The 57,671-nt window shown below is 37.8% G+C and carries 47 protein-coding genes (1 of these 47 running past the window's edge); 25 read left to right on the top strand and 22 right to left on the bottom strand.

Annotated elements, in window-relative coordinates; translation table 11 throughout:
* On the bottom strand, positions 1-885 hold the 5' portion of the coding sequence (locus ACFO5T_RS11130; protein ID WP_380034403.1) for a hypothetical protein. 399 nt of this gene lie to the left of the window's left edge; the window shows 885 of its 1,284 coding nt (coding positions 1-885); its start codon is at positions 883-885; its stop codon lies off the left edge, out of view.
* 91 nt (positions 886-976) lie between these two features.
* Between ACFO5T_RS11130 and ACFO5T_RS11125 the strand changes: the two genes are divergently transcribed.
* The 4 genes from ACFO5T_RS11125 to ACFO5T_RS11110 are packed head-to-tail and all read left to right on the top strand — an operon-like array spanning position 977 to position 4,878.
* Positions 977-1,978 carry a GNAT family N-acetyltransferase gene (locus ACFO5T_RS11125; RefSeq protein WP_380034401.1) on the top strand — a complete coding sequence of 334 codons (1,002 nt, stop codon included), beginning with the start codon at positions 977-979 and terminating at the stop codon, positions 1,976-1,978.
* Positions 1,975-3,081, top strand: a complete 1,107-nt coding sequence (locus tag ACFO5T_RS11120; protein ID WP_380034399.1) for a DegT/DnrJ/EryC1/StrS family aminotransferase — start codon at positions 1,975-1,977, stop codon at positions 3,079-3,081. The genes ACFO5T_RS11125 and ACFO5T_RS11120 overlap by 4 nt, the downstream gene beginning before the upstream one ends.
* Positions 3,075-4,355 (top strand): O-antigen translocase, encoded by a 1,281-nt coding sequence (locus ACFO5T_RS11115; protein WP_380034397.1) that lies wholly within the window; start codon positions 3,075-3,077, stop codon positions 4,353-4,355. Before ACFO5T_RS11120 ends, ACFO5T_RS11115 begins: the two co-directional genes overlap by 7 nt.
* A complete protein-coding gene (locus tag ACFO5T_RS11110) occupies positions 4,348-4,878 on the top strand; it encodes a DapH/DapD/GlmU-related protein (protein ID WP_380034395.1) in 531 nt (176 codons plus the stop codon). Before ACFO5T_RS11115 ends, ACFO5T_RS11110 begins: the two co-directional genes overlap by 8 nt.
* Here the strand turns inward: ACFO5T_RS11110 and ACFO5T_RS11105 are convergent, their stop codons facing one another.
* Positions 4,879-6,015, bottom strand: a complete 1,137-nt coding sequence (locus ACFO5T_RS11105; RefSeq protein WP_380034393.1) for a glycosyltransferase family protein — start codon at positions 6,013-6,015, stop codon at positions 4,879-4,881. It lies immediately after the preceding gene.
* A 32-nt stretch (positions 6,016-6,047) separates the two neighbouring features.
* On the opposite strand from ACFO5T_RS11105, the gene ACFO5T_RS11100 reads away from it, so the two are divergent.
* On the top strand, positions 6,048-7,127 hold the full coding sequence (locus ACFO5T_RS11100) for a glycosyltransferase (RefSeq protein WP_380034391.1): 1,080 nt from the start codon (positions 6,048-6,050) through the stop codon (positions 7,125-7,127).
* Positions 7,124-7,513, top strand: coding sequence for a sugar 3,4-ketoisomerase (locus ACFO5T_RS11095; RefSeq protein ID WP_380034389.1), 390 nt, complete (start codon positions 7,124-7,126; stop codon positions 7,511-7,513). The genes ACFO5T_RS11100 and ACFO5T_RS11095 overlap by 4 nt, the downstream gene beginning before the upstream one ends.
* Here ACFO5T_RS11095 and ACFO5T_RS11090 read toward each other — a convergent pair.
* From ACFO5T_RS11090 to ACFO5T_RS11080, 3 genes are all read right to left on the bottom strand, one after another.
* Positions 7,502-8,434 carry a glycosyltransferase family 2 protein gene (locus tag ACFO5T_RS11090; protein WP_380034387.1) on the bottom strand — a complete coding sequence of 311 codons (933 nt, stop codon included), beginning with the start codon at positions 8,432-8,434 and terminating at the stop codon, positions 7,502-7,504. The genes ACFO5T_RS11095 and ACFO5T_RS11090 overlap by 12 nt on opposite strands.
* Entirely contained in the window at positions 8,427-9,305 is an 879-nt protein-coding gene (locus ACFO5T_RS11085) for a glycosyltransferase family 2 protein (RefSeq protein WP_380034385.1), read from the bottom strand. Before ACFO5T_RS11085 ends, ACFO5T_RS11090 begins: the two co-directional genes overlap by 8 nt.
* An 84-nt stretch (positions 9,306-9,389) precedes the next feature.
* Complete coding sequence (locus ACFO5T_RS11080; protein ID WP_380034427.1) at positions 9,390-10,073, bottom strand: cell division ATP-binding protein FtsE; 684 nt, start codon at positions 10,071-10,073, stop codon at positions 9,390-9,392.
* 282 nt (positions 10,074-10,355) lie between these two features.
* Between ACFO5T_RS11080 and ACFO5T_RS11075 the strand changes: the two genes are divergently transcribed.
* The 7 genes from ACFO5T_RS11075 to ACFO5T_RS11045 all read left to right on the top strand — a co-directional run bounded on the left by ACFO5T_RS11075 (position 10,356) and on the right by ACFO5T_RS11045 (position 18,746).
* Positions 10,356-13,376, top strand: coding sequence for a tetratricopeptide repeat protein (locus tag ACFO5T_RS11075; protein WP_380034383.1), 3,021 nt, complete (start codon positions 10,356-10,358; stop codon positions 13,374-13,376).
* 64 nt (positions 13,377-13,440) lie between these two features.
* Positions 13,441-15,219, top strand: coding sequence for a TonB-dependent receptor (locus ACFO5T_RS11070; RefSeq protein WP_380034381.1), 1,779 nt, complete (start codon positions 13,441-13,443; stop codon positions 15,217-15,219).
* 67 nt (positions 15,220-15,286) lie between these two features.
* Positions 15,287-15,757 (top strand): hypothetical protein, encoded by a 471-nt coding sequence (locus tag ACFO5T_RS11065; protein ID WP_380034379.1) that lies wholly within the window; start codon positions 15,287-15,289, stop codon positions 15,755-15,757.
* 11 nt (positions 15,758-15,768) lie between these two features.
* Positions 15,769-16,209: a hypothetical protein gene (locus ACFO5T_RS11060; protein WP_380034377.1), complete on the top strand. Its 441-nt coding sequence runs from the start codon at positions 15,769-15,771 to the stop codon at positions 16,207-16,209.
* 57 nt (positions 16,210-16,266) lie between these two features.
* On the top strand, positions 16,267-16,821 hold the full coding sequence (locus tag ACFO5T_RS11055) for a hypothetical protein (RefSeq protein ID WP_380034375.1): 555 nt from the start codon (positions 16,267-16,269) through the stop codon (positions 16,819-16,821).
* A 48-nt stretch (positions 16,822-16,869) separates the two neighbouring features.
* Entirely contained in the window at positions 16,870-18,504 is a 1,635-nt protein-coding gene (locus ACFO5T_RS11050) for an amidohydrolase (protein WP_380034373.1), read from the top strand.
* Positions 18,504-18,746 (top strand): DUF3820 family protein, encoded by a 243-nt coding sequence (locus ACFO5T_RS11045; protein WP_380034371.1) that lies wholly within the window; start codon positions 18,504-18,506, stop codon positions 18,744-18,746. The genes ACFO5T_RS11050 and ACFO5T_RS11045 overlap by 1 nt, the downstream gene beginning before the upstream one ends.
* Before the next feature lies 1 nt (position 18,747).
* Here the strand turns inward: ACFO5T_RS11045 and ACFO5T_RS11040 are convergent, their stop codons facing one another.
* The 5 genes from ACFO5T_RS11040 to ACFO5T_RS11020 form a co-directional block, all read right to left on the bottom strand.
* Complete coding sequence (locus tag ACFO5T_RS11040) at positions 18,748-19,473, bottom strand: SAM-dependent methyltransferase (protein WP_380034369.1); 726 nt, start codon at positions 19,471-19,473, stop codon at positions 18,748-18,750.
* A 121-nt stretch (positions 19,474-19,594) separates the two neighbouring features.
* On the bottom strand, positions 19,595-20,053 hold the full coding sequence (locus ACFO5T_RS11035) for a low molecular weight protein-tyrosine-phosphatase (RefSeq protein ID WP_380034367.1): 459 nt from the start codon (positions 20,051-20,053) through the stop codon (positions 19,595-19,597).
* 126 nt (positions 20,054-20,179) lie between these two features.
* Positions 20,180-21,415 (bottom strand): ammonium transporter, encoded by a 1,236-nt coding sequence (locus ACFO5T_RS11030; RefSeq protein WP_380034365.1) that lies wholly within the window; start codon positions 21,413-21,415, stop codon positions 20,180-20,182.
* Positions 21,416-21,440: 25 nt separating this feature from the next.
* Positions 21,441-21,779 (bottom strand): P-II family nitrogen regulator, encoded by a 339-nt coding sequence (locus ACFO5T_RS11025; RefSeq protein WP_035328150.1) that lies wholly within the window; start codon positions 21,777-21,779, stop codon positions 21,441-21,443.
* Between the two features lie 14 nt (positions 21,780-21,793).
* Complete coding sequence (locus ACFO5T_RS11020) at positions 21,794-22,837, bottom strand: porin (protein ID WP_380034363.1); 1,044 nt, start codon at positions 22,835-22,837, stop codon at positions 21,794-21,796.
* A 440-nt stretch (positions 22,838-23,277) separates the two neighbouring features.
* Here ACFO5T_RS11020 and gltB point away from each other — a divergent pair, with 440 nt between their 5' ends.
* A complete protein-coding gene (gltB, locus tag ACFO5T_RS11015) occupies positions 23,278-27,816 on the top strand; it encodes a glutamate synthase large subunit (RefSeq protein WP_380034362.1) in 4,539 nt (1,512 codons plus the stop codon).
* A 3-nt stretch (positions 27,817-27,819) separates the two neighbouring features.
* Entirely contained in the window at positions 27,820-29,283 is a 1,464-nt protein-coding gene (locus ACFO5T_RS11010; RefSeq protein ID WP_380034360.1) for a glutamate synthase subunit beta, read from the top strand.
* An 88-nt stretch (positions 29,284-29,371) separates the two neighbouring features.
* Here the strand turns inward: ACFO5T_RS11010 and dnaA are convergent, their stop codons facing one another.
* Positions 29,372-30,799 carry a chromosomal replication initiator protein DnaA gene (gene dnaA, locus ACFO5T_RS11005; protein ID WP_035328159.1) on the bottom strand — a complete coding sequence of 476 codons (1,428 nt, stop codon included), beginning with the start codon at positions 30,797-30,799 and terminating at the stop codon, positions 29,372-29,374.
* 203 nt (positions 30,800-31,002) lie between these two features.
* Here dnaA and ACFO5T_RS11000 point away from each other — a divergent pair, with 203 nt between their 5' ends.
* Positions 31,003-31,395, top strand: coding sequence for an acyl-CoA thioesterase (locus ACFO5T_RS11000; RefSeq protein ID WP_380034357.1), 393 nt, complete (start codon positions 31,003-31,005; stop codon positions 31,393-31,395).
* Here the strand turns inward: ACFO5T_RS11000 and ACFO5T_RS10995 are convergent, their stop codons facing one another.
* Positions 31,396-32,010, bottom strand: a complete 615-nt coding sequence (locus ACFO5T_RS10995) for an IMPACT family protein (RefSeq protein WP_380034425.1) — start codon at positions 32,008-32,010, stop codon at positions 31,396-31,398.
* 21 nt (positions 32,011-32,031) lie between these two features.
* Positions 32,032-33,657: an ABC transporter substrate-binding protein gene (locus tag ACFO5T_RS10990; protein WP_380034355.1), complete on the bottom strand. Its 1,626-nt coding sequence runs from the start codon at positions 33,655-33,657 to the stop codon at positions 32,032-32,034.
* Between the two features lie 74 nt (positions 33,658-33,731).
* Between ACFO5T_RS10990 and mtaB the strand changes: the two genes are divergently transcribed.
* Positions 33,732-35,075: a tRNA (N(6)-L-threonylcarbamoyladenosine(37)-C(2))-methylthiotransferase MtaB gene (gene mtaB, locus ACFO5T_RS10985; protein WP_380034353.1), complete on the top strand. Its 1,344-nt coding sequence runs from the start codon at positions 33,732-33,734 to the stop codon at positions 35,073-35,075.
* Between the two features lie 35 nt (positions 35,076-35,110).
* Here mtaB and ACFO5T_RS10980 read toward each other — a convergent pair whose 3' ends face one another.
* Together ACFO5T_RS10980 and ACFO5T_RS10975 are read right to left on the bottom strand one after the other, a co-directional pair.
* Positions 35,111-35,701: a GNAT family N-acetyltransferase gene (locus ACFO5T_RS10980; protein WP_038600287.1), complete on the bottom strand. Its 591-nt coding sequence runs from the start codon at positions 35,699-35,701 to the stop codon at positions 35,111-35,113.
* Positions 35,702-35,767: 66 nt separating this feature from the next.
* Complete coding sequence (locus ACFO5T_RS10975) at positions 35,768-36,301, bottom strand: hypothetical protein (protein WP_380034351.1); 534 nt, start codon at positions 36,299-36,301, stop codon at positions 35,768-35,770.
* A 79-nt stretch (positions 36,302-36,380) separates the two neighbouring features.
* On the opposite strand from ACFO5T_RS10975, the gene ACFO5T_RS10970 reads away from it, so the two are divergent.
* From ACFO5T_RS10970 to ACFO5T_RS10950, 5 genes are all read left to right on the top strand, one after another.
* Complete coding sequence (locus tag ACFO5T_RS10970) at positions 36,381-36,800, top strand: PaaI family thioesterase (protein ID WP_380034350.1); 420 nt, start codon at positions 36,381-36,383, stop codon at positions 36,798-36,800.
* Entirely contained in the window at positions 36,800-37,927 is a 1,128-nt protein-coding gene (locus ACFO5T_RS10965) for a chorismate-binding protein (RefSeq protein WP_380034349.1), read from the top strand. The genes ACFO5T_RS10970 and ACFO5T_RS10965 overlap by 1 nt, the downstream gene beginning before the upstream one ends.
* A gap of 94 nt (positions 37,928-38,021) precedes the next feature.
* Positions 38,022-39,740, top strand: a complete 1,719-nt coding sequence (menD, locus tag ACFO5T_RS10960; protein ID WP_380034347.1) for a 2-succinyl-5-enolpyruvyl-6-hydroxy-3-cyclohexene-1-carboxylic-acid synthase — start codon at positions 38,022-38,024, stop codon at positions 39,738-39,740.
* 78 nt (positions 39,741-39,818) lie between these two features.
* Positions 39,819-40,160: a DUF2853 family protein gene (locus tag ACFO5T_RS10955; RefSeq protein ID WP_038600301.1), complete on the top strand. Its 342-nt coding sequence runs from the start codon at positions 39,819-39,821 to the stop codon at positions 40,158-40,160.
* Positions 40,161-40,251: 91 nt separating this feature from the next.
* A complete protein-coding gene (locus ACFO5T_RS10950; protein ID WP_035328180.1) occupies positions 40,252-41,085 on the top strand; it encodes a CvfB family protein in 834 nt (277 codons plus the stop codon).
* 39 nt (positions 41,086-41,124) lie between these two features.
* Here ACFO5T_RS10950 and ACFO5T_RS10945 read toward each other — a convergent pair whose 3' ends face one another.
* Positions 41,125-42,264: a C1 family peptidase gene (locus tag ACFO5T_RS10945; RefSeq protein ID WP_380034423.1), complete on the bottom strand. Its 1,140-nt coding sequence runs from the start codon at positions 42,262-42,264 to the stop codon at positions 41,125-41,127.
* Positions 42,265-42,307: 43 nt separating this feature from the next.
* Between ACFO5T_RS10945 and ACFO5T_RS10940 the strand changes: the two genes are divergently transcribed.
* Both ACFO5T_RS10940 and ACFO5T_RS10935 read left to right on the top strand, forming a co-directional pair.
* Entirely contained in the window at positions 42,308-43,147 is an 840-nt protein-coding gene (locus tag ACFO5T_RS10940; RefSeq protein ID WP_035328184.1) for a 1,4-dihydroxy-2-naphthoyl-CoA synthase, read from the top strand.
* Between the two features lie 65 nt (positions 43,148-43,212).
* Positions 43,213-43,578, top strand: coding sequence for a hypothetical protein (locus ACFO5T_RS10935; RefSeq protein ID WP_380034344.1), 366 nt, complete (start codon positions 43,213-43,215; stop codon positions 43,576-43,578).
* Between the two features lie 70 nt (positions 43,579-43,648).
* Here ACFO5T_RS10935 and ACFO5T_RS10930 read toward each other — a convergent pair whose 3' ends face one another.
* The 6 genes from ACFO5T_RS10930 to ACFO5T_RS10905 form a co-directional block, all read right to left on the bottom strand.
* Positions 43,649-45,070, bottom strand: coding sequence for an MFS transporter (locus ACFO5T_RS10930; protein ID WP_035328188.1), 1,422 nt, complete (start codon positions 45,068-45,070; stop codon positions 43,649-43,651).
* A gap of 97 nt (positions 45,071-45,167) precedes the next feature.
* Positions 45,168-48,641: a hypothetical protein gene (locus ACFO5T_RS10925; RefSeq protein WP_380034342.1), complete on the bottom strand. Its 3,474-nt coding sequence runs from the start codon at positions 48,639-48,641 to the stop codon at positions 45,168-45,170.
* Positions 48,642-48,783: 142 nt separating this feature from the next.
* Positions 48,784-49,644, bottom strand: a complete 861-nt coding sequence (locus ACFO5T_RS10920) for a glycoside hydrolase family 16 protein (RefSeq protein WP_380034340.1) — start codon at positions 49,642-49,644, stop codon at positions 48,784-48,786.
* Positions 49,645-49,708: 64 nt separating this feature from the next.
* The gene (locus ACFO5T_RS10915) at positions 49,709-51,568 is read right to left on the bottom strand and encodes an Ig-like domain-containing protein (RefSeq protein WP_380034338.1); all 1,860 of its coding nucleotides are present in this window, start codon (positions 51,566-51,568) and stop codon (positions 49,709-49,711) included.
* Positions 51,569-51,575: 7 nt separating this feature from the next.
* Positions 51,576-52,460, bottom strand: a complete 885-nt coding sequence (locus tag ACFO5T_RS10910; RefSeq protein WP_380034336.1) for a hypothetical protein — start codon at positions 52,458-52,460, stop codon at positions 51,576-51,578.
* A 2,606-nt stretch (positions 52,461-55,066) separates the two neighbouring features.
* Positions 55,067-56,155, bottom strand: a complete 1,089-nt coding sequence (locus tag ACFO5T_RS10905) for a M42 family metallopeptidase (RefSeq protein ID WP_380034334.1) — start codon at positions 56,153-56,155, stop codon at positions 55,067-55,069.
* A gap of 107 nt (positions 56,156-56,262) precedes the next feature.
* Here ACFO5T_RS10905 and ACFO5T_RS10900 point away from each other — a divergent pair, with 107 nt between their 5' ends.
* Complete coding sequence (locus ACFO5T_RS10900) at positions 56,263-56,943, top strand: DUF4294 domain-containing protein (RefSeq protein ID WP_380034332.1); 681 nt, start codon at positions 56,263-56,265, stop codon at positions 56,941-56,943.
* Positions 56,944-57,671 lie beyond the last annotated feature (728 nt).

The raw sequence follows: 57,671 nt of genomic DNA, 5'->3' as shown, positions 1-57,671 counted from the left end.
CTTTTTATGAAAGTTCTGATTACATATAACAGGGAAGTTATTGTGAAAAACCATATAACTTTCTTCGAGTGTACCAGTAGCTTGCTGGTGGGTGAGTCCCAAGCTGTCAATAGTATTATATGATGCAGTAAACAAGTGTTTTGCGTGCTTATCTGGTATAGATATGCTGTCTGATGCTTTTGCAACATATAAAGGTAAAGTCGAAATATTTACATAGCTGTAAGGAGTGGTCACAAAAAAACCGTGCACAGCTTTATGATAGGAGGCATCAATTATTTTTGAAGCAATAGGCGAGAGCGCTAGTAATAAGAAATGAAGTGCGACAACCGTCTTTTTAAATTTTTTGTTTCTAGCATATAGTGCATATACTACTGCAAAGATGGGGCCTACAATAATAAATTGTCCTCTAGTAAAACAAAGTGCGAGAAATATCACTAAGGTGAGCAAGAGATGAGACCTTTTATTACTAACTATAAATTGTATAAAATAATTAATCATCCATAAATAGAGTGGGTACGCCAGTCCTTCTGATGTTAAGTTATGAGCCGTAAGTAATGGGGGGAAGTAGGGTAGTAATAGTGGTATGAGCAATAGGTAATCACTATGCCAAGACCATTTTATTACCCTTTGTAATGTTTTAAAAATTGTACCTATGGCGAGTCCTCCTAGTATTACTTGGGCTATAACAATAATTTCTTTGTAATGATTTGTACTTATAAACTCCCAGCCTCGTAACCATAAGGTATACATAGGGAATCGTTTCATATCAACTCTATAATAACTCGCCGAGTCAAAAGACCATATAGCATTACTCATCATATAAGCTATAATTAAAGCCAAAATGATTAAGAGGTTAGGTAAATACTTTTTGACAGATTGTGTCATAGTTACTCAGACAGGCAATGGTTACTATAATTAAACGTTCATAATAATATACTTGCAATATACATTAGAATTAAAAATAGTTTTACTTTTATTGCAATATCCTAAAACTCGCAACCAAACCATCTATACTGTAAAAAAATATCAACCCGCAGATGCCCAGCGCTGGAACAAATTTGTAACAGAGGCAAAAAATGCAACTTTTCTACACGACCGTTCCTTTATGGAGTATCACAGCGATAGGTTTACAGATTACTCGCTGCTGGTTTATAAAGGTGAAAAACTTGTTGCGCTCCTTCCGGCAAATGCAGACGGGAATGATCTATACAGTCATCAGGGATTAACGTATGGTGGTATTTTGCTTTCGCGAAAGCAAAAACTACAAGATGTCATAGCAATTACTCAAGAATTATTAAAGTATGTGCAGCAGCAAGGCTTCACATCTTTATACCTAAAACAGCTTCCCACATTTTATGCGGTGATGCCTAGTGATGAGTTTGAGTATATAGCACAATTACTCAGTGCAAGCTGTTACCGGGTAGATACTGCTTCTGTAATAGATTATAGGAATATATTATCCATACAATCTAATCGTATGGAAGGAGTAAAAAAGGCAGAAAGAGCAGGTCTGGTTATAAAAGAGGAAGTACGTTTTGACAACTTTTGGAACGAATTACTCGTACCTAACCTAAAGCAAAAACATCAATCACAACCCACACATACACTAGAGGAAATAAAAAAGCTTCAAGCTTTTTTTCCAGAAAACATAAGACAGTTTAATGTCTACCATAATACTACGATAGTAGGAGGAGCAACTATATTTGAGACTAAAACCACGGCACACGTTCAATATATTTCGGCGGGAGAGAATAAGCAGGAGTTGGGAACGCTAGACTTCTTATTTTATGAACTTATAGAGCAAACCTTTGCACATAAAGACTATTTTGATTTTGGTATTTCAAACGAACAGGGCGGCACAAAACTTAATAGTGGCTTATCTTACTGGAAAGAATGTTTTGGAGCACGTACCCACGTTCATAAATTCTATAAGGTTGGCGTGCAGAATCATTCACTACTTAAAAATGTCTTGATATGATTCCATTTTTAGACTTAAAAACAATAAACGCACCTTATGAAAAGGAGTTTAAAAGTAAGTTCGATTCCTTTTTAGAGAAAGGATGGTACATTCTGGGCAACGAGGTGACTGCTTTCCAAAAAGAGTATGCAGCTTACTGTGGTACTCAATTTTGTATAGGTACAGCAAATGGTCTTGACGCCTTAAGACTCATTCTAGAAGGCTATAAAATACTAGGTAAACTACAAGAGGGCGATGAGGTGCTTGTTGCGAGTAACACCTATATCGCAACCATCATAGGTGTCAAACAAGCGGGCTTAATACCTGTACTAGTTGAGGTAAATCTTGATACATTCAACTTTGATTATAATGATTTAGAACAAAAGATCACTTCAAAGACAAGAGTGATTATGCCTACACATTTGTATGGCAGACTTACAGATATGGATAGGGTTAACGCTTTCGCGAAAGCGTACAACCTACTCACCGTTACAGATTGTGCACAATCACACGGGGCAATTACAACTTCTGGTAAGCGCAGTGGCTCTCTGGCAGATGCGAGCGGTCATAGTTTTTACCCTACAAAAAACTTAGGTGCTCTAGGTGATGCGGGAGCAATCACTACAAATGACAAAGCGCTAGCCGAAGTTGTAGAAAAATATAGAAACTACGGTTTTAAAGAGCGTTATGTCGCACAATATACTGGAGTAAATAGCCGCCTCGACGAACTGCAGGCTGCTTTTTTGAGAATAAAACTTAGAGATCTAGACACGCAAAACAGTAAGCGCATTGCTATTGCAAAGCAATATCTTGAAGAGATAAATAATAAACTTATTATTTTGCCACAATGGTCTGAGGGTAAGGCTCACGTCTGGCATCTATTTGTAGTGCGCTGTGCACAGAGGGATGCATTACAAGAACATCTTAAGGCAAATGGTATCGCAACCATTATACATTATCCCGTACCGCCACACAAGCAAGAGGCTTTACAAGAGCTTGCATCTATGTCCTTACCGGTTTGCGAGCAGTTGCATAATGAGGTGCTGAGTTTGCCTATTAGTCCATCACTTACTAAAACAGAGATTACCCAGATTATAAAAGCCATAAACGACTTTAAATGCTAGGTAAACTACGTAGCGGCATTGCAAATAATCTTTTACTTAAGATTACTTCTTTTAATGCAATAAGTGTGGGCTTACAAATACTGGGGGGGCTTATCACGTCAAAGCTTATCGCTATTTATCTAGGAGAACGCGGTATGGCATTGCTGGGTTATTTGCGCAATTTTATGACCACTACGCAAGCAGCTGGTAATCTAGGTTTGTCTAACGGTATAGTAAAGTATGTTGCCACAGGTGATGAGGAGCGTCATCCATTATCAAAGTTACTGTCTACTGCTGTCATCGTGAGTTTGATCGCTACTATAATTGTTTCGGTGATTTTATATGTAGGTGCTGCTTATTTTAATACTCAGATTTTTGGCGATGAGGCACAGTACACATATGTGTTTAAATGGCTAGCAATAGCGCTACCGTTTATAACCCTTAACGGAATTTTGCTAGCTGTTATTAATGGACAGTCGGCTTATAAGAAGGTGGTGAAGATTCAAATCTTTTCTAACCTGATGGGGCTTGCCATAACCATCTTAAGCATCATATACTATGGTGTACAAGGAGCACTATTTGCGCTAGTTGTCAGTCCGGCGGTGATTCTTATGATTACCCTAGTTGCTTTAGGAAAAGAAGGTAGCGTATTGAAAAGCATCTCATTCTCAAAATTTGATACTGGCGCTCTTCGTAAACTAGGGTCTTATACGCTTATGGCTCTATTCTCTATGATTGTTTTACCGCTTGTATATATCGCGATACGCAGAGAGATAGGGGAGGGAGCTGGTTACTGGGATGCTATGACGCGCGTGTCAGACTACTATTTTAAGTTTGTAGCGACATTAATGACCTTATATATTTTGCCTCAATTATCAAAAGCCACCACAAGCAGTGCTTTTAGAAAAGAGATTTTTGGGTTTTATAAAACCATCTTACCCCTGTTTGGGCTCGGGTTGTTGCTTATTTATTTTTTGCGTTCATTTATTGTTCAGTTATTATTTACTGAAGATTTTATGCCTATGACCTCATTGTTTAAATGGCAGTTGCTAGGAGATTTTTTTAAGGTTGCCTCACTAGTGATAGGATACCAAATTATTGCCAAAAACAATCTCAAATTATTCCTCATTACCGAGGTGATCTCCCTAGTTATAATCTATACTTCTGGAATATACTTTGTGCAAAATTTTGGTGCAGAGGGTGCTACAATGGGACATTGTTTAAGTTATTTTATGCATTTATTAGTATTACTGTTTATCTTTCGGGAACCGCTTTTTACAAAAACGAATGAGTAGCCTAGGTAACATATTACAATCATTTAGAATCTGGAAGTACAAGTTGCTCTCACAGACTACCTATGTAGACGGTAAACCTATGCTTTATCAACCCGCACAACTTAATGGGAGGGGTGTGATACGCTTTCGCGAAAGCGTACAAATAGGTGTTATTAATTCTCCGTCATTTTATAATACCTATGCTTATATCGAGGCAAGAAAGGAGGGAAGTGAGATTGTTTTTGGGAACAACGTTGCGATAAATAATAATTTTTGCGCCGTAGCAAACGAGGGAACGATTGTGATAGGAGATGATACAACAATAGGGCTTAATTGCTCCATTTATAATTGTAATTTTCACAGTCTTGACCCCACCAGACGCCGAAGCGATACGGGACCAAGTGCCGCAGTAACGATAGGTGAAAATGTTTTTATAGGCAATAATGTGAGCATTTGGAAAGGTGTTTCCATAGGTGATAATGCCGTGATTGCTGCTGGAAGCGTTGTGACATCCTCGGTAGCTGCGGGAGTTACATTCTCTTAGTTATGTAGCTTGCCAGGTCTTAAGATATTGCTGGGCGACTTTTGTGTAGTGGTGATGGGTTTTTATAAAGTGATGTGCATTCTCACTTATCTCTTCAAGAAGCGCAGGTGACGCTATGAGCTTTTCTAGACTTGTCACAATTTCATTTACGTCTGGTGCCGCATCTATTGCCACCGTTTTATCTAATTGATATTGCGCTTTAAAATGCGTACCAGCACCAGTAAATACCACTTTCCCTTTTGCCATAGACTCCAGCGCATTGTAACCTTGATCGTGGGCATAAACTTGATCTAGCACAATATGTGCTTTATTATAAGCGGTAATATATTCATCATACGGTAGATTTTCTGTGGTGATGATGTTTACCTTCTCGTTGTATTTCTTGCTTATAATAGCAAGCGCTTGCTCAAAAAGGTCATTTCCTTTTTTGTAATAGTTATTTCTATTAATCCCGTGAAAGATGGTAATAGGATACGTAAATGCAATTTCCTGCTTAGGTATCTTGTCTACGTTAATGGGGTTTGGGATGAGCCCCTTGTATAAACGATGATCTTTAAGAGGGAAATGATAATCAAGATCTGTAGCAATCACACCATCTACAAGCTTATATAGTGCCGTGTGTAATTTTTTATAAGCGTGTGCTAGGTACTTAAGCGCTGGGGCAAACGATGTTTTTGTGAGTTTACCTTCCTTGTAGGGTGTGGCAATTGTGTATGGCAACTCGTCTGTAAAAGCGTGGGTAACACTTATGTGATCTGTACCGCACGAGAGGAGAAAGAGTTTTTTATTATGCGTTTTGAGATACTGGGCTATTTCAAGTTCTAATGACGGCGTGGTGTTAAAACTAGACTCGTTAATAAGTTGCACCACGTCATAACCAGAAAGTTGAGGTTTTAATTTTGTAAAGTGGTTACGCAGTGATTTTTCTGAAATATCAATACCGGTTAATTTAAGAATGCTCAGTTTTAGCTTCTTTTTCCAGCCAGAGATATAACCTCTTTCTAGTGTGATGTCTACGGGAAACTTTTTAAAACCATCGCCAGAACCCACAAGGGTAACCTCGTGACCTAATGCGGTGAGACCTTCTTTGAGAGAATTATGAAGTCGGCTGTATTCGCCTACGAGTAAGATGCGCATTGATTATATTTGGTAAACAAAAACTCCTTCTGTTGCCGAAAGATACTCATAAAAAAATTGCACTTGTTACCATCTCCTTATCTGGTGGTGGTGCAGAGCGGTCTACGGCATTTTTATCACAGATGCTCACAGGTCTCGGGCATACCGTACACATCATCTGTATAAGAGATGGGGTTTCTTATCCCTATGAAGGCACATTATTTAATCTAGGAGCAGATAAGCGTGAGGAAGAGGGGCTAATTACAAAGTATAAGCATCTCAAAAGACTAAAGAATTACTTGCATAATGAGCAGTTTGATCTTGTTATAGATAGCAGGTCTAGATCTTCTGCCTTAAAAGAATGGGTGTATACAAAGTACATTTATAAAGCTAAAAAAGTACTTTATATGGTGCGAAGTGCTCGATTAGAAACATATTTTCCAGCACCAGATGTGCTTGCAAAATGGTTTTATGGTAAGCATCATTTTGTAGGAGTTTCAAAAAGTATTGCTGCAAAGATTAAAGCGGGATACGGCTTTAAACATATTCACCAGGTGTATAACCCTATCCCACAAATGACTTTTGGAGAGAGCAATGTAAGTCTTCCAGAGACGTATTTTTTAGGGTATGGACGACTGTTTGATGATGTGAAGAACTTTAGTTTGATGATTTCCGCTTTCGCGAAAGCGAACTTAAAACTACCTCTCGTGATTATGGGAGATGGTCCAGATGCCAAAAAGCTAGCAACACTCTCAAAATCTCTGGGAATAAATGATAAAGTTATTTTTATAGGGCATCAATCTAATCCCGCACCTGTAGTGGAACGAGCCTTGTGCACCTTACTCACTAGTCACTACGAAGGCTTCCCAATGGTACTTGTAGAGTCACTAGCACTAGGCACTCCGGTAATAAGTGTAGATTGTGACTCTGGACCAAAAGAGATTGTGCAAAACGGTATAAACGGTATGCTAGTAGCAAATTATGATGACGTGGCTTTAAGTACCGCCATTCGTACATTTGTGCTAGATGGCGAGCTTGCCAGTAGATGTCAAAAAAATGCACAAGAAAGTGTAAAACATCTGGCAGCAGAACACATTGCACTAGACTGGAAAAAATTACTAGATAGCTTATGAAAAACCTTATAAAAATACCAAGAATTACAGACCCTAGAGGAAATCTAGCCGTGATAGAAAAAGAGGTGTTACCTTATGCTATAAAGCGTGTGTATTATCTACACGATGTGCCTAGTGGAGCATATAGAGGAGGTCACGCTCATAAGGAGTGTAAGGAGTTGCTCATTGCTGTAAGTGGAAGTTTTGAAGTAGTGCTTGATAATGGAAAAGAAAAAGAGCGTGTAATGCTTAATAAGCCTAATCAAGGCTTGCTTATAGATGTAAATATCTGGCGAGAGTTAGAAAATTTTTCTTCTGGAGCAGTATGTCTCGTGCTGGCATCTCACGAGTATGATGAAGATGATTATATACGTAACTATGAGACTTACAAGTCCCTAAAAAGCTGAGAGTTTGAGTCCAGCTCTTTCAAGCAAGCTTTGACTCTTAAAAGCAAGACGTAAGGCGTAGGTGGGTAGACTTAATAAAAACCGTTGTTTACTATTAAGATTATTTATATCAAGATGCTCTAGATAGGTGTTTACTTCTTTCACTTGACCCCAAAGTCGCGCTCTTATGATGAGCGAGTACCTATTGAGATCTATGAATCTTTTGAGGCCTTTGTTTGTTTTTTCTTCTTCTAAATATGCTAGATAGTCTGGTCTATCTTTTACAGAGCGAGTTCCTTTATAAAGGCTTTGTGGCGCATAGCGATAGGTTGCACACGCTTTCGTGCTAAAGGCTATTCTGTACTGTAAACCTATGCGTATCCACAAGTCGGTATCTTGACCGCTTTTTATCTTTTCATTAAAATAGCCTACATCCTCACATACAGAACGGTGAAAAACTGTTGAGCTGCTTGTAAGAAGTGTGTTTTTATAACTGCTTGTAAAGTAATCAAGGTCTAGAAAAGGTTTGTTGTCTGGGTTTTCAAAGCTATAACTGTTAGGTCTTGTTGAGTTTTTATATTCCTTAAGCACGGCTGTTGCAAATACATAGTGCTCGGGATATACATTAATAAGAGCTGTGATTTCTGCTAGGTAGGGGGGAGCCCATAAATCATCACCATCTAGCAGTGCGATAAACGATCCTCTGGCAGATTTTATACCTATGTTGCGTGCAGCGCCTGCTCCTACATTTTCTGTAAGCGGGAGGTATGTAATTTTTTCTGAGGCTATAGATTTTATGGCAGCATCACTACCATCTGTAGAGCCATCGTTTACTACTATAATTTCAAAGTCTTGAATGCTTTGCTTTAGTACACTCTCTATGGTCTCCTTTACAAAAGAGGCTTTGTTATATACCGTAATGACCACAGAGAATTTAGGCATTTTTTCGACTTTTTATATAGTAGTTGAGCCTGAATAAGTCAAACAGAAATAACGACGGTCTATTACTCACGATGTTGTTCTGTATGCCTAATTTTAATAGACTAAAAATTGTAGGGTAAACAAAGTCTAGACGGAGTTTTCTTAATTTTTGATAAGCTTGTTGTAATGATGTGAAGTCTCTGCTTATACTCCCGCTATGCTCATAATGTATAAGTGTGTCAATAGCCTGTAGTGACTTGTCTAGAAATATCAAATTCTCTTCAAGACCCGTATGTACAATAGGATTATCTATGTGTAAAACAGTAATTTTTTGATGATAAATCTGGTAAGAGAATATATTGTCAAGTCCGTAGCGCCTGCTCTCTACAATGTTTAGACTAAAGAACACTTCTTTTTTTACAAGTATATTTTGAGAGATAATATACGATGGGTTTTTCATTCGTATTTCGGGATTTTTTGCCTCTCGTTTTATACCGTACTTCCAGCGTAGCTCTTTATTTTTTGGTGGTATGTCTACGTATGAAGTACCCCCAACTATGATAGAGTTATGACTTTGTAATGCCGCTAGGTAGTTTTTGATAAATTGCTTGTTCTCAATGAGAACATCTGCATCAAGAAAGAGAAGCCAGTCATACTTTGCGTTTTTGGCAAGCTTTGACCGCGTGGCTGTTCTTCCTAGGTTGGTTTTATTTATGAGTGCTCGAACGTAGGGTTGTGCACTGAGTGCACTATTTTGCTCTTGGTATAAGGTTGAGGCATCCTCACAAAAAATAAGTTCATAGACTACTCCTGACTCTCGTGTCTGATCAAGAAGCGATGTGACAAGTGCAGTGATGTCTGTATTATATGTCGGGATAAGAATGGAAAGCATACCTACAAACGAAAATACAATATTAAGATGATGTATACCTACGCTTATAAAAACGGTAGCCAGTAGCTTGTCTTGGTAAAAGGATTATACAGTCTTTTGTACAACCTCAAAAACCTTGTTACCGTCACATTTTAATGTCTTAGAAGGGTATTTAAGTAAAAGTGCATAGTCGTGTGTTGCCATAAGGATGGTATTGCCGTTTTTATTAATCTCCTGTAATACTTCCATAACCTCTACACTCGTTTGTGGATCTAAGTTACCTGTAGGCTCATCTGCCAGAATAAGTTCTGGGTCATTGAGCAAAGCACGAGCAATGGCGATACGTTGCTGCTCACCTCCAGACAGCTGGTAAGGATATTTAAAGCCTTTACTTTTCATCCCTACTTTATCAAGAACGGCGTCTATTTTTGCCTCCATTGCTGTTTTATCTTTCCAGCCAGTTGCCTTAAGCACAAATTTTAAATTATCTATTACCGTACGGTCATTAAGCAATTTAAAATCTTGAAAAACAACGCCCAGTTTACGACGTAAGAAAGGAATATTCTTTTCTTTAAGTCCGTTAAGGTCTACGCCCACTATGTTTCCTTTGCCCTCTGTGAGCGGGAGGTCACCGTAAAGCGTTTTCATAAAACTACTTTTTCCAGATCCTGTTTTACCTATGAGGTACACAAAGTCACCTGGCTCTATGGTAACATTTACTTCAGAGAGAATGAGGTTTTCTCGTTGGTAAATTGCGGCGTGTGATAATTGAAGTACGGGTTGTGGCATAAGTTTTGGTCTGAGTTTCAAAGTAACGGAATTTAGATGAAAGTGTTTTATGACCTTTTAAAAATTTCTTTAAGTATCTCAGGTATATGATGCTCAGTGCTATTTGTATTAATTAAACAAGATTGTTAAAAACCCTTTTTACAACTTCACATAATTAACAAAGATTTAGGTCGTTATCTTACTGTAAGAAAGATAACTTTGAACAGGCTAGAAAAGGGCGTTTTTACTCTTTCGCGAAAGCGTAATTCTTCCCACATAACATCAATAAAACAACTCATAACTATGCATAAAATCAAGTATGTACTTGTTGCATTATTTTTATACACCAGTATTGCGGTAGGGCAACAATCTGCAATTTATACAAATGACCTCGCTCAGTTTAATAAGGCACTGTCGTTATACAATAGCAAGCAGTACCTTGCATCTCAAACACTTTTTGAAGAGGTAAAAGCAAAAACTGATGATACAACAGTACAAGGTGACTGTGCTTATTATATTGCAAATGCCGCTGTGAGACTCAACCAGCAAGGAGCAGATAACTTGATGCTGGCTTTTGTGACAGAGTACCCTACAAGTACAAAACGCAATAGTGCTTTTCTAGACGTAGCACAGTATTATTTTGAAAATGGCAAGTTTGCTTATGCACGTAAATGGTATGATCGTGTAGATGAGGCAACGCTCACAGAGGGAGAGAAGGAGACTTTTTACTTTAATAATGGGTATGCTTATTTTAAGAGTAAGCGTTTTGACGAAGCAAAAAAATACTTAAATCGTGTGCGCGATTCTCAAAAATACGGGGGACAGGCTAAGTATTATATCGGTTTTATGGCATATGAAGGAGATGACTATGAGCAGGCAAATGAACTTTTTGATGAGGTAGAAGCAGAGAGTGGTGGTGCATATAATGAAGACCTTGCCTATTTTAAAGCAGACCTTAATTTTAAACTAGGAAAATTTGATCAAGCCATCTCAGAAGGTAAATCTCAGCTCGCAAATGCAAACCCAAAAGAGAAATCTGAGCTTAACAAAATAATAGGTGAGAGTTACTTTAACCAGAATAAATACAGCGAGGCATTACCATATCTTAAAGAGTATAAAGGTAAACGCGGTAAGTGGAATAATACAGATTACTACCAGCTAGGATATGCTTATTATAAACAAGGAGATTATGCAAGTGCCGTAAATGAGTTTAATAAAATCATAGACGGTAATAACAGCGTTGCACAAAATGCTTACTATCACCTTGCACAATCGTACATAAAGCTTGATAAAAAACAAGAGGCACTTAACGCATTTAAAAATGCAAGTGAGATGGACTATAATGAGACTATAAAAGAAGATAGTGGTCTCAATTATGCAAAGCTTAGCTATGAGATAGGTAATGCATATAAGCCTACACCTACTGTTATAGCAGATTATATGGAGGCGTATCCAAAATCTCCGGCAAAAAGCGAGCTAGAGTCATTACTTATAGATTCTTACATAACCTCAAAAAACTATAAGGAGGCAATGCAATTGCTTGAGAGCAATAACAGCTTTGATAATAAGAAAGCTTACCAGAAGGTAGCCTTCTTATATGGGCTTGATTTATATAACGAAGGAAAATTTCCAGAGGCTAGCGCAGCCTTTACAAAGTCGCTTAAAGAACCACAAGATCCATTATACGTTACAAGAGCAACCTACTGGAAAGCAGAGAGCGATTATATTGCAAATGATTTTAAGGAAGCCATCATAGGGTACAAACAGTTTTTAGGAAGTAGTAATGCTGCCAGTACTCCAGAATATGGTGATATAAACTACAACCTAGCCTACGCATATTTTTCTGATAAAAATTACGAGCAAGCAGCTAGCTATTTTGAAAATTATACAAAAGGAAATGTACAAGATAGAACACGACTTAACGACGCCTTTCTTCGTCTGGGAGATAGTCGCTTTATAAGCAGTAAGTACTGGCCAGCGCTAGAGGCATATAATAGTGCAATTGCTCTTAATGAGACAGATCAAGATTATGCGACTTTTCAAAAGTCTATGAGCTACGGTTTTATAAAAAAGAATAGTGACAAGATAGCGGGTCTTAAAAGTTTTGCGACTAAGTTCCCGAGATCTACCTATCGTGATGACGCTTTATATGAGCTAGGTAATATGTATGTCTCACAAAATAATAATGACCAGGCCATTGAGGCTTATGACAAGCTTGTAAGGGATCTACCGGGTAGCTCATACGTGTCAAAAGCACTGCTCAAAAAAGCACTTATTCTTGATAATAACAACAACTCAGATGAGGCCCTTCGCATACTACGTGGTGTTGCGGCAGATTATCCTGGTACGCCAGAAGCACTACAAGCAGTGACTACTGCAAAGCTTATTTATATAGACCTAGGTCGTGTAGATGAGTACGGCCAGTGGGTGAGCACGCTAGATTTTATAGATGTTGAAGATGCAGAACTAGATGATGCTGCATATGCCTCTGCAGAGAAGCAGTATGTAGAAAATAATATAAACCAGGCATCACGACTCTTTGAGGAGTACCTTACTAATTATCCTAATGGTCAGCACGCGTTACAAGCTCATTTTTATGTGGGTCAGATCGCTTTCGCGAAAGCGGAATACCAACAAACCATACCACACTATAAGTTTGTAATAGATAAAGAGCGTAGTGAGTTTACAGAGCAGGCACTGGCAAGACTGGGACAAGTATACCTTACTGCCGAAAATTATGTAGAAGCCATCCCAGTATTACAAAGACTAGAAACAGAAGCAGACTTCCCGCAAAACATCATTTTTGCACAATCTAACCTTATGAAATCATACTATGAGGGAGATGATTATAATCAAGCGGTAACCTATGCTACAAAAGTGCTAACAAACTCAAAAATAGACAACACAGTAAAAAGTGATGCTCAAATTATTATTGCACGTTCTTCTATAAAAACTGGAGATGAGGTAAGAGCAAAAACAGCCTATGGAGAGGTGCAAAAAATTGCAACAGGTTCTCTAGCGGCAGAGGCTTTGTATTATGATGCTTATTTTAAAAATAAAGCAACAAGCTATGAAGCGTCTAACGTTGCTGTGCAAAAACTAGCAAAAGATTATAGTGGTTACAAAGAGTATGGTGCAAAAGGTCTTGTACTTATGGCAAAAAACTTTTATGCGCTAGGTGATGCTTATCAAGCTACTTATATACTTGAGAGTGTAATCACAAACTTTGCAGATTATACTGAAACGGTAGAAGAAGCACAAACGCAACTTGCTATTATAAAAGAGGCAGAGGCAAAAACAAACGCTTCTGTAGAGAAAGGATAATAGTATTAGTACAATATATATTTAAACACGTTAGTCTAACAACGTAAAAAATAAAACACATTTTATGAATAGTTCATTTCATACATCATATAAACTTATAGTTGCTGTGATAGCACTTCTAGCTGTGCAAGTAAGTTATGCTCAAGAAGAAGAGTCTACTATCGGTACAGAAGTGGTAAATGTGGTAAAGGCATACACGCCTACCATACGCGACGCTTTTAAGGTAAAAGCTACGCCGCAGCTTAACGACTCTATTACTACAGCAAAGAAAAAAGTGACTTACAGTATCTTTTCTGTACCTGTAGCGAGTACGTTTACACCAGCAAAAGGTAAGGCGGCTGTTGTAAAAAAAGCAAAAAAAGAAAAGTTGTATGATAACTATGCAACCTTAGGTTTTGGGAGTTTTACATCTGTACTAGCAGAGTTTTACAGCAATTTTCAAATAAGCCGTACAGAAGATTTTGGAGTATTTTTAAATCATAACTCTTCACAAGGAGGTATAGATGGTACTGTGGTAGACGATTTCTTTTATGATAGTCGTCTCAATCTCAATTATGGAGCAAGAGAGCGTGATCTTACTTGGCGCGCAGATCTAGATGCAAAGCATCAAGTGTATAACTGGTATGGTATACCGGAGGAACTTAAGGAATTGCAAGGCCCAGCAGATAGTCCTTTGTTTACAGAAGATTTTGATGTAACACATTCATATCTCACAGCTGGTCTTAATGGTTCTATAAGTCTTAAAGATTCTTTCTTTAAGGAGGCTACGGGAATGGTGCGTTATTTTGGAGATGACCTAGAGAGTACAGAGCTTAGGGCTGTGGTAGCACCTACGGTTGAGTTTCCTATCGCTGGTGAGTTAATTACAACAAAACTGTCTGTAGATTACCTGAGTGGTTCTTTTGCAAATAGCTTTGGTTCAACAGGGACAGAGATTAACTATAGCTTTTTAAACGCAGGTATTAACCCAAGTCTAGTAATTCTAAGAGATGACTTAGAGGTAAAGCTAGGGGTAGAAGGTATTGTATCTCTTGATACAGAAAATAGTGAGACAGACTTCTTTATTTACCCAAAAATCGCTGCATCTTATAGAGTAGCGGGCGATTACTTTATTGCTTATGGGGGACTTGAAGGAGGTCTTATACAGAATAACTACCACGACTTTGCTCAAGAAAACCCTTTTATATCACCTACACTTATAGTAGCTCCTACAAATAAGCAGTATGATGGATTTTTAGGTATGAAAGGAAAACTCTCTGAAGCCCTCAGCTATAACTTACGTGCTAGCTACGCATCTGAGAGTGGTAAGGCGCTATACCAGCATAACCCTTACTCGCAGAGTGGTAACAACTTTGGACAAAATGGCTATGAGAACGGAAACTCCTTTGGTATCGTCTATGATGATGTTAATACATTAGGTGTTTTTGCAGAGCTTAATTTTGATGTAAATGCAAATTTTAAAATGAAGCTCAACGGGCAGTTTAACTCATATACCACAGATACACAAACAGAGGCTTGGAACCTTCCAGATCTACAAGCGTCATTATTTGCAGATTATCAAATTACAGAGCAATGGTTTGCTGGAGTGAACTTATTTTTTACAGGAGAGCGTCAAGATCTTGTATTTAGTCAAGACCCTGTAGATATATTAACGCCTAGTTCTATAGAAACATTAGAGAGCTATTTTGATGTAAATGCGCACGTGGGTTATCGCTTTAATAATCGTCTATCTGCCTTTGCCAGAGTTAATAACATACTGGATAGTAACTACCAGAAATGGCTTAATTATGAAGTGCAAGGGCTTCAAGGTATGGTAGGTGCTACTTATAAGTTTGATTTTTAGTAAAAATAACACCTATCACAAAGCAACCTTTCTGTAGTACCTGCATCCTTTATGTAAACCCTATATAATGAAAAGAATGTTAGGCGTTGTTGCCTTGTTTATAGCTACTGTTTCTTGCAGTTCTGATTTAGATTCTGCTAGTCTTTCAGATTGTAGTCTTGTAGATTGTGCCTCTGGTAATTTACTATTACAATTTTTAGATGGTGAAACAGAAGAAGATGTGTTTTTTAACGGCACTTATAATCTTGAAGATGTAGTTATAACAGATCTAGAAACCAATGAGGATTTTGTATTCTTTACAGGTACCTCTCAAGAGTTTGAAACTGCACAAATAGCGCTTAATACTTTTTTTGAAAGTCGCAACAATGTGATGCTTCGTATAGCCGTGCCAGATGGCTTTGAGACTACCTTATCATTTGATGTAACATTTATAGAGGGAGAATGTTGTAATGTAAATAACTATACAGACGTATCATTTACAAATGTGACTAGCGTAGATGATAGCGATGGAGATCTCATATATAAAATATTCTTATAAAACACTTAGGTATGAAAAAGCTACTTGTTCTTGTCATATTGAGTTTGTCACTAGTTACTTGCGACTCAGATGATTTAGATTGTACAAACGTACTCTGTGCGCCAGGCCCAGCGATGGTAATAACCTTTTTTGATGCTGAAACTGGGGAGCAATTATACACAGATACAGATGGAGAGGCTCCAGAGGGCTTTGCTGTTACCGTACAAAATAACTTAGCGCTTTCATATAACCAAGGTTACGTTTTTCAAGATGGAGAGCTTGTCATATATGTTTTTCCAGAGGTGGCTACCATCGTTCAAGAAGGTGTTTTTGATGTGACAATAAATGCAACAGTACAAACACAAAATTCTTCAGGGTGTTGCCCAGATTATAGCATAAGTAATTTTAATGCTACAGGTGGAGACCTCACTGTAACACAATCACCAGAGTTGAGGTTACGCATAGATTTTTAGAAAAAATCGAAACTAAAAAAAAGAGGTTTTGTACATTAGTGCAAAACCTTTTTTCTTTTGAATAACACTTGGCACTGCGAGCTCTGTAACCACCAGCGTAAAAACCTAAAAGAAGGTTCTATTTGCAATCTTACAAAGCGAAAACCAGCCTTTAATCGTACCTGCTCAAAAAAGCTGTTTTCTACAAAATTTAAGAATCAACTTAGGGAAGTAAACGTTATTTATGAGCACGCTATAAAAGATAAATGGTGGAACTACAGCTATACCATAATATTTGGCTTGCTAGGTGTGGGAGTCACTTGTTTGGCTGCTTATTCTATAGTTTACATAAATGATCTTAATAATTCATTTCATTCATCAAACGCTTATAGTTTAAGAATATACTTAATACCATTTGTAATTTTTGGAATTGCTCTTAAGATTTTATCACAAGCAATAGGGATGTACAATATGTACGCACTAAAATCTCGAGAGGCAAAACGTAAAAAAGATAAGGTAGATGCCGTGCTTGCCTTATATGGTATCACCTATCATATAGATGTGCAACTACACCCTAATTATAGGTTTCCTCAAGATGCTCAAGTAGATTTACAAATTAATATTCTTAGGTAATCACTTATAACTTCTCTTTCGTATTTTTATGCTTTAAACCATATTTTGATGCGTAAACTTTTATTTTCCTTATCAGTTCTTAGTCTTTTTATTTCTTGTGATAATAAGCAAGAGGCAGACCTTATTGTCACAAATGCAAATGTGTATACGGTTAATGACGCTTTCGCGAAAGCGGAATCCTTTGCCGTAAAAGATGGAAAATTTATCGCCGTAGGAAGCACAGCAGATATAATAGCACAATATCAAGCCACCGAAACTATAGACGCTACAGGTAAAACCGTTTTACCAGGCCTTATAGACGGGCACTGTCACTTTTATGGGCTAGGTCAAAACTTGCAAATTGCAGACCTCGTAGGTACGGAAAGTTATGATGAGGTTATAGAAAAGGTAACCGCTTTTGCTAAAGCAAATCCAGAAGCAACCGTAATAAGAGGAAGAGGTTGGGATCAAAACGACTGGGCGGTAAAAGAATTTCCTACTAAAGATAAGCTAGATGCTCTTTTTCCAGATACACCAGTGGTACTAGAGCGTGTAGATGGTCACGCATATCTTGTAAACCAGAAGGCGCTTGATCTCGCAAAAATAGATAACACCACAAAGGTAAGTGGTGGAGAGATTGTGCTGGTAGATGGTAAAGTGACTGGAGTACTTATAGATAACCCACAAACGCTTGTAGATGCCGTAATGCCACAAGCCAGCGTTGCCGAAAACGCTCAAGTATTACTAGAGGCGCAAGAACTTTGTTTTTCTTACGGGCTTACTACGGTAAATGACGCGGGTCTTAATAAAGATATAGTAGAGCTTATAGACAGCTTGCAACAGCAGGGAGACTTAAAAATGCGCATCTACGCGATGTTGTCTAACAATAAAGAAAACCTAGATCACTACTTAAGCTCTGGTAAGATTAAAACAGATCGTCTTAATGTGCGTTCTGTAAAGGTGTATGGTGATGGTGCTTTAGGATCTAGAGGTGCTGCGATGCGAGAGTCATATAGTGATAAAAAAGGTCACTTTGGGGCTATGGTAACACCAGTAGATGAAATTAATGAACTTGCAGAGCGCATAGCTGCTGCAGACTTCCAGATGAACACGCACGCCATAGGTGATAGTGCAAACGTGGTTGTACTGCGAGCATATGATAAGGTTCTTACTTCAAAAAAAGATCCTCGCTGGAAGGTAGAGCACGCTCAAGTAGTGTCTACAGAAGATTTTGACGTTTTTAGTGATAAAATTTTACCTTCTGTACAGCCTACACACGCCACAAGTGATATGTACTGGGCAGAAGATAGAGTAGGAGCAGAGCGTATAAAAGGTGCTTATGCTTATAAAGACCTACTTAAACAATCTGGGCTTGTTATTTTAGGAACAGATTTTCCGGTAGAGCAGGTGTCACCTTTCTACACATTTTATGCAGCAGTGGCTCGTAAAGATTTAAAACAATATCCAGAAGGAGGTTACCAGATGGAAAATGCATTGTCTAGAGAAGAAACCTTAAAAGGAATGACTATATGGGCAGCATATTCAAACTTTGAGGAAGCAGAAAAAGGAAGTATCGAGTCAGGTAAGTTTGCAGACTTTATCATTATGGATCAAGATATTATGACCATAGATGAAGATGCAATACCTAATCTTGAAGTGGGTGCAACATACGTAAACGGCGAGAACGTTTACAACAAGCTATAATGAAGTCACAACAAGATCACCTCATTGAGCTTGCTCATTACAGAATGCCTTTTGGGAAATATAAGGGTAAATACCTGGTAGACCTGCCTGAGTCGTATTACGTATGGTTTAGGCAACAAGGCTTTCCAGAAGGTAAGATAGGTAGGTTGTTACAAGAAATGATGGAAATAAAAATTAATGGACTAGAGCCTATGGTGCGTAAAATACAGCGCGGTTTCCCTAAGCCTATTAACTTGAGCTAGCTTAAAACCCTTTGTGTATTATAAAAATAGCAGGTCTCTTATGTAGATCTGGCGCATTAGATTTCCAGAAAGAAGCACTTTTTGTGATAATATACTCTGTAGGTAAGGTGATATCACAGGCTATACAAACTTGTGTATCTGGGTGTACTGTAGCACAAATATCTTCTAGCATTTTATTATTACGATACGGTGTCTCTATAAAAAGTTGCGTCTGGTTGTGCTCAAATGAGAGACGTTCTAGTCTTTTAAGCTCTTGTTTGCGCTCTTTTTGATCAATGGGAAGGTAGCCGTTAAAGGCAAAGTTTTGTCCATTCATACCACTACTCATCATTGCCATAAGTATAGAAGACGGCCCTACTAGAGGTATAACTTGTATTCCTTTTTGATGGGCTATTTTCACCACTTCTGCACCGGGATCTGCAACCCCAGGAACGCCAGCCTCAGAGAGTAAACCTACAGACTCACCTTGTAAACAAGGCTCTAGGTATGAAGGTATCTCAGATACGTCTGTGTATTTATTGAGCTGAAATAGCGTGAGTGACGGCTGTGACTTGCTAGGCGAGATAGCCTTTATAGAACGGCGTGCCGTTTTTTCATTTTCTACTATATACGTATCTATAAGTTCTACCACTTTCTTTACTGAGATAGGCATCACCTCTAGAGCGTTTGTATCGCCTAGAGTAGTAGGTATGAGATATAATTTTCCGGTAGTTGTAAATGTGCTCATAGATAAGTCTACGGTCAGTCATATGGTTGGGGAGCTGATCGTAATAGACGCAATATAAATAGCTTTACCTAGATGCACAACCTTAAGCGCATATTCTATTGCTGCTCACAAAGAAGATTTATTACTGCAGCTGTCCTGCAATCTCTTCACAGGCTTGGTCTAGCATCTCATAAACTCTTTCAAAATCTTCTTGCATACCATTATAAGGATCTGGAACATCTACCTTCTCACCGGGAAAAACGGTATCCAAAATCATTATAACCTTTCGGCGTTCCTCATCTGTACTGACAAGCGCTAGTACATCTTCTAGGTTGTTTTGATCCATCACATAGATATGGTCAAATTTTTTAAAATCGCTTTTTGCTATTTGCCTTCCTTTTAACTGTGAGATGTCTATACCATTATCTCTAGCAACTTTTATGCTTCTAGCATCTGGAGCATTACCTACGTGCCAGTCACCAGTGCCGGCAGAGTCTATTATAAATTGCTCGCTATCTAGTTTGTTACGTAAGATACCTTCGGCTAGGGGAGACCTACATATATTACCTAGGCACACCATAAGGATATTTGTTTTTGACATCTGTAAAATTTTGAGCCGAAAGATAATTATTTTAAATACGCTTTCGCGAAAGCGTACCCTGTTTTAAAAAAAGCTCCGACCATATGGCCAGAGCTTTTAGAATACTTGGGAGCAAAATCATTTAGATTAGTGCTCGTTAAGACGAAAATCTGGATAAGCACTCATCCCGTGTTCGTGAGGATCTAATCCCTCAACCTCCTCTTGTTCTGAAACTCTGATTCCAACAGTTTTCTTTAAGGTAAATATAATAATGAAGGAAGTAATAATACAAAATACAGCATAAGCTCCCACGCCTATTAACTGACTTACAAACTGGGCACCGCTTGCAAGACTTCCAAAAATGCCTACTGCAAGTGTACCCCATATACCACAAATAAGGTGAACGGCAATTGCTCCTACAGGGTCATCTAGTCTTAACTTGTCAACCAATGCTACACCAAAAACGATTATCGCTCCAGCAATACCGCCTATAAGAATGGCGTCTGTAGGGCTCATCACATCTGCCCCAGCTGTTATACCTACAAGACCTCCTAGTATGCCATTTAAGAACATTGTAAGATCATAATTTTTATACATTAATGTAGAAACAAGAAAAGCAACCACCCCGCCAGCTGCAGCAGCAAGGGATGTGGTAACTAGGGTAAGCGAAGTAAGTGAGGGGTCTGCAGAGAGTACTGATCCTCCGTTAAACCCAAACCAACCTAACCATAATATAAGTACACCTGCAGTTGCTAGAGGAACATTATGACCCGGAATAGCTTGAGGTTTTCCGTTTTCATCAAACTTACCAATTCTAGAGCCTAATAAATATACGGCAACAAGAGCTGCCCAGCCTCCTACAGAGTGTACTAGTGTGGATCCTGCAAAGTCATAAAAAGGTGTTTCTAGTGTTTGTAAAAAGCCACCTCCCCATTTCCAAGATCCTGCTATAGGGTAGACTATGCCTACGTATAATAATACAAAAACCATAAAAGGTCCTATTTTAATACGCTCTGCTACTGCTCCAGATACTATCGTTGCTGCTGTTGCCGCAAACATACCTTGAAAGAGAAAATCTGTCCAGTATGTGTAACCTTCATTATATGTGAGGTCTAGTGCACCTTCTGTTGTGAGAGGTGCGTCAAGAGCAAATCCAGCAAATCCTAAAAAGCCATTAAACTCTCCTGGGTACATTAGGTTAAAGCCTACTAAGTAATAAAGTAGTAGCCCTACTGTGATAATAAATATATTTTTAAATAAAATATTGATAGTATTTTTTTGTCTTGTTAAGCCTATCTCTAAAAAAGAGAAACCTAGGTGCATAAAAAAAACAAGCCCTGTACAGATCATCATCCATACATTATTTACAGTTAAAATTTCCATAGTTGTGTTATGCTATTGTGTGTTATTATTTTAAAGTTTGACTACCCTTTTCTCCTGTTCTTATTCGGTAGCAGTCTTTGATATCTGAAACAAAAATTTTTCCATCACCTACTTCTCCAGAGCGCGCCGCTTCTATGATAGTTTTTATTGTAATCTCTTCAAAGTCATCATTAACAACAATGCTTAGATAGCGACGTTGTATGTCACTTGTGCTATAACTTACACCGCGGTATACAGATCCTTTTTTCTCGTTACCTAGACCGGTAACATCCCAGTACGAGAAAAAGTTGACTCCTACATCGTGCAGAGCTCTTTTTACTGCCGAGAATTTTGACTTTCGGATGATTGCTTCTATTTTTTTCATATCTAATAGGTTTATTAAAATTTATATATTCCAGCAATTACAAAAGATGATAAAGAATTGCTAGGGTCTTGATCTGTGTCTAAAAATGTGTCTTCACTAGCGCTATCTAGACGGAATTCTGGTTTTATAGTAAGATCTCCTACGCTGTAGCTACCTGTAAGTGTTACTGCCACTACAGAGGCATCACCTTCTAGGTCATAACCTCCTATTGCTCCAGCACCACCTTCACCTTCTGCAAAGTACTCACCACGTAAACCTAAGGTGAATGCGTCAGAAGTTTTGAACTGTGGGTATAGTGCTACGCCATAAAAAGAAGCACCATCTGTATCATTATAAGTTGCGTTAAGTCCTAAGAAAAAGTCGTCAGATAAGTCATAACCAGTAGTAAGGTCTACTTGAAAAGTACTTTCTGAGTTACCACCTTGCTTACCGTATAAAAAGTTTAAGTACGTACTCTTATATCCTAATTGAGCTCCTAGTGTGTAGTTGTTATCAAAGTTAAACTCTGTAGCGTCTGTCTGGTTAAGTACTGCAAGCATCGCACTAAAATCTTCAGAGAGGGTGAAGTCTGCCTTAATACCTGTGTGAGAAAAAGGACCGTAAGAAAACATATACGAGGTAGAGTAGTTAAAGTTTGCTATAGGTGAGATCACCTCATAACCTAGAAAGGTATTAAAGTTACCTAGTGTAAGTTTTACTTTTTCTGATACGTTCCAGTATACATAAAGTTGATTTACAATGTTAGACGAAGGTCCAGAGAGGAAAACAGCCTCCTCACCACGTGGTCCAAAGACAAGATCTGCCACGGCACCTACTTTTCCGTTTTCACTTTCAAAAGCGCCTATCACATTTGCCATACCTATTGCAAATCCATTTCGGTTTGCAAAAGATGTGTTTGGAGCGATAGCATCTTCACCATTGGGTCCAGAAATATTTTGTCTAAAATAGACATCGACACTACCTTCTACGGTAAACTTTTTCTTGTCTTCTGTTTCTTCTTGAGCAAACATAAATGTTGTGCTTATGGTTAGTAGTAAAAGTGTGCAAATAGATTTCATAAAAATATTATTTTCAGTTGATTTGGCGTTAAAAGTATCTTAAAAAAATATTAACATATTATTTTTTGGGGGTTAAGTGTAAATTTTTATGATAATTTCAAATTGACCCCCTAAAAATTAGGGGTATCTTAAATAATATATGATTTTATTGAATTTTCTACTTGATTTAATTTGGTGTTTTTCTAGTAAAAAGCGTTTTTAATTGATGATAATTCATATTTTTTAGAATAATAATGAAATAGCGATAACGTTTTCGGCAATTTTAACAAATATTAAGGATTGAGATTTCGCATTTTTTCAAGACAAAAAATGTGTAATTAAAAATTCTAAAGGGGGCAAATTGTGATACTCGCAATTATCATTGTGACTTTTTGAGACTTCAATAAGTACTTTTATCTTGAGCATAAATACAAAGGGTTTTACCCTATAAATAAGGAGTTATGCTTAGAGATCAAGGATTATATTTAAGAGAGTTTGAACACGACGCGTGCGGTGCGGGATTTATATGTAGCCTCAAAGGAGTAAAGTCTAATGACATTATTCATAAGGCACTTGAGATACTAGAAAAACTTGAACATAGAGGAGCTGTAAGTGCAGACGGTCGCACAGGAGATGGAGCAGGTATATTAATAGACATCCCTCACGATTATTTTCAAGCCACTTGTGACTTTACATTACCAAAAGAAGGGACGTATGCCGTGAGTAATGTTTTCTTACCTCGTAAAGAAAATCAACGCGCACATTGCATTTCGGTTTTTGAAAAAAGTCTTACAGATCAAGGTATAAATATTTTGGGCTGGAGAGATGTGCCGGTAGATCAATCTATACTGGGCGAGATTGCTCAAGCGTCTGAGCCTTTTGTAAAGCAAATTTTTGTGAGTTATGAGAGTAAGGGAGATAACTCCGCTTTCGCGAAAGCGCAACAAAAACCCACACCAGAGTTTGAGTTTAACTTAAAACTATTTACAGCTCGTAAAATCGCCGAACATACCATCTACAACTCAAAGTTATCTGAAAGCTCATTCTTTTACTTACCTAGCTTCTCAACCAAGACCATTATATATAAAGGACTATTAATGCCGCAACATATTAAGGTATATTATAAAGACCTTATGGATCCTCGTGTTGTGACAAGGCTTGCGCTTGTACACCAGCGATTTTCTACTAATACATTTCCTACTTGGGACCTGGCACAACCTTTTAGGTATATGTGTCACAATGGAGAGATCAATACCTTAAGAGGTAATGTGACCAGAATGTATGCACGTGAGGAACTTATGGAAAGTGCACTATTTGGAGAGGAGATAAAGAAAATACTTCCAGTTGTATTACCGGGTAAGTCAGACAGTGCCTCTATGGATATGGTGGTAGAGCTCTTACTTATGACGGGTAGATCATTGCCAGAAGTAATGATGATGCTCGTGCCAGAAGCGTGGGAGAAAAATGATGATATGTCTCCAGCAAAGCGCGCTTTTTATGAATTTAACTCTTGCCTTATGGAGCCTTGGGATGGTCCAGCCTCTATACCATTTACAGATGGTAATTATATAGGTGCCGTTTTAGACCGTAATGGATTGAGACCTTCTCGATACTCTGTCACAAAAGACGGTTATGTGATAATGTCTTCAGAAATTGGAGTGGTAGAGATAGAACCACAAAATGTACAGATGCACGGTCGTCTCGAGCCAGGTAAAATGTTTCTGGTAGATATGGCGCAAGGTCGTATTATAAATGATGAGGAGATAAAAGAAGAGATTGCAACACGTCACCCATATCAAGAGTGGCTGGATGATAACCTTATTCACCTTAGGGATATCCCTTATAATGAGTGCCCTTTATTTTTAAATGAAGCACCGCTTAAGGAGCGCTTGCTCACCTTTGGGTACACCCAAGAAGATATAAATACGATTATATTGCCTATGGCTGCAAAGGCAAAAGAACCTATAGGGTCTATGGGTAATGATGCTCCTATAGCGGCACTTTCTGAGAGGCCACAATTAATCTATAATTATTTTAAGCAACTCTTTGCACAGGTTACAAACCCACCTCTAGATGGTATAAGAGAGGAGTTAATTACAGATATCTCACTCACGCTGGGTGCAGACTCAAATATTTTTGAAATAAACGGAGAGCATTGTAAGAAGCTTAAAATTCAAAACCCAGTTATCTCAAAACAAGATTTAGATAAAATCAAAAGTTTAGATAATGAGAGCTTTAAGGTAGTTTCTGTGCCTATTTTATATAAGGTAGAAAAAGGACACAATGGTCTGGAGGATGCTTTAGAAAACTTACTTCAGGAGGTTTCTCAACAGCTAGATGAAGGTGCAAACATCATTATCTTATCAGATAGAAACACATCACAAGAGCTTGCGCCCATACCACCATTACTTGCTTGCTCTTATGTAAATAATGGGCTAGGCGGTAATAAAAAGAGATCCAGTTTTAGTCTCATTATAGAGTCTGCAGAGCCTAGAGAGGTGCATCACTTTGCTTTATTATTTGGATATGGTGCTAGTGCCATAAACCCGTATATGGTTAATGAGATTATAGAAAACCATCCAGAAGATTTAAAACTTGCAAATGTTGATGTAGAAGAAGCAATACAAAATTTTAATAAAGCCGTAGGCAAAGGAGTCCTCAAGGTGATGAATAAAATAGGTATCTCTACCCTTAACTCATACCGTAGCTCACAACTTTTTGAGTGTATAGGTATCAGTAAGAAGGTAGTAAGCCAGTACTTCCCGCGCACGGTTACAAGAATTGAGGGTGTAGGGCTACACCAGTTAGAAGGTGAGATAAGTAAAAGGCATAAGACAGCATATCATACAAAAGATATCGCAGCAGATCTTCCTCTTGAGATAGGTGGTGAGTATAGATGGAGAAGAGATGGAGAGGCGCATTTATTTAATCCGCTTACCATTGCAAAGCTTCAAGAGTCTGTGCGTAGCAATAAGCCTGTTATTTATAAAGAGTATGCAGATCGTGTAAATAATCAAGCCAAACAGCTTATGACCATACGCGGTCTATTTGAGTTTACAAATTATGATCCTATAGATATTGATGAGGTAGAACCGTGGACAGATATTGTAAAGCGTTTTAAAACAGGTGCGATGTCTTATGGTTCTATTAGTAAGGAAGCTCACGAGACACTTGCCGTAGCAATGAACCGTATAGATGGTAAGTCTAACTCTGGTGAGGGGGGAGAAAATCAAGAGCGTTTTTATAAGGACGTAAATGGCGATTGGAAAAACAGCGCCATAAAGCAAGTGGCGTCAGGGCGTTTTGGGGTAACCTCAAACTACCTAACAAACGCTGCCGAGATACAAATAAAAATGGCGCAAGGAGCAAAACCTGGTGAGGGCGGACAGTTGCCTGGACCTAAGGTAAATCCTGAGATTGCAAAAACACGTAATTCTACACCTTATGTAGGGCTTATATCGCCACCACCGCATCACGACATTTACTCTATAGAAGATTTATCGCAGTTAATTTATGATCTCAAATCTGCAAATAGAGAAGCGCGCATTAATGTGAAGCTAGTGTCTGAAGTGGGTGTAGGTACTGTAGCAGCTGGAGTTGCAAAAGCAAAAGCAGATGTAATACTTATATCTGGACACGATGGAGGTACAGGAGCAACACCTCTTACCTCGCTAAAACATACCGGTTTACCTTGGGAACTAGGGCTAGCAGAAGCCCAACAAACCCTTGTGATGAATGATTTACGTGGGCGTGTACGACTTGAGTGCGATGGCCAGCTCAAAACAGGCCGAGACGTAGCAATAGCTTGTTTACTAGGAGCCGAAGAGTTTGGCTTTGCAACAGCACCGCTAGTAGCCTCGGGATGTATAATGATGCGTGTATGTCATTTAAACACTTGTCCAGTAGGGATTGCTACTCAAAACCCAGAACTACGTAAGCGTTTTAAAGGAAAACCAGAGCACGTCGTAAACTTTATGTATTTCGTAGCGCAGGAGTTGCGTGAGATTATGGCAAAGCTTGGATTTAAAACAGTAGATGAAATGGTAGGTCAAGTGCAAAAGCTGGATCGCAATAACACCATAGAGCAGTACAAAGCGTTAGGTTTAGATCTTACGCCTATATTGCATAAGGTAGACACTTCAATAGGCCAGCCTTTGCATAATGTAGAGAAGCAAGATCACGACCTTGAGAAAGCGCTTGATTTTAAAATTATATCACAGGCGCACCCGGCACTTTTTAGAAAAGAAAAAACCACACTAGATTTTAAGATTACAAATGAAGATAGAGCAGTAGGAGCTATATTAAGTAATGAGATTTCTAAGATTTACGGTGTGAATGGATTACCAGAAAACACTTTAAAAATTAACTTCGAGGGTTCTGCAGGGCAGAGTTTTGCAGCCTTTGCAACGCACGGACTCACACTGGCAGTTACTGGTAATACAAATGATTATATAGGTAAAGGCCTTTCTGGAGCCAAGGTAATAGTGAAGGTTCCGGTAGAGGCGACTATCATACCAGAAGATAATGTCATTATAGGTAATGTAGCATTTTATGGTGCTACCGCTGGTGAGGCATATATAAATGGTAAAGCTGGAGAGCGTTTTTGTGTACGCAACTCTGGAGCAAAAGCCGTAGTAGAGGGTATAGGTGATCACGGTTGTGAGTATATGACAGGAGGTATTGCAGTCATATTAGGCGAGGTGGGAAGAAACTTTGGTGCTGGTATGAGTGGCGGTATTGCTTACGTGTATGATGCGGCAAGTACGCTTTCGCGAAAAGCAAACACAGAAGGGCTTAACTTCCTTAAAGTTGAAGAAGATCAAGATAAGAAAGAGCTTAGGCAATTAGTTGAAAATCATTACAACGCCACGCTCTCTCCACTGGCTCAACGACTGTTAGAAAACTGGGATACAGAGATTAAAAATTTCACGAAAGTGTTACCAGAAGAGTACCGCAAAGCATTGATAAGATTAGAAGAAGAAAAAACATTAGCAAACTAGAAGATGGGGAAAGTAACAGGATTTTTAGAATACGATCGCAAAGACGAAGGATATATAGCGCCAGAAGAGCGTGTTAAAAATTATAAGGAGTTTACTGTACCGCTAGAAGAAGCAGATTTAAAAGAGCAAGGCGGCCGCTGTATGGACTGTGGTATACCGTTTTGTCACTCGGGTTGCCCGCTGGGCAATCTTATTCCAGATTTTAATGATGCAGTCTATAAAGGAAGGTGGAAAGAAGCGGCAACTATACTACACGCGACAAATAATTTTCCAGAATTTACAGGGCGTTTATGTCCAGCACCTTGTGAAGAGGCTTGTGTTCTAGGTATAAATGCAGATCCCGTAAGTATAGAAAATATAGAAAAAAATATAGTAGAACGAGCTTTTGACGAGGGGTGGGTTGTCCCACAACCGCCTCAAAAGCGTACACACAAATCGGTTGCAGTGATAGGGTCTGGCCCTTCTGGACTAGCCGCTGCACAGCAGCTTAATAGGGCTGGGCACACTGTGACCGTATTTGAGCGCGATAGTAAAGTAGGAGGTCTCTTAAGATATGGTATTCCAGATTTTAAGATGGAAAAAAATGTGATAGACAGACGTCTTGCCGTACTCGAGGGCGAGGGTATCACTTTTAAAACTAATACTTACGTAGGCCAGACTATAAGTGTAGAAAAATTGCAGAATGAGTATGATGCTATAGTGCTTTGCGGTGGAGCTACTTTAAGAAGGTCTATACCTATAAAAGGGGCGCATCTCAAAGGGGTTTATCAAGCAATGGACTTTTTAAAACAAAACAATGAGCGACAAGATGGTATAACTGAGTGGGATGAGGCCATTGTAGCTACAGATAAAAACGTGATTGTTATAGGTGGTGGTGATACGGGCTCAGATTGTATAGGTACTAGTAATAGACAAGGAGCAAAAACGGTTACAAATTTTGAGATTCTTAATAGACCTACCATAGAGCGACCTACAGAGCAACCTTGGCCTTATTACCCTATGCGATTGCGTACAAGTTCTTCTCACAAGGAGGGGGTAGAAAGAGTTTTTAGTATTTCTACAAAGGAGTTTGTGGGTGATGCGAGCGGTAATCTCACGGGGCTTATAACCTCAGAAGTAGAGTGGGTTACAAATGACAATGGTAGACGTGAGCTTAAGGAATTACCTGGAACAGAAAAGGAGTGGGCTTGTGATATGGCTTTCCTTGCACTAGGCTTTACAGGACCTGAAAAAACACTTATAGACCAGCTACACTTAGATACAGATATGCGTGGTAACGTAAAAGCAACCTCTTATGCTACAAATGTACCTGGCATTTTTACTGCGGGTGATATGCGCCGTGGTCAGTCACTCATTGTATGGGCAATCTCAGAAGGGAGGCAAGCTGCACATCACGTAGATGCATACTTGATGGGAAGTTCACAATTGCCACTTAAAGATGAAGATAGCGATTTACCTAGACGCTAGATTATAGTAGTTAGTACGCTTTCGCGAAAGCATAAAAAAAGCCTCAAAATATATGTTTTGAGGCTTTTTCTATTTTATGATTCTGGTTTTAAACCGAAAGTTTTTTACCGAGGTCTTCTACATATTTTCTAAACTGCTTATCTGTACTCGCTAGATTATCTACCGTTTTACAAGCGTGAAGAACTGTTGCGTGGTCGCGCTGTCCTATCTGAGAACCTATGCTTGCTAGTGAAGCTTTAGTAAGTTTCTTTGCAAAGAACATTGCTAGTTGTCTCGCTTGTACGATATGTCTTTTACGTGTTTTAGACTGTAACGTTTCTACATCCATCTGGAAGTAATCTGAAACAATCTTTTGGATATAATCTATAGAGACTTCTCTCTTAGTATGTTTTACATAGTTGTCTACAATCTTTTTTGCAAGGTCGAGAGTGATCTCTTTCTTGTTAAAAGATGAGTGTGCTATAAGTGATATAATTGCACCTTCTAGCTCACGGACATTAGTTTTAATGTTATTTGCAAGAAACTCTACAATCTCTTCTGGCATCTCAACACCATCTTGATAAAGCTTTTGCTTTATAATGGCGATGCGTGTTTCAAAACTAGGATGTTGTAGCTCTGCACTTAATCCCCATTTAAAACGTGATAAGAGACGTTGCTCTATATCTTGCATATCTACAGGAGCCTTGTCTGAGGTAAGGATTACCTGTTTTCCGTTTTGGTGTAGGTGGTTAAAAATATGGAAAAATACATCTTGAGTACCTGCCTTACCACTTAGTAGTTGAATATCATCTACAATAAGAACGTCTATAACTTGATAGAAGTGAATGAAGTCATTTCTATTATTCTTTTTTACAGACTCTATATATTGTTGTGTAAACTTCTCTGCAGAAATGTATAAAACAGTTTTTGCAGGATACTTATCTTTTATCTGTACACCTATTGCGTGAGCAAGGTGTGTTTTACCTAAACCTACTCCTCCAAATATTAAAAGCGGATTAAAAGAAGTTCCCCCTGGCTTATTTGCCACGGCCATACCTGCAGATCTTGCAAGACGGTTTGAGTCTCCTTCTAAAAAGTTTTCAAAATTATAGTTAGGGTTGAGCTGTGACTCTATTTGTAAATTTCTTATTCCAGGAATTACAAAAGGATTTTTAAGCTCTGGATTTTTATTTTTAAGTGGAGCATCTACCTCTTGTGATTTCATAGTGCTGCGATTTGCACTAGGAATTCTTTCTGTAAAAGGTTGATTGTTTCCGTAGGTATTTTCCATCTTGATCACATAGACCAGTTTGGCGTTTTCACCTAGTACTTTATTAAGAGCAACTTTAAGAAGTTTTACGTAGTGTTCCTCAAGCCACTCGTAAAAGAATTTACTAGGTACTTGAATACTTAATGCGTTATCTGTGAGTTTGACCGCCTTAATCGGTTCAAACCACGTTTTGTATGCCTGGGGTGTTATATTGTCCTTTATAAAAGAGAGACAGTTATCCCATACAGATTGCGCAGTTAGAGTCATTCGTTTAGTTAAATTTTTAGGTTTTCGGTTGTCTAGAATTCCTTTTGAAAGGTTTATCGTCGTGTTGATAAGGTACCCTTTAAAAGCATCACAAATATGTGAACAAAAAAAGTAATAAAAAAACTGAATAGGGGTTGTTTTTTCGCAAATTTTGTTGCAATATCATCACAAGCTTAAAACTACAAAAAAATAACCTTTACTACGTGAGAAACCATATTACTTTTCTAAAAGTTAGATATTCTGAAACTGACCAAATGGGCTTTGTCCATCACAGTAACTATGCACAATACTTGGAAGTGGCTAGGCTTGAGTGGCTTGACAGTTTAGGAATCTCTTATAAGTGGATGGAGGAGCACGGAGTGATGCTACCAGTTTATAATTTACAAACCACGTTTAAGAAGTCTGCGCTCTTTGATGATACACTAAAAATTGTTACAAGCTTGCGCGCTACTCCGACGGTGAGAATAACATTCGATTATGAGGTTTTTAACCAAGATGGTGATTTATTAACAATCGCAAGTACAGAATTGATCTTTATTAATACCGAAACTGGCAGACCTATGAGATGTCCGCAATACATACTTGATAAGCTATAATTAATCTTCTTCTTCAAGAAGTGTTATCCCATACACTTCATTAAAGGCATTAATCACCTTTTTAGAGTCTTTTCTACGTATGGCAAGTGTAAAAACACAGTTCATTTCCATATGCTGGTTAATGATAGTCACGGTGTAGTCATTTATTAACCGCATTACTTTATTAAGTAGTGGGTACTCAAACTGTACTTTAAAGGGGATGTCTATCGTTTTTTCTACAATATGAGAAGCCTCTAGTGCGTTTTGAGCTCCTGTACGATACGCATTTATTAAACCTCCTACACCAAGTTTTGTCCCGCCAAAATAACGCACGACTACAACGAGTACATTTGTAACATCATAAGATTGTAGCTGTCCATAAATGGGTGCTCCAGCACTGTTAGAAGGTTCTCCATCATCATTTGCTCGGTATTGCTCGTACTCTTTACCTAGTACATATGCATAACACCAGTGACGTGCTTGGTAATGTTGTTTTTTAAGCGATTCTATATGCTCTTTTACTTCATCTTCTGTCTCTACAGGAAATGTATAGCCAAAAAACTTGCTATTTCTATCCTTAAATAGTGTCTCTTCAGATGGGGAAAGTATCGTTTTATAGGTGTCTTTTACTGCGATAGCTTTTGAGTTTTAGTATGGTTACAATTTTTGCTTCTTCACATATTTCAACACAAGAAAGTTTTGTGCATTAGGTTCAAAACCAGAAATCGTTTTTTGAGTAAAGCGCACTACCTCGTCATAATATAGCGGTATAATAGGTGACTTATCTATAATAAGAGAATCCATAGTACGATATAGTTTTTTGCGCTGGTCTATATCTGTGATGCTCAAGCTGTGCTCGTATAAACTATCAAAGGTTGCGCTTTTAAAATGTGTGTAGTTTGGTCCGTTAGGGGTGAAGTTCTTGCTATAAAAGAGGCTTAAGTAGTTTTCGGCATCTGGATAGTCAGCAATCCAGCTTGCTCTAAAGGCATCTAGCTCTCCGCTACTCTTCATCTGTCGTAATGTAGATGGGGGCATCACGTCTACATTTACTTTGAGCCCTACCTTTTGTAATTCTCTTTGTATATACTCACAGATATCTAGGTACTGGCTATTTGTACCTATGGTGATTTCTGGAGATGTGTCTCCTGTTTCTTTAATGTATTGTGCTATTAGCTTTCGCGAAAGCGTACCATCAAACTCATATCCCTTTATATGATCATAGCCAGGTAGTCCTTTGGGTATAAACCCATTTACCGCCGGCTTGCCGATACCATTGCGCAGGTATGTGATCATTTTTTTACGGTCAAAACCGTAGTTTACGGCCTTACGTAGTAAAGCAGATTGTACCTCTGGTGTGTCACTGTCTAAGTAAAACCCTATGTACTCTGTATTGAGCCACGGTACCTTTTCAAACTGCACACGATCTTGATACTTTGCTCTTAAAGTGCCAGAAGCGCTAAGAATCTCATCTTTATATGATGGATCTAGACTATTAAGGTAATCTATATTGCCTTGTGCAAATTGTAAAAACTCACTTTGCTTATCTGGTAAAAATGTAATAGCCACTGCCTCAAGGTAGGGGAGTTGGACACCATCCTCATCTTTTTCATAGTAGAGCTCATTTTTACGTAAGACTAGTTTTACACCTTCCTCCCAGCGTTTGAACTTAAAAGGCCCAGTACCTATGGGGTGAGATCTAAACTCGTTACCATAATGTGTAGTAACCTCTTTAGGAACAACAGAGCAGTAGCGCATACTAAGTAAACCTAGATAAGCTGGAAAAGCCTTCTTTAATGTAATAGTAAATGTGGTGTCATTTACAGCGTTGTAACTTGCGACATTGCCTAATACCCAGCTTCCAGGTGAGGCAATTTTTGGGTCACGTAGTCTATTAAAGGAATAAACAAAATCTGCAGCGGTTACTATGCGTGTACTATCTCTAGTGTTAAAAGCAGGGTGTTTATGAAATCGCACATCATCACGTAGTGTAAACGTATAGGTAAGCGCATCTTGAGATATTTCCCAAGACTTTGCAATATCTGGTTGTACGTTAAGATCATTGTCTAGTTGCACCAGTCCATTAAATAGCTGGTTAACCGGCCAAATTATAGGAGGGTTACGAGCAAACGCAGGGTCTAGTGTAGATATTTGATACTGCTCGTTATATCTAAAAACTTGATGATCTCGATCACTCGTATCACCTTTGTCACAACCTATAGTACTAAGTATGCAAAGTATGAGAAAGAAATAATTCAGTAAAAGTGAGCAGGTGTTTTTCAATTTGAGTAAGCAAATAATTAAGAGTATCTTTGCCCACCTTTTTTAAGGCTAAGCAGTACACAAATATAGTCCAAATGTCTTCTACAAAGAAAGTCGCTTTTTATACCTTAGGTTGTAAACTTAATTTTTCTGAAACCAGCACCATCGCGCGCAGTTTTGGAAAGGAAGGTTTTGATAAGGTAGACTTTTCTGAAGCCGCAGATGTTTATGTGATAAACACCTGTAGTGTTACAGAAAATGCAGACAAGCGTTTTAAAAACATTGTAAAGCAAGCTCAAAAAGCAAATCCAGATGCTGTAAAAGTAGCTGTAGGGTGCTATGCACAACTCAAACCAGAAGAACTTGCTGCGGTAGATGGAGTAGATCTTGTACTAGGAGCTACAGAGAAGTTTAATGTAACAAGTTACATAAACGACTTGCTTAACAATCCAGACCGTACCCGTGATGGAGGAGAGGTGCACGCCTGTGAGATACAAGATGCAGACTTTTATGTAAGCTCTTACTCTATAGGTGATCGTACACGTGCTTTCTTAAAAGTGCAAGATGGTTGCGATTATAAATGTACCTATTGTACCATACCACTAGCACGTGGTATCTCTAGAAGTGATACTTTACAGAATGTATTGGACAATGCAGCCAAAATCGCTGCACAAGACATCAAGGAGATTGTACTTACAGGTGTAAATATAGGTGACTACGGTAAAGGAGAATTTGGTAATAAAAAACACGAGCACACTTTTCTAGAACTCGTACAAGAGCTCGATAAGGTAGACGGTATAGAGCGACTGCGCATCTCGTCTATAGAGCCTAACCTTCTTAAAAATGAAACCATCGAGGTCGTGTCAAATTCACGCACCTTTGTGCCTCACTTTCATATACCCCTACAAAGCGGGAGTAATAAAATATTAGGTTTAATGCGACGTCGCTACCAGCGAGAACTGTATGTAGATCGCGTTGCAAAAATTAAAGAAGTTATGCCTCACGCCTGTATAGGTGTAGATGTTATTGTAGGTTTTCCTGGAGAGACAGATCAAGATTTTCTTGAGACCTATAACTTTCTTAACAGCCTAGATATATCATACCTACACGTATTTACTTATTCTGAAAGAGATAATACGCCAGCAGCCACAATGGATGGTGTGGTGCCAAAAAATGTGCGTAGTAAACGCAGTAAGATGTTGCGTGGCCTTTCGGCAAAAATGAGACGTGCCTTTTATGAATCACAGCTAGATTCCAAGCGCACAGTACTCTTTGAAAGTGAAAATAAAGAGGGATACATACACGGCTTTACAGAAAACTATGTAAAAGTAAAAGCTCCCTGGAACCCAGAGCTTGTAAACCAGTTACACGAGGTACAACTTACCAGTATAGATGATGATGGTATGGTGCGATTTGACTTTGTGGGTGTAGAGGCGTAGTGTTTATACGCTTTCGCGAAAGCGTACTCATCACCCTATTCTTCACTACGGTTAAGCACTTCTACAAAGCGAGTGTTTTTAATATCTTCCCACTCATCTCTTAAAATTGAGTAGCAGCAGGAGTTGCGCCTACGACCATTTTTTGTGATAATATCTTTACGTAAAATTCCTTCTAGGGTTGCGCCTAGCTTTTCGACGGCTTTTCTTGATCTTGTGTTGCGCTCATCTATACGAAACTCTACACGCTCATACGAGAGTTTTTCAAAAGCATAGCGCAGCATTAAAAACTTAATATGCTGGTTGAGACCGCTTCCGCGGAAATCTTCTCCAAGCCACGTCCATCCTATATGAACGACTTTGTTAACCTTATCTATATTTCCGAAACGGGTAGAGCCTGCAAACTTACATAGCTCCTTGTCAAAAATAATAAATGGGAGCGCAGTACCTGCTTGACGTCTCGTTATGGCGTCTTTAATGTACTTCTTTAATTTTGGACCTGTAGAAATATCTGAGCCTCCGTATGCATTAAGGTCTACCTGACTTGATAGTGGTAGTAAATCGCGATAGTGATAACTCTCTAGGGTGAGAAGTTTTGCACGCTTGTTTTCGAGAGTTTTGATTTTCATAAATAAAAAAATGTGTCGCACTTTAAAAGTACGACACATTTTTAAGAAGTGATAGGTGTTATAAGATTATAGTCCTAAAATCTTTGCATCTACTCTAAATCTTGTATAAATCTCAATCTCGTGATCAGACTCTATGGTTTGATCTGTAGTAGTCTCTGTGCGCAATGTGTATGTCTCACCTTGTATGTATTCTTTAAGCTCTGTATCTACTACGTCTAGATCTAATGTTCTAGACCCATCTTCTGGTATACTTGTACTAGAGGCAATGAGGCGCTCTTCTAGTCCATCTGCATTTATGTAGATAGCGATGTCATTAAGAAAATCAAAATCACCAGACTCTGGCGTTTGTAAGTTTAATGTGAGTTTTGTGAGTTTCACACTCTCTACAAGATCTGCATTTGTATTATTATTTTCAAACTCTTGTTGAGAGTTTGTAGTAGTTTCTGGTGTAACAATATCAAATGGAGCGTCTAGTATACTTGTAGACTGTATTGTAATATTTGTTGTGTAGTCTATATTAAACTTTGTTAACTCATCTAGCTTATCACAGGCTATAAAAGTTATGAGTAATACGGTAATTGCTATAGTCTTTTTAATCATAATTAAGGGAATTTGTCCGCAATATTAACGAAATTTGAATACAGATAGTTCTGCTCACAACTTTATTTAACATTTCTCTATGAATTATACAAAGGAAGAAGTGCTTGCTCGCCTCGCAGAGAGCTGCAAGAATACATTAATGGAAACTTTAGACATTGAGTATATAGACTTTGGTGAAGATTTTCTAGTAGCACAAATGCCTGTTACGCCTAAAGTACACCAGCCAGATGGAGTTTTACACGGAGGGGCAATGGTTGCTCTGGCAGAGAGCGTAGGTAGTGCGGCTAGTTTTATGTTTTTAGACCAAGCACATACTATAAGAGGTATTGAGATCTCTGCAAATCACGTAAAGAGTAAACGTGAAGGAATGGTGTATGCAAAGGCTACATTTATTCATAAAGGTCGCACCACTCAGCTATGGAATATTGATGTGGTAGATGAAGAAGATAACCTTATCTCCAAGTGTAAACTTACAACGATAGCCCTGCCTAGAAAGTAATGGATCAAGACGCATTCTTTATAGAGATTCAAAATCATTTTGATGAAGCGTTACCTTTTGTGGTATACAGAAAGCCAAACCAAAAAACGGTTATTGCTTTGCTTCAAGAAGAAGATGAGTTACATACTGTTTCAGACTTTAGTGAGAGTGGGTTTGTTTTTGCTCCTTTTGACACAACTACGTCAGAAACCATATTGATTCCGCAATCACAGTCTTTTGAGATGCGTCTAGATGAGTATGTAACTACTCAATCTAACGAGGACGTTGTAACAACTTCGGTTGAGGCGGCTCAAGGAGCAAAAGAGCAACATATAGCACTTGTAGAAAGAGGTATAAATAAGATTAAAAATACTGGATTGAAGAAAGTTGTGCTTTCGCGAAAGCAAAAAATAAATCACAACTATGAGTCACCTGTATCTATTTTTAAAAGATTGCTAGACAGCTACGCAACAGCTTTTGTGTATTGCTGGTATCATCCTAAAGTAGGGTTATGGCTGGGCGCCACACCTGAAACTCTTCTCTCGGTCGAAAATAGAAAGCTTTATACAATGTCGCTAGCGGGCACACAGAAGAAAGAAGATACACTAGATGTAAGCTGGGGAGCAAAGGAAATAGAAGAGCAGCAGCTTGTAACAGATACAATCGTATATAATCTTAAAGATATAGTAGACAATTTACAAGTGTCTGAAACCCACACGCATCAGGCAGGTACATTACTGCATCTTAAAACAGATATTACCGCTATAGTACACGATAGCGATACTAAGCTTGCATCTATTATTAAAGCGCTTCATCCCACACCCGCCGTATGTGGTTTACCTAAGCTTGAGGCTAGAGATTTTATAATTGCTAATGAAAATTATGATAGATCTTTCTACACCGGATTTTTAGGAGAGCTTAATATAAAGACAGAAAAAAAGAGAGCAAGTACACGTCGCAATGTTGAGAATCTTGCCTATGGGGCAGTAAAAAAACATACTACCCTCTATGTAAACTTACGTTGTATGGAAGTAGATGCTCAAGGCGCACAGTTATATGTAGGTGGTGGTATAACTACTTCTAGTCAACCTGTGTTAGAGTGGGAAGAAACTGTAAATAAATTACAAACGATAGCCGCTGTACTGTAGCGGTGATAAGTGATAAAATTTCTTATATAAATTTCAAAAGAAGTGAATTTTTCTACTAGCATACTGCGGTGTAGAAGTCGTATTTTTGTAATTAATGATTCACTCAAAAATTCCAGTTGCACAATCTATCGTACACCTTTGCTTAAGTAAGGGTATTGATACGGTTATTATTTCTCCAGGGTCACGTAACGCACCACTTACTATAGAGTTTACAAAGCATCCTCAAATTAAGGCATACAGCATTGTAGACGAGCGATGTGCTGCTTTTGTAGGTCTGGGTATCGCACAACAAACGGGTAGACCAGTGGCACTGGTGTGTACCTCTGGTAGTGCATTACTCAATTATTATCCGGCTATTTCTGAAGCTTTTTATAGTGATATACCCCTAGTTGCAATAAGTGCAGATAGACCTATAGAGCGTATAGATATAGGAGATGGACAGACTATACGACAAAAAAATGTGTTTGAAAATCATATCCTTTATTCGGCAAACTTGTATTCTGAGTTAGTTCCTACAGATGATGTGACCGATGCAAAGGTGGCTCAAAAAATAAAAGAAAGTCAGCGTCATAATAATCAAGAAATTAATAAAGCGCTTAATGTAGCTATAGAACAATCTGGACCTGTACATATTAATGTGCCATTTTATGAGCCATTATATGAGATGACAGAGAGGGTAATAGATACACCTATAGAAATTGCACCACAAGTTGTAGATAAGGAACTCTCAAATAATGAACTTGCTTCTTATGCTCAAGACTGGAACAAAGCTGCTCGAAAACTCGTTATTATAGGTGTTCAAGATCCTGAGACAATGTCTCCGGAATTGCTAGATTTACTAGGTAATGACCCAAGTGTTGTAGTTTTTACAGAAACAACATCTAATGTAGCACACCCTAATTTTTTTACACGTATTGATAATATTATAGGTAGTCTTGATGATGCTGGGTTTAAAGACTTGCAACCTGAGATACTTCTCACCTTTGGAGGGATGGTGGTGTCAAAAAAGGTAAAAGCCTTTTTAAGAAATTATCAACCACTACAACACTGGCACGTAGATGCAAAAAAGGCATACGATACATATTTCTGTCTTAATAGGCACTTTGAGGTATCTGCTTCTCTATTTTTAGAAAAATTACAGGCAGTTACTGTACCTAAAGAAAGTACCTATCAAGAAGACTGGCTGCGTATAAGAGCAAAAAGAGATAGACTCCATAGTGAGTATATAGCACAAATGAGTTGGTGTGACTTTAAAGCCTTTGATCATATACTAGAGGTGATTCCAGATAACTCTGTATTACAGCTGGGTAATAGTAGTACAGTGCGGTATGCACAACTTTTTGATGTAAATAAAACACTAGAGGTATATTGTAATAGAGGAACGAGCGGTATAGATGGAAGCACGAGTACTGCTATAGGAAGCGCTATGGCTAGTAAGAAGCTTACGACCTTAATAACGGGAGAACTAAGTTTCTTTTATGATAGTAATGCGTTATGGAATCAATATATACCTAATGACTTTAAGATTATAGTCATTAATAATAGTGGAGGGGGTATTTTTAGAATATTACCTAATAAGGATAAGAACACAGATAACTTTGATGAGTTTTTTGAAACCACGCATCATCTTGAGGCCTCAAAGTTATGTGAGATGTATAATTTTAAATATCTCAAGGCGACAAATGAAGAAGAATGTGCTCTTGCCAAAAATGAGCTATATGCATCTTCATCACAACCTACACTGCTAGAAATCTTTACACCGCGCAAAATTAACGATGAAGTGCTTCTTGATTACTTCAAATTCATAAAATAATTTTTTTTAAGAGAGTTTAACTTTTTGCTTATCTTTAAAGTGAATTAATAATCTAATCAACAAGTAACTTTAAAAATTATGAGCAAAAGAGCAGAACTCATCTCAAAATATGCAGATGATTTAAAGAACAAATGTGGTATGACCGCAGATATGGACCTTCTTACAAAAGTAACAATAGGGTGTGGACCATCAATCTATAATAAAGACTCATCAACAGTATCTGGAAGTTCTGAAACAGAAATTGCTACTGTAAAAAATAACTTTTTGATTAAAAAATTAGGTCTTGCAGATAGTGCAGATCTTGATAAAGCTATAGACAGCGTTCTTGAAACTTACGGAAAGTCTAATCGTAATAAATACCGTGCAGTAGTATACTATATGCTTACTAAGCACTTCAAAAAAGAGTCTGTTTACAAATAGACTACTTTATAATGTATGTAGAAAGCGCTTTGACTCACGTCAAGGCGTTTTTTCTTTGTAGTAGTTGTACTTTTGCATTTTACAAAAGAATATGTTAGAAATAGGAAAATACCACATAATGAGAATAGACAGGGAGACAGAGCCAGGGCTCTTTCTTTCTAATGAAGCAGGAGATGACGTCTTGTTACCTAATAAGTACGTGCCAGAAGAATATAAAATATGGGATGAACTTAATGTATATGTTTATTTAGATCACGAGGAGCGACCAGTAGCTACTACACTAAAGCCGTATATAGAACTCAATAATTTTGGGTACTTGCGTTGTACTGCTGTAAATAATGTAGGAGCCTTTTTAGACTGGGGATTAGAAAAAGAACTTTTTGTTCCTTTTGCACAACAAGCTAGACCTATGAAGGTAGGTAGCTGGTACATCGTTTATATGTATCTAGATGAGAAAACAAATCGCCTTGCAGCGACTAGTAAAACAATGAAATACCTCTCAAATGATAATGTAGAGGTAAAAAAGTTTGATAAGGTAGAGGTAATTATATCACATATTACAGACAGAGGAGCAAACGCCATTGTAAACGGAAAGCACAAAGGACTTATTTATAAAGAAGACATCTTTGAAGATATAAGAACGGGTGACAAGCTAGACGCTTGGGTTAAGAAAGTACGACCAGACGGTAAAATAGATCTTATTTTACAAGAAGAAGGTTATAAAAGTATAGAACCTAATGCTCAATACATTTATGAAGAGTTGCAGGCTAATGATGGTTTTATGCCATTACACGATAAATCAGATCCAGTAGATATTCAAAATCAACTTGGTCTTAGTAAAAAGAGCTTTAAAAAAGCAATCGGAACGCTATATAGAGATCGTAAGATTTTAATAAAAGAAGATGGGATTCATATAATTGATTAACCCATTTCTTTATACTATATAAATGAGCAAAAACTATAACTAGTTTTTGCTCATTTTTTTTGAGGTAGCTTTATCTAACCCTTCTTTATGCAAAAGCACAGAGATAGCCTTGAGACGTATGTAGGGCACACTCATATATATGTAGCCATCATACTTCGTTCTTCCAGAGTCTGTACCCCACGAGTTTTTTACTTTATAATAGACATTCCCATTTTGATCTGTTGCTTTCCCTGTAATATGCATCAAGTGATCATCTGTAGTATTATAGTTTTCAAACTCATCTTGACGGTATTTTTGTGTGATTGTTTTTTCTTGCTCTGGCCCCAGTACAGCAAGCTTTTTATTACTTTCATTATCTGGTATTACAGCTACACCGTGTTTTGAAGAAAAAGATAACTCACTCACATCACAATCTAGCGTTACTGTAAAACCGTTGCTTAATGCATTATCAATATTTGAGACAAACTCATCTAGCGGTACATTATACATCGCTCCATTAGAAAAGTTATCAGGAATATTAAGGATAAATGATTTGTAAAATGGCTGGTGAGTAAAAGAAGTTAAGGTTACATAATCGTTAGGGACCACCTTCATTTCCTTCGCAAACTCTTTAGGAGTGTACATTTTACCTTCATAAGAAACATTAGTAATATTCTCACCTAGGTAAACATCCAGCACCTTATCTACTGCGGTTTTCCACTTTTTGCTTAATGTTCTTCCTGGATTATCTATATAAGTGTCTAGCATACTATGTATAACGGCCACCATTTCGGCGTGGTTATGTTTGGTATCTGTAAGTGTTAGGCCGGTGTAGGCACTGTTTGGAGCTAGGCCATAACGCGCAACACTATTAATGACATCGTGCGCGAGTCCGCCTTCAGAAAATTGAGCCTTTCCTTGACGCATTACATAATTTTCAGCTTTTGCCGGGTAAGTATTCCTTACTGTGTACATTTCAGAAAGGTCTACCATTTTACCAGTAAGTCTAGCAATCTCGCTTTCTAAAAATGAAGATGTACTAAAACTCCAGCACGTTCCTGTTACTCCTTGACTTATGACTGGTGTAGCCTGTAAATCAATAGTATCTGTAAAAATGTAGGAACCCGTAGTATTTTCTTGTGCGTAATACGCTTTCGCGAAAGCAAAAACAACCACAATACTTAGTAGTACTTTTTTCATCATCTAGTAATAAAGAATTATTTTTACGTAAAAATAGCACATTATGGATAAGCCAAACTGGCAAACAGCCAAAGAATATAAAGACATAACTTACAAAAAGAGTAACGGTGTTGCTCGTATAGCATTTAATAGACCAGACGTGCGCAACGCGTTTAGGCCTAATACTACAAAGGAATTATATGATGCCTTTTATGATGCAAATGAAGATACATCTATAGGAGTAGTGCTACTCTCTGCCGAAGGACCATCTTCTAAAGATGGTGTCTATAGTTTTTGCTCTGGTGGAGATCAAAAAGCACGTGGTAAAGAAGGGTATGTAGGTGAAGATGGATATCATAGATTAAATATACTTGAGGTGCAACGTCTCATACGTTTTATGCCTAAGGCAGTAATTGCTGTTGTCCCAGGGTGGGCAGTAGGAGGTGGGCATAGCCTGCACGTAGTTTGTGACTTAACACTTGCAAGTAAGGAACACGCTATTTTTAAACAAACAGATGCAGATGTAACTTCTTTTGACGGTGGTTACGGAAGTGCTTACCTAGCAAAAATGGTAGGCCAAAAGAAGGCGAGAGAGATTTTCTTCTTAGGCAGAAACTATTCTGCTCAAGAAGCTTATGAGATGGGGATGGTAAATGCCGTGATACCTCACGCAGAGCTAGAAGATACTGCTTACGAGTGGGCGCAAGAAATTCTTGCAAAATCACCTATTTCTATAAAGATGCTCAAGTTTGCGATGAACCTTACTGATGACGGTATGGTGGGCCAACAAGTTTTTGCTGGTGAAGCAACGCGTCTAGCATATATGACAGATGAGGCCGTAGAGGGTAGAAATGCATTTTTAGAAAAAAGAGCACCTAACTTTGACAAGAAGTGGATACCATAATGATTTAACTATAAGTTTACGCAACCTTTTTAAAACTTGGCTATCTTAAATTAAAAGTAAATATTATGAAAAAAGTTTTAGTATTTTTTTTATCATTATTAATATTTGTCTCGTGCAATAGTGATGATGAAAATAGTACATCTGATGCTACGCTTATAGGTAACAGGTATGTTTATAGTGTTCTTGATTGTGAGAATGAGGATCCAATAGCAAATTCTTGTTTTGCTTCAATAGAGTTTTTCGATTCTCAAGAAGTAGGGATTTTACCTTTTGGAGATGCTATTTACAGCGTAGGGTATGTTATTGAAGACAAAACGGTAAGAGTTCTATTTTCAGAGTTTTTTGTAGATGGTGTTGATCAGTTTTTCATCATCGAAAGTGAAGATGTTCTCATAGAACAAGAATCTGGCAGTCGCTACCTTAGACAATAAGTAATAATAGTTATAAATAAAAAAGACCCGTACAATGTATTTGAACGGGTCTTTTTTATTACCTACGTTTTTAAGCGATGGTATCTTGTTTTCTTTTTTCGAGAGCTTCTCTTACGTCTCGTGCTTTATTCTCATCTACATCATATCCCCACATAAATAAGATAGCTATAATTGTACCGGTAATGGGGATGCCTGAGAAGAAAAGGCGCAAACCTTCTATAGCTCCTTCCGGCTGGGTGGGAGCATCTGGGGTAAAGCCTACATAGGCCATAATGTAACCACTACCTAAACCAGCAATGGCAAAGCCAAACTTAACCATCCACCAGTAAATTGCTCCAAAAACACCTTCTCTACGTATCCCATTTTTAAGCTCATCAAGATCTATAACATCTGCCGTCATAGACATCATAAGTACAAAGAGACCTCCTATACCAAATGAGAAAAACGGTAGAGCTATTATAAACAAATACGGTTTACCTGGTACAAATAGAAACCACAGCATTAAATATCCTATTATGGAAATAGTCTGTGATACTATGAAAGCTTTTTTCTTTCCTAGTTTTTTTGACATTTTTGTTACAATAGGAATTACCATAAATGTAGTTCCTAGTGCCCCTAAACACCCAAAGAGTGTAGGCCAGATTCCTGCTGCCGCTGCATCACCACTAAAGAGGTGATATACTATTATAAAAAAAGAAAAAGCGGCCACAGTATTAAAAGCATTAAATACAAAAAATGTTGCCACACATAATTTTATAAAAGGTTTTGAAGAAAAGGCAGCCTTAAAACCTTTGGCTAGGCCTACAAGGCTTTTACCTAAATTTTTAATATTAAGTGGGATTAAACTATCATCATCTAGAGTAGACTTACTTTTGATAAAAATAGCAGGAACCATTGCACATATAGCACAAGCGATACCTACCCATATGGCCAGGTCGCGAGCAGCCACATCTGCAGATTCAAACCAAGCGGGGTCATACATAATTACCCAGAACCAAGGCGCTATAACCCAGGCCCATTGACCTATCCACTGGGCCGTAGCCATAATATCTGTGCGCTCGTGAAAATCTTTACTCATTTCATAACCCATCGCAACATAAGGAACGCTAAATATCGTGAGACCCAAATAAAATGCTAGTGACCACATTAAGAAGTATGTAAAATTATAGTCCAGCCCATCTGCTCTATATAATTGCCACATCATTATAAAAGAAATACCCATAAGGATTGCCCCTGCAAATACGTACTGTCTTCTTCGGCCCCATTTTGATTTTGTGTTGTCAGATATAAAACCCATTATAGGATCTGTAAATGCGTCAAAAATGCGTGGCAAGAAAAAGAGCAGCGCCCACGATTCTGGCGGAAAACCCAAGTCTTGAACTAGTACCACCATAAAAATGGCTAAGGCCGCCGGAAACATTTGGTTTGCTAGCATTCCTATCCCAAAGGCTATTTTTTGACCAAAGGAAACTTCTTGTTTTGATGTAGTCATTTATGATGGTTTTAATAGCCCTTTTTACAAAGAGCGGTTAGTTAATATTAATGTTAGTAGGCGGGTTTACGCTTTCGCGAAAGCGTAATTATCCCTCTTATAGCAACACATCTTGAGGTAGGTATATCTTAAGAAATTCTATCTCACCTGTACGATGAAAAATAGATGTACTTGTTTTATTATCTAGCTCTAGAGATGTAAACTCTTGTGTTTTGTCATTAGAATAATGGACCTCAATGCGTGTCTCGTTTGAAATGGTATATATAATGGGAACTTGACAGTAGGTAAAAGAGAGTTCGTTATTTGAAACAGTAATAGTTTGCGGAGTAGCGTGAACGTCTGTATAATTAAAGAGGGCTTCTTGCTTTAAAAACTCTTCTTTGTTTAAAATAGCAGGATTAAAGCCCAGCTTTCCGTCTGTAACAGTAATTCCTAGCTCACCAAAACGGCTTATAATATCTTCCTTAACCTGTCCAGTCATACCAGGTTGTTGAGCACCTTTTCCTCCTGGTGTGTGAGAGTAGGGGTCTGTAGGGAATGCACCATAATGTTGTGGTGTTTTATGTACTCCTATACCTTCTGTAATCTCATAATAATGAGCAATGAGTTTACTTGTGATAACTTGGTCTTTGCCCGCACTTATAGATTGAAGTACACACTCTTGACTAGCAAGGGCAAGCTTTGAAACCATATGCCAGTAGATAGAGCCTAAACCTTCATACCCAAAGAAAGTACCTGAGCGACCTGTAAATGCTTTATGATTAAAGACATTTTCATAAATGGCTAATATTTGTGTACGCTCTAAATCTATTAGATCTTTATACTTCTCTGTTGTAAGCTTTTCTAAGGCATTACTTAGTGCATTTGCATTATTAAATGTGGTGTTAAAGTGATAATTGCCATTACGATCCTTTTCGATAATATCGTGATTACCATCATCTAGAAGTTTCTGTAAAAGAGTAGACTCTTTTACACTTTGCTGAGGTATATGATTTTTTGCTAAAAATTTTGGTAATTCCTTATTTGGATATAGAATATAACTTTGCTGATCTTCTCTATATAGCGCACTTTCCTTTAAACTATTGAGAACGGCAAGACTTTGCTGAGGTTTCAAATAGCCAGAACTTAACACAGCAACTTGCCCTTCTAGCATTTCATCAAGATAGCTTATTGAGATTTGATCTGTACGACTTACATCTACAATATTATAAGCGTGATATAAGCCATCTTCCCTCTCGTTAGCCTCTATAGAGTGATCTATATACGAGAGAGTAACTTTAATAAAGTGTTTTATTTCATCTAGCCTTAATGCTTTTTTAATACCTGTATGTGATTGCGTGTAAATCTGTGTTCTATAGATACTCGCCGCTTTCCCTAAACCATCTAATATGGTTTTACGATTATTGTCACTTAAGGAATCTACAAGAAGGGTCTCATTATTTACAAGCGTACTTGTTACGCCCATAAAGAACTTATGTAATTCTTCAGAAATTGATGTCTCCGTGCTTGGGCTATCTTTTAAAACGTTATTAAAAAAACTAAGGAACCTCCTTAGATAATAAAGCGTTACCATAGATGCACCATTACCTACAAGAGCATTATTTGCATCATTCCATTCTGGGCGTTGTGTATTAAGCCAGATACCTGCCTCTGGAATAAGGTTAGCTACTTTTGCAAGAACAGTTGCAAGTAGTTTTTCAATAAAATTTACGTTGTATATAGAACCGCTATTATCAAGAAGTAAAGAACCATCTGCTCCTAGTTGCTTTTTTCTGTCGGTTATTTTATTGTTTAATTTAAAATCAAAATCTATGGTGTCTTTTGGGTTTTTAAGAATGCTATTATAGTCTTTGATTTTATATGGCACATTTGCATAAACAAAGATGTTTTTATTAAAAAGAGAGACTAGTTTTCCAGGTTGATAGCGCTCTATGATCTCAAGAAATTTTTGAAGATAGATTATTTGATGATCTCCCCAGTAGCCTATGTATGACCAAGGGTCATCTTCTTCAATAGTTTCCCAGTCAAAACCACCTTTTGTTACTCTATAGGGGTTATACCCATCAAAGGTTGTTGCATTTAAAAACTTATAGATCATACTCTCTATAAAGGCAGGGTATGATAGGGCAAGGGCTTCCCAGTTTTGAAATATATCTCGCCAGTTACCTTCATAATCAAGCACCTTAGAGCCGTCTTGATCATTTTTTGTGTTAATTAAAAATTTGTTCCAAGGCCTACTTGGGTCGCCGTGCCTGCGGCTAAATTTGAGTGGAAGGTACTCTAGGCATAGCCTTTGTAAATGAACGTTTTTACTAATTGCAATGTGATTATGCAATTCAAATATTGTAAAGGTTTCTGGTAACTCAGATAGTAATTTTTGCTCATTAAGATGTACTTCCTTGTTTGCCTTAGAGAGGTAAGAGATAAAATCCCATTTTTCTACTTGATAGTTGTTATCTACGATACCACCGCGCATTATATTAAAAAGCGTATTAGAAAAATGACGTGTGTTTCTAAGCTTATCTGCTGTAAGTTGCATAGCATCTGCAGAGTTTGCTAGTTTGAGAAGTTCTTTTGTTCCTTTGTCAATATCTTCTTGAACCAACTCTTTGAGATTGCTAGATGATGTTATACTCTTTTCTATCTCGGTGATGTTACTTATACTTTGGTTTGTATTTGCAATCATCATCCAGTTTTGAGAAGTGCCCGGTTTTAGCGCTACTGTTTGTGTAGCTATATACGCACCACGCTCTGCCTTTACATCTTCTTCTTGCACTACATCTTCTCCATTTCTAAAATTATCTAGTTGTCTAGAAGAGACTAGATAAGTAGGTTTACTAAGTCCCAGTGACCATACAATATTACTACTTAAGGCCTCACTAGGTTCTGCTTTATCTACTATAGTAGCACTGAGCGCATAAATTCCTATGCCAGATTTATGGACTAACTCATTGCGCTTATAAGCATCTACGAGATTACTACTCGCTTTTTGTAATTCTTCACCTACGCTGTATGGTATGATATTTTGTAAGCCGTCTAAAATTGATATTTCCTGGCTTTTTTTAGATTGATTAGATATAGTAGACTTTCTTACAAATCCATACTTGTCACTTGTATTCCACTCATAGCGATAGGAGAGTTCAAGGTCCAAGTTGTGTTCTTCAAAGATGAGTTTATTACCATATTCATTTTTATATAGATTACGTTCTATACGATAAAGCCCTTTGTATTTGTTTGAAAATGGTTCCCAGAGCAAAGTCTTATCGCTCATTATGACCTTAACGATTGTGATACTACCCGTATGCTCTATAGACTCGGTAATTTTATCATCTGTATAATATGGAAATAATGCATTATCGGCATTTTTTCTACCAGCCGTTAGACCTCCATTACTAGCGATAAACATCCAGTGATTAGAGTTACTTACCAGACTTATAAAGAATGGTCTCATCTCATCACTATTAGTGATTTTATAGTAAACTTCATTGTCAAAATTTACTAGTTCTCCTTTTGTTTCGTTTTGGGAAACGGCAATAGGAGTACTTCCTATATAAATAGGTTGATGTGTCATATGGATGCGTTTTAAGTATCTATACTTTGTGTAAACAGATTGATATGAGTTGTTTACGTTATATTATAAGTGGGTAATACACTACATATATTTATATGTGGCGCTGCTACAAGTGTTAGTTATTTATCCTATTATAAAGGATTTAATCGTTAGTGCTGTATATACGTACATAGTCTACTACCATTTGCTGTGGTAGGGGAGTAGTATCTACTGGAAATCCTACAAAGTTTCCGCCTACAGCAACGTTAAGCAACATAAAAAATGGCTGATCATCAAAAACCCAGTCTGCATCTTGCGGAATATCCTCCTTTGCAATTCTATTAAAACGAATACCGTCTATAAAATAATCTATATAAGTAGGTGTCCACTCTATAGCATACTCGTGAAAATCTGCGTCAAACCTATCATCCTCCAGTGTGTAGCTTCCAGATATTGCATTACCACCAGAATACCCTGGCCCGTGTATGCTACCTAAAGTGATTTCAGGTTCTTGCCCTCTCATTTCTGTAATATCAATTTCTCCTACAAAAGGCCACTGCACTGTTGCTGGATCATCATCTGCTTGAGTTTCAATATTACTCCCTAGCATCCAGAACGCAGGCCAGATACCACGACCACCAGGCATTTTAATACGAGCTTCAAAACGGCCATATTTTTGCTCTACTTTATCCTTTGTATTGATACGTGCAGAGGTAAAAGGTGAACCCTGAAAAGTTTCTCTACGCGCTGTAATAATCATATTACCAGCACCATCTAGAGAGACATTTTCTGGTCTATCTGTATAATATTGCAACTCATTATTACCCCAGCCATTATTACCAGTACCTATGTCAAAATTCCAGTTATCAGTATTTATAGAAGCGCCAGCCTCACCGTTAAACTCATCTTCAAAAACAAGCGTAAGATTTGATAAACCTACATTATTACCCTCATCATCTGTGCAAGCGAGTATGATGGCTAGCACACATAAGGTTGCCGTGATTACTATTATATTATTTTTCATTGCTATTTTTTTAATTACGCTTTCGCGAAAGCGGTATAATTTTTTTAAAATACACTAGTAGCTATTAATTAAGTACGAGCGAAACGTTGTCTATAACCACCACACCTGTTTCTGCCCCCATATCAAAAAGCACACGTGAGTTTGAACTCCCGAAAGTGCTAGCCTCTAGGGTAAGTGTAAATGTTTGTGTAGTAGTTGTGAGATTTACAGTCTCAATTACAGCCTCAAAAGGAGCCTCATTAAGACCTATACCTGCAATTAAAGTACGGTCACCGTCTGATGAAGCATCAAAAGTTAAGGTATACGTTGCGCCTTGTGTTATCTCTAGGCCTTGACTTAAGTTTACATCAAAGGCATTACCAGCGACCATCACATTTGCAAAATTAAAGCTGTTACCACCGTCTTCTTGAACGTTAAATGCGTTGCCAAACCAATCTACCATACCACTCTCAAAGTCTCCATTAGACAAGAGATTATCTCCAGTATTTCCACCAGTATCTCCACCGTCATTTACCGGATCAGATCCTACTACAATAAGGTCGTCATAATAATATGTAGATCCATCACCTTGTAAATCAGGAATAAATTCAAAAAATAAGATAATACGATCGTAATTAATACTAGGGTCTAGCTGACCAGTAAAGTTAAATAGAAGCTCTTCCCATTCATTTACAGTAGTGGTGTTAATATCTAGTACAACTTGAGAGTCGCCACCTATAGCTTGGTTTTCTAGAGCCATTCTTACAGGGATATTTGCCTTAGGAGAGAGCGTTTTTATACTTATAATCTCAGATGCCGAAAAATCTATAGGAGCGTCAAGATTAAGTAATGTCCCTGCAAAAAACTGAGCGCCTACCGTCTTTGTAGTTCTTAGAACAGTTTGTGTGGGGTTAATGCCCGTTGCACTTGGATTTCCTTCTACGGCAGAAGCTGCTCCCTCAAAACCTATAATGTCATAAACCAATGAGGTAGATTCAAACCCAACAGGAAAAGTTACTTGAGCAGCATCTGAGTCGTCTACATTAGGAGTAGGAGGAAGTTCTTCCATACCTATGCTTAACGAGCCTTGAGCATTAATATCATTAAGTGTTGCAGTGATAGTGGCAACACCGTTAGAACCGTTTACTGTTACAACGCCTAGGTCATTTACAGTAGCAACTGTTTCGTTTGTAGAGTTATAATCAAAATATGCAGATGCACTTTCAACTCGCTGCTCTATACCATTAGGCATATTAAAGGTGCTGTAACCGCCGGTAATAGCTACTTGATTGCCTACAGTAGCTGAGGTAACTTGGTCTTGACCTTCTAAAATTGCTGCACTTAATGGTAAAATAGTATTTAAGTTTTCAAACTTTACTTCGTCTATCCATAACTGGTATGACTCTCCATTATTTGAGGCCTCGGCATACCAAAACATTCCGCTCTCTTCTGTGAGTTTTGCCGCATTTGGGATAGGGATGAAATACTGTTGCCAGCCTGTACCTACCTCAAGGTTATTTACCTGTGTTCTATAAACTTCTCCTTGAAAGGTTAGTCCAAAACCTATTTGATCAACAATCTCGCCTCTAGATGCTCTTGCATAAAAAGAAAGAACATTATAGTCTGTTAAGTCTCTACCTATAGCTGTGGTAAAAATCCCACCTGCATATCCTCCTTCTGGATCTGTCGTATTAGGAATATCAAACCTCATTGCTGCACTACCTTCAAAGACAACATCTGTATCGACATCAAAAGCTGTTACTTTAGAGTCTCCAAAGGCCGCATATTCTAATCCTGCACTAAAGGTATCTATAAAGACGTCTCCATTATTTGGGAAAGTGGCCTCTTGTAAATTATCTTCATCTGGTGCGCAACCATAGTTAAGCACTACAAAAAGTGTAGTGAGGAGATAATTTATGTTTTTTATAGTAAGTATCTTTTTCATCTTGTAATTATTTACCAATGTTAATATGTAAGTATGTTCTAATCTCCCACTCATTACCGTTAGGCAAGCCCAAGTCAATAGGGCTCATAAACTCATATCTAGGAGAGAAATTATCTAGTGATCGCCAGGTGTAACGTACTCCTAAGCGAGTATTAGGTAAAATAAACCATCCTGGTTTTCCAAGAGTAGTAGAGAGGTCTACTTTAAATTGGAATGGGTAAGTGAGGTTAAAGTCTCTATGAAAATCAAAAGGACCCCAGTCGTCTATTTTCACCTCACTCATTAATTTAAATTTGTTATACACAACACGTACGTCTGTACCATATCGATAAATAACTCTGTCATCACTACCTCTTGCTTGTCCATTACCTCCAAAAAAGTTTGCAATAACTCCAAAATCTGGACTTATTTTAGAAACTATTCTACCATTAAACTCCCATAAATCTTGTGCAGATGGTGCAGATGCAAACGCCACAGGAACACGACTATCGCCAAAGAATCCAATAGCTGCATCTTGTGTAGTAGGTAAGTGACGATATACAAAGCCTAGACTTGCTGCAAATGGCGCATCTTCTGATCGGTCATTATCCCACTCGTAAAACCACGTTCCTGGAGTTGGGTCAAAGGTTAAAAGTAACTCTCCGGCTGTTGTCTTTCTATTATCTCTCACAACAAATGGATCTTCTATAATGTTTCTAGAGCGAGCAGGAGCTGGAGCTCCAAGTGGGATTGGATCTACAAGAGGCTCTTGCCATAAAAAGTTAGGTGCTATTTGAAAATTACCTATTTGATATGTAAACCCTGTTAAGAAGTTATATTGATTACCGCTTCCGCTGTCTTTAAGTCTCCAGCCTGTAAATGTCTTTGTGTAATCTGCACCCCCAAATGCCACAAGCCCTTGTGCTGCCCCTTGAGCATACCAGTTAAATTTTCCTCCTGCATAGGTTACTTTTGCTTTTCCTCCCCAGTTATCACCAGCGTCTACCGTGTTTATAAATACATCGGTATTCCCATCTGCATCAGTCTTTACTATTTGATAGTCTCTTCCATNCTAGGTTGAGGTATTGCTACAGATGATACACCCACTCCTGGATCTGCTATGTCTTCGTGAAAAATAGCAGCAAGATTGTACTTACCTATTTGCTTTTGGTACTTTAAAAGTACTGCGGGGTTTGCGCCCCACCATAATTCTGGACCGAATGCTGCTTTTAGTCCTTTGAAATCCTTCTTACCTTCAAATTCAAATCCAAAAGGAGCTACGCCATTATATATGTCAATGTTAGGGCCATAGTTTGCTTCAGGATATAGGCCAAAGAAATCACCTTCATATCCCCAGTGATAGTGTCCAGTTCTATAAAACCCTTTGATATCGGCATATTTTGTACTCCAGTCAAATTCTGCTTGATAAATTTGCACTCTATTATTATCTGTAAGAACTACATCACCATTGTTAGAATTTACAACGGTAGGCCTTCCTCTGTTTTCAAAAAAGATTTCATCTATAGGATTGCCAGCTACATTTCCTAAAACATTCACCTCTACATTAGCTCTTAAGCCTGGAGTAGGGTTTGCTTCAACACCAACATAATATGACTCCATATTATCAAAACCTAATTGGTCTGGAAAAGTAGTAGGGTTGTTTTGGTCAGCATTTTCTGGAGTGGTAATACGTTTACCACCAGTATTAAATGTTGTAAACTCAGCTCTTAATGTGCTTATCTTAATTTTTTCACCTCCTGCGGTTCCAGAGGCTGCTTTGTCACCTCTAGCCCTTAGTACAGCATCCATTATTTGTATTGCATCAAAGTGATTTTCTACACTTGAACTGTCATTATTGCTAGCGTATGGATTAAAAGTATGAGCTTCTTTTAAAGAATAGTAGGCGGCTCTTGGGTACAGGGTGTAAAGACCGTTAATGTTTGTAGGACCTTTTGCACAGATTCCAAACCACTCCTCATTCATATTGTTTTCACCTTCTATAAAATCATAAGTGTATCCTCCATTAGACCACGAGGCATTATTATCGTGTATATCTAGATTTTTAGTTTGGCCGTACTTCCACCAGCCATCACTAAACTGAAATGTAAAACCTCCTATTGAGTTTTGCGCTTTATCTAGACCAGCTGCATTTTCATAAATCTCTTTCCAGTTACCCAGCATATAGTAAGCCTGAGCTTTTTGATCTTCTTGATTTTGGATTGCATTAAATGCGTCTGCTCCAAATTCTGTAAAGAGTAAAGGCTTTCCGTACGTAGTCTTAACTCTTTCAAAAGCATCTCCAAAAGAAACACCTCGATACATATTTGTTCCATAAATATCTACATCAGGACATTCTTCTGCTATAATATTTAAGAATAATAAATCGCCATTACAAAGTGCTATAGGCTTGTCTTCTATAATTTCCTTCATAGCAACCGTAGCTTCATTAAAGAGCTTGTACATTGCTCGAGCCCTTGGCTTTACTCGGCTATTTGCTTCAGGAATATCTTCTGTTTCTGCACCATCCCAAAAAAGACCGTAGTTATTTTCATTACCTAACAAGTATAATAGCAGGCCTCTTGTATTTTTGAAGTCTTTAGCCATTTGAGCTGTTTCTTTTAATAAGACTGCTCTTACATCTGGATCACTATAATCTGTATTAGGTTTCCAAGTTCCGTTTATGGTGAGTCCATAACGGCCAAAGGGGTGATTAATCATTGTATAAATACCATAGTTGTCATATATATAGGTTACCCATCTAGGTGGTACCCCGACGTATTGTCTTATTGTATTTACCCCCATATTTTTAAGCAACTCCATTTCAGGGTCTAAAGCGGCTTTTATTACATCATCAGACTGTTTCCAGAATTGATATGAGGTGGTAGCGACAGTTTGGCCTACTGGGATGTAGTCCCAGTTCATACCATTAATGATAAATGGCTCACCATTAACCATTAATTTTTGTCCATCACTATCAGTATTTATGGTAACTGTAGTGCTTTGTGCAAATAAAGCTAGTGAGTTCAAAATCAAAAATATGCTCAACATATAATGTTTCATACAGCGATTGTTTTATGTTTGGTTTAAAATAATAATGGAGAATTTATTCTCTATATATTTTTGTTGTGTTAATCGTTATGTAAAGATATTGTTAAGATGAAGACTATTTGTTAGTTCTTAGTAAACAAAAACTATACACTCCTCTGCAAATAGTTGTAATGATTAAGAATATCACTTTAATTAACCCTTATTGTTGAGAATAAAGAGGTTTTGGGTCTTGATTTTAACGATATTAAAGTTAGAGTTTTTTCGTGAAATTCAGATTTTCAAAGTGATGATGTAGTAATGTTGTGGTGATTATTCTACTTGTATAGGTCTTTCTATGTTATTTAATGCAGGTTTATGGATATTGATATCACGGATATGTGCTATTAGTAAGGTTTATAATTAGACACAAAAAAAGGCTAATTTCAACATAGAAATTAGCCTGTATAGTTTTAGTTTTTTCGCGAAAGCGAACTATTCAAAATATGAAAACGTCTCACCATCTTCTATAGTAAGCAGCGTTTCATAAATAAGTTTTATAACATTCTCGACATCTTCACGATGTACCATCTCAACAGTAGTATGCATATATCTTAATGGTAATGATATAAGAGCAGAGGCTACGCCACTACCACTATAAGCAAATGCATCTGTATCTGTGCCCGTAGCGCGAGAGAGGGCAGCTCTCTGGAAAGGAATCTCTTTCTTCTCTGCAGTCTCTGTAATACGGTCACGTAGTTTTTGTTGTACAGCAGGAGCATAAGCAACTACAGGGCCTTTGCCTATCTCTGCGTGTCCCTGTTTTTTCATATCTATCATAGGTGTTGTAGTGTCGTGAGTAACATCTGTGACAATGGCAACATCTGGTTTTATACGTTCTGCAATCATTTGTGCACCACGTAGTCCTATCTCTTCTTGTACCGAGTTTGTGATATAGAGTCCAAAAGGTAGTTTCTTTTTATTCTCGTGTAGAAGTCTCGCTACCTCTGCAATCATAAAACCACCAGCGCGGTTATCTATCGCTCTACACACAAATTTATCGTCATTAAGAATATGGAAGGTGTCTGGATAGGTAATTACACAACCTACGTGAACACCCATTTTTTCTACCTCCTCTTTATCTTTTGCTCCTATGTCTATAAAGATATTGTCAGGTTTTGGTGCTTCTTCTTTTGCTTTATTACGAGTATGTATTGCTGGCCAACCAAAAACTCCTTTTACAATTCCGTTTTTAGTATGCACGTTTACAATCTTAGAAGGTGCAATCTGGTGATCACTCCCGCCGTTACGTATTACATATATAAGACCATTATCTGCTATATAATTTACATACCAAGAGATCTCATCTGCGTGACCTTCTATTACAACCTTATATTGTGCCTCTGGATTTATTACCGCAACCGCCGTGCCGTAGGTGTCTGTGATAAACTCATCTACATATGGTTTTAGATAATCCATCCATAATTTCTGTCCATCCCATTCATAGCCTGTAGGAGCTGCGTTGTTTAGGTAACTCTCAAGAAAGTCTAAAGACTTTTTATTTAAAATGCTTTTTGAAGCCATAGAATAATATTTTTTTTAAAAGTAAGAATATTAACCAAGAGTTAATGACGTTATAGCACTCTAATCTTTAATTTTGGAATGATTTTAGCTTAAAGCGAAATAAACAAATGCGCATATATACATACATTATAATATTATTATTCCCTTTTGCGCTAGCTCAAGCGCAAATCACAACAAGTGACACCACAGCCACAACAACCGAATACTATATTATAGAAGGCGACACTATACCTAGGAGCTCTATAGATCTCAATGAGGTAATCGTTTTCAAAAGACTAAAATTTAAAAATAATACAGAGCGTAGGCGTTACCTTATATTACGTCGTAAAACCAGAAAAGTGTTCCCTTATGCAAAGCTAGCGGCAGATAGGCTAGTGGCGCTCAATGAAAGACTAGACTCAATAGAAGGTAAGCGCGCAAGAAAAAAGTACACAAAGATTATACACAAGTATTTAGAAGGAGAGTTTTCTACAGAGCTCAAAAAGTTAACGAGAACCGAAGGTCAAATACTTATTAAACTGATCCATCGTCAAACAGGAGAGACAGCCTTTGATCTTATAAAGAGGCTGCGTAGTGGATGGAGAGCCTTTTGGTATAATACCACAGCAAGTGCTTTTGACCTTTCACTTAAAAGAGAGTTCAATCCAGAGCAAGAACAAGAAGACTATCTTATAGAAGATATACTGCAGCGCTCTTTTCAATCAGGCATACTTGAGCCACAACCTACAGCGCTAGATTTTCAATTCTTAGAATTGTCCAATAAGTGGAAGTCAGATAAAGTAGAGTAGTACCTATATATTATACTATTTAATAGTGTAGCGTACCTTTTACGCTTTCGCAAAAGATAATTCGCGTCTTTTTTTCCTTCATAGTATGCCCTAATTACTATAATGTTGATCTCACTCCAAGAGAAGATATAATTCATATTATTTAAGGTATAGAAGATCAGTGGTTTGTAAAATATTTTAAAATTTATTTAAAAAATACTTGTCAGGCTTGAACTTCTGTGTATCTTTGCCGTCCGTTTAAATGTGAGCGGTAGTTCTTGTAAATGTCTGTTTAATTGGCTACAAAATTTATTTCAAATTATTTTCAAAAGATAGTTTGTAAAGTCAAAAAAGGTTGTAGTTTTGCAGCCGCTAACAAATGGAGGTTTATTTGTAGGAGTTGTTCTTAAAGATTGTTGTTTTTGTTGCTTCAGAAAAAAAATAATTTTTTTTCAAAATAAAGTTGTCAGTATTAAAAACAGTTGTATATTTGCACCCGCTTAGAGAAACAGTAACATATCTAGCGAAGTTCAAGTAATTTTTTTGAATGTTTTGGAAGGATAAAAAGGGGTTCGATTCCTCTTGCATTAACATTGATTTTCTAGTTTTTAGGAATTAGGAAAAGTTCATTGACTTATTGAATTGACAGCGCGTATTAATACTTTCGGGTATTATTACAAAGAATTTGAAAACTAGAAGTTTATTATTGACCGGATATTTCGAGTTGTGAGGAGTTAATATTATTAACA

The organism is Dokdonia genika (genome assembly GCF_042652845.1).
GTDB classification, from domain to species: Bacteria; Bacteroidota; Bacteroidia; order Flavobacteriales; family Flavobacteriaceae; genus Dokdonia; species Dokdonia donghaensis.
Note: the sequence above shows the minus strand (reverse complement) of the source record. Positions and strands in the feature narration are given on the sequence as shown.

What these genes read in the sequence shown, in the direction of transcription:
- ACFO5T_RS11120 (WP_380034399.1), top strand. Translation starts at nt 1,975, where the DNA reads ATGATTCCATTTTTAGACTTAAAAACAATAAACGCACCTTATGAAAAG.
- ACFO5T_RS11115 (WP_380034397.1), top strand. Translation starts at nt 3,075, where the DNA reads ATGCTAGGTAAACTACGTAGCGGCATTGCAAATAATCTTTTACTTAAG.
- ACFO5T_RS11110 (WP_380034395.1), top strand. Translation starts at nt 4,348, where the DNA reads ATGAGTAGCCTAGGTAACATATTACAATCATTTAGAATCTGGAAGTAC.
- ACFO5T_RS11105 (WP_380034393.1), bottom strand. Translation starts at nt 6,015, where the DNA reads ATGCGCATCTTACTCGTAGGCGAATACAGCCGACTTCATAATTCTCTC.
- ACFO5T_RS11095 (WP_380034389.1), top strand. Translation starts at nt 7,124, where the DNA reads ATGAAAAACCTTATAAAAATACCAAGAATTACAGACCCTAGAGGAAAT.
- ACFO5T_RS11090 (WP_380034387.1), bottom strand. Translation starts at nt 8,434, where the DNA reads ATGCCTAAATTCTCTGTGGTCATTACGGTATATAACAAAGCCTCTTTT.
- ACFO5T_RS11085 (WP_380034385.1), bottom strand. Translation starts at nt 9,305, where the DNA reads ATGCTTTCCATTCTTATCCCGACATATAATACAGACATCACTGCACTT.
- ACFO5T_RS11080 (WP_380034427.1), bottom strand. Translation starts at nt 10,073, where the DNA reads ATGCCACAACCCGTACTTCAATTATCACACGCCGCAATTTACCAACGA.
- ACFO5T_RS11075 (WP_380034383.1), top strand. Translation starts at nt 10,356, where the DNA reads ATGCATAAAATCAAGTATGTACTTGTTGCATTATTTTTATACACCAGT.
- ACFO5T_RS11070 (WP_380034381.1), top strand. Translation starts at nt 13,441, where the DNA reads ATGAATAGTTCATTTCATACATCATATAAACTTATAGTTGCTGTGATA.
- ACFO5T_RS11065 (WP_380034379.1), top strand. Translation starts at nt 15,287, where the DNA reads ATGAAAAGAATGTTAGGCGTTGTTGCCTTGTTTATAGCTACTGTTTCT.
- ACFO5T_RS11060 (WP_380034377.1), top strand. Translation starts at nt 15,769, where the DNA reads ATGAAAAAGCTACTTGTTCTTGTCATATTGAGTTTGTCACTAGTTACT.
- ACFO5T_RS11050 (WP_380034373.1), top strand. Translation starts at nt 16,870, where the DNA reads ATGCGTAAACTTTTATTTTCCTTATCAGTTCTTAGTCTTTTTATTTCT.
- ACFO5T_RS11045 (WP_380034371.1), top strand. Translation starts at nt 18,504, where the DNA reads ATGAAGTCACAACAAGATCACCTCATTGAGCTTGCTCATTACAGAATG.
- ACFO5T_RS11040 (WP_380034369.1), bottom strand. Translation starts at nt 19,473, where the DNA reads ATGAGCACATTTACAACTACCGGAAAATTATATCTCATACCTACTACT.
- ACFO5T_RS11035 (WP_380034367.1), bottom strand. Translation starts at nt 20,053, where the DNA reads ATGTCAAAAACAAATATCCTTATGGTGTGCCTAGGTAATATATGTAGG.
- ACFO5T_RS11030 (WP_380034365.1), bottom strand. Translation starts at nt 21,415, where the DNA reads ATGGAAATTTTAACTGTAAATAATGTATGGATGATGATCTGTACAGGG.
- ACFO5T_RS11025 (WP_035328150.1), bottom strand. Translation starts at nt 21,779, where the DNA reads ATGAAAAAAATAGAAGCAATCATCCGAAAGTCAAAATTCTCGGCAGTA.
- ACFO5T_RS11020 (WP_380034363.1), bottom strand. Translation starts at nt 22,837, where the DNA reads ATGAAATCTATTTGCACACTTTTACTACTAACCATAAGCACAACATTT.
- gltB (WP_380034362.1), top strand. Translation starts at nt 23,278, where the DNA reads ATGCTTAGAGATCAAGGATTATATTTAAGAGAGTTTGAACACGACGCG.
- ACFO5T_RS11010 (WP_380034360.1), top strand. Translation starts at nt 27,820, where the DNA reads ATGGGGAAAGTAACAGGATTTTTAGAATACGATCGCAAAGACGAAGGA.
- dnaA (WP_035328159.1), bottom strand. Translation starts at nt 30,799, where the DNA reads ATGACTCTAACTGCGCAATCTGTATGGGATAACTGTCTCTCTTTTATA.
- mtaB (WP_380034353.1), top strand. Translation starts at nt 33,732, where the DNA reads ATGTCTTCTACAAAGAAAGTCGCTTTTTATACCTTAGGTTGTAAACTT.
- ACFO5T_RS10980 (WP_038600287.1), bottom strand. Translation starts at nt 35,701, where the DNA reads ATGAAAATCAAAACTCTCGAAAACAAGCGTGCAAAACTTCTCACCCTA.
- ACFO5T_RS10975 (WP_380034351.1), bottom strand. Translation starts at nt 36,301, where the DNA reads ATGATTAAAAAGACTATAGCAATTACCGTATTACTCATAACTTTTATA.
- ACFO5T_RS10970 (WP_380034350.1), top strand. Translation starts at nt 36,381, where the DNA reads ATGAATTATACAAAGGAAGAAGTGCTTGCTCGCCTCGCAGAGAGCTGC.
- ACFO5T_RS10965 (WP_380034349.1), top strand. Translation starts at nt 36,800, where the DNA reads ATGGATCAAGACGCATTCTTTATAGAGATTCAAAATCATTTTGATGAA.
- menD (WP_380034347.1), top strand. Translation starts at nt 38,022, where the DNA reads ATGATTCACTCAAAAATTCCAGTTGCACAATCTATCGTACACCTTTGC.
- ACFO5T_RS10955 (WP_038600301.1), top strand. Translation starts at nt 39,819, where the DNA reads ATGAGCAAAAGAGCAGAACTCATCTCAAAATATGCAGATGATTTAAAG.
- ACFO5T_RS10950 (WP_035328180.1), top strand. Translation starts at nt 40,252, where the DNA reads ATGTTAGAAATAGGAAAATACCACATAATGAGAATAGACAGGGAGACA.
- ACFO5T_RS10945 (WP_380034423.1), bottom strand. Translation starts at nt 42,264, where the DNA reads ATGAAAAAAGTACTACTAAGTATTGTGGTTGTTTTTGCTTTCGCGAAA.
- ACFO5T_RS10940 (WP_035328184.1), top strand. Translation starts at nt 42,308, where the DNA reads ATGGATAAGCCAAACTGGCAAACAGCCAAAGAATATAAAGACATAACT.
- ACFO5T_RS10935 (WP_380034344.1), top strand. Translation starts at nt 43,213, where the DNA reads ATGAAAAAAGTTTTAGTATTTTTTTTATCATTATTAATATTTGTCTCG.
- ACFO5T_RS10930 (WP_035328188.1), bottom strand. Translation starts at nt 45,070, where the DNA reads ATGACTACATCAAAACAAGAAGTTTCCTTTGGTCAAAAAATAGCCTTT.
- ACFO5T_RS10925 (WP_380034342.1), bottom strand. Translation starts at nt 48,641, where the DNA reads ATGACACATCAACCTATTTATATAGGAAGTACTCCTATTGCCGTTTCC.
- ACFO5T_RS10920 (WP_380034340.1), bottom strand. Translation starts at nt 49,644, where the DNA reads ATGAAAAATAATATAATAGTAATCACGGCAACCTTATGTGTGCTAGCC.
- ACFO5T_RS10915 (WP_380034338.1), bottom strand. Translation starts at nt 51,568, where the DNA reads ATGAAAAAGATACTTACTATAAAAAACATAAATTATCTCCTCACTACA.
- ACFO5T_RS10905 (WP_380034334.1), bottom strand. Translation starts at nt 56,155, where the DNA reads ATGGCTTCAAAAAGCATTTTAAATAAAAAGTCTTTAGACTTTCTTGAG.
- ACFO5T_RS10900 (WP_380034332.1), top strand. Translation starts at nt 56,263, where the DNA reads ATGCGCATATATACATACATTATAATATTATTATTCCCTTTTGCGCTA.